The sequence below is a fragment of the Micromonospora sp. C31 genome, assembly GCF_018070575.1.
Lineage (GTDB): Bacteria > Actinomycetota > Actinomycetes > Mycobacteriales > Micromonosporaceae > Micromonospora.
This window is the reverse complement of record NZ_JAGPXN010000022.1, coordinates 1-57,671: the sequence shown is the minus strand read 5'-3', so window position 1 is coordinate 57,671 and position 57,671 is coordinate 1. Positions and strand designations below refer to the sequence as shown.

Annotated in this window: 38 protein-coding genes and 1 pseudogene (1 of these 39 running past the window's edge); 18 read left to right on the top strand and 21 right to left on the bottom strand. The window is 72.2% G+C overall.

What is annotated here, in order from left to right:
- The 9 genes from KBX06_RS24060 to KBX06_RS24020 all read right to left on the bottom strand — a co-directional run.
- On the bottom strand, positions 1-5,816 hold the 5' portion of the coding sequence (locus KBX06_RS24060; RefSeq protein ID WP_210838908.1) for a non-ribosomal peptide synthetase. 4,519 nt of this gene lie to the left of the window's left edge; only the first 5,816 of its 10,335 coding nucleotides appear in the window; it begins with the start codon at positions 5,814-5,816; its stop codon lies off the left edge, out of view.
- Between the two features lie 183 nt (positions 5,817-5,999).
- Complete coding sequence (locus KBX06_RS24055; RefSeq protein WP_210838906.1) at positions 6,000-10,835, bottom strand: condensation domain-containing protein; 4,836 nt, start codon at positions 10,833-10,835, stop codon at positions 6,000-6,002.
- Between the two features lie 99 nt (positions 10,836-10,934).
- Positions 10,935-12,743 (bottom strand): non-ribosomal peptide synthetase, encoded by a 1,809-nt coding sequence (locus KBX06_RS24050; RefSeq protein WP_210838904.1) that lies wholly within the window; start codon positions 12,741-12,743, stop codon positions 10,935-10,937.
- An 8-nt stretch (positions 12,744-12,751) separates the two neighbouring features.
- Positions 12,752-13,786, bottom strand: a complete 1,035-nt coding sequence (locus tag KBX06_RS24045) for a TauD/TfdA family dioxygenase (RefSeq protein ID WP_210838902.1) — start codon at positions 13,784-13,786, stop codon at positions 12,752-12,754.
- A 25-nt stretch (positions 13,787-13,811) separates the two neighbouring features.
- Positions 13,812-14,609, bottom strand: coding sequence for an alpha/beta fold hydrolase (locus tag KBX06_RS24040; RefSeq protein ID WP_307854739.1), 798 nt, complete (start codon positions 14,607-14,609; stop codon positions 13,812-13,814).
- Positions 14,610-14,772: 163 nt separating this feature from the next.
- Positions 14,773-21,381 (bottom strand): non-ribosomal peptide synthetase, encoded by a 6,609-nt coding sequence (locus KBX06_RS24035; protein ID WP_210838898.1) that lies wholly within the window; start codon positions 21,379-21,381, stop codon positions 14,773-14,775.
- A 140-nt stretch (positions 21,382-21,521) separates the two neighbouring features.
- On the bottom strand, positions 21,522-21,758 hold the full coding sequence (locus tag KBX06_RS24030; protein ID WP_210838896.1) for an acyl carrier protein: 237 nt from the start codon (positions 21,756-21,758) through the stop codon (positions 21,522-21,524).
- 89 nt (positions 21,759-21,847) lie between these two features.
- Positions 21,848-22,888, bottom strand: coding sequence for a beta-ketoacyl-ACP synthase III (locus KBX06_RS24025; RefSeq protein ID WP_307854738.1), 1,041 nt, complete (start codon positions 22,886-22,888; stop codon positions 21,848-21,850).
- Positions 22,889-23,028: 140 nt separating this feature from the next.
- A complete protein-coding gene (locus tag KBX06_RS24020; protein WP_210838892.1) occupies positions 23,029-24,369 on the bottom strand; it encodes a helix-turn-helix domain-containing protein in 1,341 nt (446 codons plus the stop codon).
- Between the two features lie 326 nt (positions 24,370-24,695).
- On the opposite strand from KBX06_RS24020, the gene KBX06_RS24015 reads away from it, so the two are divergent.
- Positions 24,696-24,869 carry a hypothetical protein gene (locus KBX06_RS24015; RefSeq protein WP_210838890.1) on the top strand — a complete coding sequence of 58 codons (174 nt, stop codon included), beginning with the start codon at positions 24,696-24,698 and terminating at the stop codon, positions 24,867-24,869.
- A gap of 8 nt (positions 24,870-24,877) precedes the next feature.
- Here the strand turns inward: KBX06_RS24015 and KBX06_RS24010 are convergent, their stop codons facing one another.
- Positions 24,878-27,796, bottom strand: a complete 2,919-nt coding sequence (locus tag KBX06_RS24010) for a BTAD domain-containing putative transcriptional regulator (protein ID WP_307854737.1) — start codon at positions 27,794-27,796, stop codon at positions 24,878-24,880.
- Between the two features lie 405 nt (positions 27,797-28,201).
- Here KBX06_RS24010 and KBX06_RS24005 point away from each other — a divergent pair, with 405 nt between their 5' ends.
- On the top strand, positions 28,202-28,600 hold the full coding sequence (locus KBX06_RS24005) for a nuclear transport factor 2 family protein (protein WP_210838886.1): 399 nt from the start codon (positions 28,202-28,204) through the stop codon (positions 28,598-28,600).
- Between the two features lie 147 nt (positions 28,601-28,747).
- Here KBX06_RS24005 and KBX06_RS24000 read toward each other — a convergent pair whose 3' ends face one another.
- Positions 28,748-29,236, bottom strand: coding sequence for a hypothetical protein (locus KBX06_RS24000; RefSeq protein WP_210838884.1), 489 nt, complete (start codon positions 29,234-29,236; stop codon positions 28,748-28,750).
- Entirely contained in the window at positions 29,229-30,530 is a 1,302-nt protein-coding gene (locus KBX06_RS23995; RefSeq protein WP_210838883.1) for a molybdopterin-dependent oxidoreductase, read from the bottom strand. The genes KBX06_RS24000 and KBX06_RS23995 overlap by 8 nt, the downstream gene beginning before the upstream one ends.
- A gap of 296 nt (positions 30,531-30,826) precedes the next feature.
- On the opposite strand from KBX06_RS23995, the gene KBX06_RS23990 reads away from it, so the two are divergent.
- Positions 30,827-31,888 carry an NAD-dependent epimerase/dehydratase family protein gene (locus KBX06_RS23990; protein ID WP_210838881.1) on the top strand — a complete coding sequence of 354 codons (1,062 nt, stop codon included), beginning with the start codon at positions 30,827-30,829 and terminating at the stop codon, positions 31,886-31,888.
- A 38-nt stretch (positions 31,889-31,926) separates the two neighbouring features.
- Here the strand turns inward: KBX06_RS23990 and KBX06_RS23985 are convergent, their stop codons facing one another.
- Positions 31,927-33,408 (bottom strand): hypothetical protein, encoded by a 1,482-nt coding sequence (locus KBX06_RS23985; RefSeq protein ID WP_210838878.1) that lies wholly within the window; start codon positions 33,406-33,408, stop codon positions 31,927-31,929.
- A 145-nt stretch (positions 33,409-33,553) separates the two neighbouring features.
- Between KBX06_RS23985 and KBX06_RS23980 the strand changes: the two genes are divergently transcribed.
- From KBX06_RS23980 to KBX06_RS23960, 5 genes are all read left to right on the top strand, one after another.
- On the top strand, positions 33,554-34,228 hold the full coding sequence (locus KBX06_RS23980; protein WP_210838876.1) for a glycosyltransferase family 2 protein: 675 nt from the start codon (positions 33,554-33,556) through the stop codon (positions 34,226-34,228).
- Positions 34,225-34,899 (top strand): DUF2064 domain-containing protein, encoded by a 675-nt coding sequence (locus KBX06_RS23975; protein WP_210838874.1) that lies wholly within the window; start codon positions 34,225-34,227, stop codon positions 34,897-34,899. Before KBX06_RS23980 ends, KBX06_RS23975 begins: the two co-directional genes overlap by 4 nt.
- Positions 34,896-35,543 (top strand): bifunctional 2-polyprenyl-6-hydroxyphenol methylase/3-demethylubiquinol 3-O-methyltransferase UbiG, encoded by a 648-nt coding sequence (locus KBX06_RS23970; RefSeq protein ID WP_210838872.1) that lies wholly within the window; start codon positions 34,896-34,898, stop codon positions 35,541-35,543. Before KBX06_RS23975 ends, KBX06_RS23970 begins: the two co-directional genes overlap by 4 nt.
- An 86-nt stretch (positions 35,544-35,629) precedes the next feature.
- Positions 35,630-36,364: a response regulator transcription factor gene (locus KBX06_RS23965; RefSeq protein ID WP_210838869.1), complete on the top strand. Its 735-nt coding sequence runs from the start codon at positions 35,630-35,632 to the stop codon at positions 36,362-36,364.
- Entirely contained in the window at positions 36,357-37,376 is a 1,020-nt protein-coding gene (locus KBX06_RS23960; RefSeq protein WP_210838867.1) for a sensor histidine kinase KdpD, read from the top strand. The genes KBX06_RS23965 and KBX06_RS23960 overlap by 8 nt, the downstream gene beginning before the upstream one ends.
- Before the next feature lie 138 nt (positions 37,377-37,514).
- Here the strand turns inward: KBX06_RS23960 and KBX06_RS23955 are convergent, their stop codons facing one another.
- From KBX06_RS23955 to KBX06_RS23935, 5 genes are all read right to left on the bottom strand, one after another.
- Positions 37,515-39,866 carry a M48 family metalloprotease gene (locus KBX06_RS23955; RefSeq protein WP_210838865.1) on the bottom strand — a complete coding sequence of 784 codons (2,352 nt, stop codon included), beginning with the start codon at positions 39,864-39,866 and terminating at the stop codon, positions 37,515-37,517.
- A 92-nt stretch (positions 39,867-39,958) separates the two neighbouring features.
- Complete coding sequence (locus KBX06_RS23950) at positions 39,959-40,450, bottom strand: hypothetical protein (protein ID WP_210838863.1); 492 nt, start codon at positions 40,448-40,450, stop codon at positions 39,959-39,961.
- Between the two features lie 287 nt (positions 40,451-40,737).
- Positions 40,738-41,109 carry a DUF1330 domain-containing protein gene (locus tag KBX06_RS23945; protein ID WP_210838861.1) on the bottom strand — a complete coding sequence of 124 codons (372 nt, stop codon included), beginning with the start codon at positions 41,107-41,109 and terminating at the stop codon, positions 40,738-40,740.
- A gap of 271 nt (positions 41,110-41,380) precedes the next feature.
- Positions 41,381-42,268, bottom strand: coding sequence for a cytochrome c biogenesis CcdA family protein (locus KBX06_RS23940; protein ID WP_210838859.1), 888 nt, complete (start codon positions 42,266-42,268; stop codon positions 41,381-41,383).
- A 2-nt stretch (positions 42,269-42,270) separates the two neighbouring features.
- Positions 42,271-42,867, bottom strand: a complete 597-nt coding sequence (locus tag KBX06_RS23935) for a redoxin domain-containing protein (RefSeq protein ID WP_210838857.1) — start codon at positions 42,865-42,867, stop codon at positions 42,271-42,273.
- 258 nt (positions 42,868-43,125) lie between these two features.
- Here KBX06_RS23935 and pdxY point away from each other — a divergent pair, with 258 nt between their 5' ends.
- The 7 genes from pdxY to KBX06_RS23900 all read left to right on the top strand — a co-directional run bounded on the left by pdxY (position 43,126) and on the right by KBX06_RS23900 (position 53,756).
- Positions 43,126-43,977, top strand: a complete 852-nt coding sequence (gene pdxY / locus KBX06_RS23930; protein WP_210838855.1) for a pyridoxal kinase PdxY — start codon at positions 43,126-43,128, stop codon at positions 43,975-43,977.
- Between the two features lie 592 nt (positions 43,978-44,569).
- A complete protein-coding gene (locus KBX06_RS23925; RefSeq protein ID WP_247686571.1) occupies positions 44,570-45,943 on the top strand; it encodes an RICIN domain-containing protein in 1,374 nt (457 codons plus the stop codon).
- A 472-nt stretch (positions 45,944-46,415) separates the two neighbouring features.
- Positions 46,416-46,910: a hypothetical protein gene (locus tag KBX06_RS23920; RefSeq protein ID WP_210838853.1), complete on the top strand. Its 495-nt coding sequence runs from the start codon at positions 46,416-46,418 to the stop codon at positions 46,908-46,910.
- 717 nt (positions 46,911-47,627) lie between these two features.
- Positions 47,628-49,067, top strand: coding sequence for a glycoside hydrolase family 43 protein (locus KBX06_RS23915; protein WP_210838851.1), 1,440 nt, complete (start codon positions 47,628-47,630; stop codon positions 49,065-49,067).
- Between the two features lie 162 nt (positions 49,068-49,229).
- The gene (locus KBX06_RS28060; RefSeq protein WP_247686570.1) at positions 49,230-50,336 is read left to right on the top strand and encodes a family 43 glycosylhydrolase; all 1,107 of its coding nucleotides are present in this window, start codon (positions 49,230-49,232) and stop codon (positions 50,334-50,336) included.
- 134 nt (positions 50,337-50,470) lie between these two features.
- On the top strand, positions 50,471-52,003 hold the full coding sequence (locus KBX06_RS23905) for an RICIN domain-containing protein (protein ID WP_210838849.1): 1,533 nt from the start codon (positions 50,471-50,473) through the stop codon (positions 52,001-52,003).
- Positions 52,004-52,310: 307 nt separating this feature from the next.
- Positions 52,311-53,756, top strand: a complete 1,446-nt coding sequence (locus tag KBX06_RS23900; protein ID WP_210838847.1) for an RICIN domain-containing protein — start codon at positions 52,311-52,313, stop codon at positions 53,754-53,756.
- A 289-nt stretch (positions 53,757-54,045) separates the two neighbouring features.
- On the opposite strand, the gene rpsN is transcribed toward KBX06_RS23900, so the two are convergent.
- From rpsN to rpmB, 3 genes are read right to left on the bottom strand one after another with little or no spacing between them, the layout of a single operon-like run.
- A complete protein-coding gene (gene rpsN / locus KBX06_RS23895; RefSeq protein ID WP_210838845.1) occupies positions 54,046-54,351 on the bottom strand; it encodes a 30S ribosomal protein S14 in 306 nt (101 codons plus the stop codon).
- Complete coding sequence (rpmG, locus tag KBX06_RS23890; RefSeq protein WP_210838843.1) at positions 54,351-54,518, bottom strand: 50S ribosomal protein L33; 168 nt, start codon at positions 54,516-54,518, stop codon at positions 54,351-54,353. The genes rpsN and rpmG overlap by 1 nt, the downstream gene beginning before the upstream one ends.
- Positions 54,518-54,754: a 50S ribosomal protein L28 gene (rpmB, locus tag KBX06_RS23885; protein WP_210838841.1), complete on the bottom strand. Its 237-nt coding sequence runs from the start codon at positions 54,752-54,754 to the stop codon at positions 54,518-54,520. The genes rpmG and rpmB overlap by 1 nt, the downstream gene beginning before the upstream one ends.
- Positions 54,755-54,989: 235 nt before the next feature.
- Between rpmB and KBX06_RS23880 the strand changes: the two genes are divergently transcribed.
- From KBX06_RS23880 to KBX06_RS28055, 3 genes and pseudogenes are all read left to right on the top strand, one after another.
- Positions 54,990-56,291 carry a GTP-binding protein gene (locus KBX06_RS23880; protein WP_210838839.1) on the top strand — a complete coding sequence of 434 codons (1,302 nt, stop codon included), beginning with the start codon at positions 54,990-54,992 and terminating at the stop codon, positions 56,289-56,291.
- Positions 56,288-56,389, top strand: a pseudogene (locus tag KBX06_RS23875) (50S ribosomal protein L31); the annotation flags it as partial. The gene KBX06_RS23880 and the pseudogene KBX06_RS23875, both read left to right, overlap by 4 nt.
- Before the next feature lie 285 nt (positions 56,390-56,674).
- A complete protein-coding gene (locus tag KBX06_RS28055) occupies positions 56,675-57,538 on the top strand; it encodes a DUF4394 domain-containing protein (RefSeq protein ID WP_247686572.1) in 864 nt (287 codons plus the stop codon).
- Positions 57,539-57,671: the final 133 nt, after the last annotated feature.

The window sequence follows — 57,671 nt, the reverse complement described above, 5'->3', positions numbered from 1 at the left end:
CCCCGGATCTTCACCTGGTCGTCGGCGCGGCCGAGGATCTCCACCGTCCCGCAGGGGGTCCAGCGGGCGAGGTCGCCGGTGCGGTACATGCGGGATCCGGCGGGGCCGAACGGGTCGGCGACGAAGGCGGCGGCGGTGATGCCGCCCCGGTGCAGGTAGCCGTCGGCGAGGCCGGTGCCGGCGACGTACAACTCGCCGGTGACGCCGACGGGCACGGGCCGCAGCCGCTCGTCGAGGACGAGGCAGCGCCGGTCGGCCAGCGGCGGGCCCACGGGGACGGGCGCGGTCACCGGCGGGGTGTCGACCGGGTGGCAGTTGGTGAAGATCATGCTCTCGACGGGGCCGTACCCGTGCACCAGGCGCAGCCCGGTGAAGCGGCGGCGGGCGCGGGCCAGGTGCTCGACGGACGGCGCCTCGCCCCCGGTGACGACCTGGTGGACGGCGGCGAGGGCGTCGGGATGCTCGTCGAGCAGCACGTTGAACAGGCCGGCGGACAGCCACAGCGTGGTGACGCCGTGCGCGGCGACGAGGTCGGCGATGCGGGCCGGTTCGGGCCGCTGCCCCGGGTGCAGCACGACGGTGGCGCCGTTGAGCAGCGCCCCCCAGAACTCCAGCGCGAACGCGTCCCAGGACACGGGGGCGGCCTGCAACCACACCTGGTCGGGGCCGAAGTCGACGAAGGTCTGCCCGCACAGGGTGCCGACGACGGCCCGGTGCGGGGACAGCGCCCCCTTGGGCCGCCCGGTGGACCCGGAGGTGAACATGACGCAGGCCGGGTCGCCGGGGTCGCCGGGCAGGTCGAGCGGGCTCGCGGGCAACGCGTCGAGGGTGGCGGCGGCCCGGTCGAGCAGCACGGTGCGGGCCGGCCGGGCCGCGCCGAGACGGGCGGCCAGGGCGGCGTCGGTGACCAGGGCGGTGATCGCGGCGTCGGGAACCAGGGCGGCCAGGCGGGCGTCGGGGAACTCCGGGTCGAGCAGGGCGTACGCGGCGCCGGCCTTGAGCGTGGCGAGCACGGCGACGGCCATGGGCAGGCCCCGGTCCAGCAGGACGCCGACGACGTCGCCGCGCCGCACACCGATCGCCGCGAGGTGCCGGGCGAGCCGGTTGGCCTCGGCGTCCAGCTCGCCGTACGACATCCGGGCGGCGCCGTGCACCAGCGCGGTGCGGTGCGGGGCGGCGGCGACCCGGCGGGCGAACACGTCGGTGATCCGCTCGTCGGGCCGCCCGGCGGGGGTGGTGTCGTTGAACCGGTGGACCACCTGGTGCCGCTGTTCGCCGGTGAGCAGTTCGACGTCTCCGACGCGGGTGTCGGGGTCGGCGACGACGGCGGCGAGCAGCCGGGCGAGGGTGTCGGCGAGGCGGCTGACGGTGCCGGGGTCGAACAGGTCGACGGCGTACTCGACGGCGCCGGTGATGCCGGCGGGCCCGCCGGCCGGGTCGTGGTACTCCCGCACGGCCAGGGTCAGGTCGAACTTGGCCACGCCGGCCCGGAAGGACAGTTCCTCGCCGGCCAACGCGGTGTCCGGCTCCGGGTCGCCGCCATCGGCGTTCTGCAGCACCAGCATCACCTGCACGAGCGGGTGGTGGGCGGTGGAGCGGGTCGGGTTGAGCTCCTCGACGAGACGTTCGAAGGGCACGTCCTGGTGGTCGTAGGCGGCCAGGTCGGCGTCGCGGACCCGGGCCACCAGCTCGGCGAAGCTGGGGTCACCGGAGACGTCGGTGCGCAGCACGAGGGTGTTGACGAAGAAACCCACCAGATCGTCCAGGGCCTCGTCGCCACGACCGGCCACCACCGTGCCGACCGGCACGTCGGTGCCCGCCCCCAGCCGCGACAGCAGCGCCGCCAACGCCGACTGGAGCACCATGAAGACCGTCGCACCGTGCTCCTGCGCCACGCGGAGCACGCCGGCGTGGGTGTCGGCGTCGAGGCGGAACGGCACGATGTCGCCGCGCTGGCTGGCCTCCGCCGGGCGGGGCCGGTCGGTGGGCAGCTCCAACACCTGAGGTACGCCGTCGAGCGTGCGCCGCCACCAGCCGAGCTGCCGGCCGAGCAGACTGTCCGGATCGTCGGCGGCGCCCAGCAGCTCCCGCTGCCACAGGGTGTAGTCGGCGTACTGCACGGGCAGCGGTTCCCAGCCCGGGGCGTGACCGGCGGCGCGGGCCGCGTACGCCGCGGCGAGGTCGCGCAGCAGCGGGCCGGTGGACCAGCCGTCGGAGGCGATGTGGTGGGTGAGCACCACCAGCACCTGGTCGGGGTGTCCGCCGCCGGTCGGGCGCAGCAGCCAGGCCCGCAGCGGCAGGTCGGCGGCCAGGTCGAAGACGTGCCCGCAGGCGGTGTCGATCGCCTCGGCGAGGTCGTCGGCCGGCACGTCGAGGACGGTGAGGGGCGGCCGGGCCCCGGCCACGACCGTCTGGTAGGGCTCCCCGTCCGCACTGCGGTAGACGGTGCCCAGCACCTCGTGCCGCGCGGCGACGTCGGCCAGCGCCGCCGCTAGCGGCGCGGGGTCCAGGGCGGTGACGGGACGCAGCACCACGGGCAGGTTGTAGACCGCGCTGGGGCCGCCGAGCTCGGCGAGGAACCACAGCCGGCGCTGCGCGTACGACATTGGCATCCGCTCGACGGGGGCGACGGCGGCGAGGGTGGGTCGGGCCGCGGCGACCAGCTGGCCGAGCCGCCGTTCCAGGGTGGCGGGGGTGGGGGCGAGGAACAGGTCCCGGATGCCGACGTCGGTGTCGAGCACCGCCCGCAGCCGGTTGGCCAGCCGGACCGCCAGCATGGAGTGCCCGCCGAGGGCGAAGAAGTCGTCGTCGGGGCCGACCGACGGCAGGCTCAGCACCTCGGCGAACAGGCCGCACAGCAGCTCGGTGCGCACCGGGTCCCCGGCTGCGGCGGCGTGGCTGGGGGCGCGGTCGGCAGCGGCGGCGTGCACGGCGGCCCGGCGGGCGTCGAGGCCGGCGCGTTCGGCGTCGGTGAGCACGTCGAGGGTGCCCAGGGCGGCGGCCGGGTCGGCGGCGACGGCGCGCAGCAGCCGCAGGTACGCCGCCAGCAGCAGCTGCGCCGTGTCGGCGTCGAACAGGTCGGTCGCGTACTGGAGCCACACCTCGACCTCGCCGTCCTCGCCGAGGACGCAGGAGACACTGAGGTCGAACTTGGCCGTGTCGAGGCCGGCGGGGGTGATCCGGGCGTCCAGGTCGAGGATCCGCAGTTCGTCCCCGGGTGGGGTGTCGACGGTGAGCATGACCTGGAAGAACGGGTGGTGCGCCAGGGACCGGGCCGGGTTGAGTCGCTCCACCACCAGGTCGAACGGCACCTCCTCGTGCGCGTACGCGGCGAGGTCCGCCTCCCGCACCCGGGTCAGCAGGTCGGCGAAGCCCGGGTCGCCGGAGGTGTCGGTACGCAGCACCAGCGTGTTGACGAAGAAACCCACCAGGTCGTGCAGCGCCTCGTCGGGCCGGCCGGCCACCGGCGTGCCGATCGGCACGTCCTCGCCCGCGCCGAGGCGGGTGAGGGTGGCGGCGAGCGCGGCGTGGAAGACCATGAACCCGGTGGCCTGGCAGGTCTCGCCGAGGTCCCGCAGCCGGCGGTGGGTGTCGGCGTCGAGCAGGCTCCGCACGGACGCCCCTTCGAAGGTGGGCTCGGCGGGGCGGGGTCGGTCGGCGGGCAGGTCCAGCACGGCCGGCGCCCCGGCCAGGGTCTCCCGCCACCAGGTGAGTTGCCGGGCGAGCAGGCTGTCCGGGTCGGACTCCTCCCCCAGCAGCTCCCGCTGCCACAGGGTGTAGTCGGCGTACTGCACCGGCAGCGGCTCCCAGGCCGGCCCGTGACCGGCGACGCGGGCCGCGTACGCGGTGGCCAGGTCCCGCAGCAGCGGAGCCATCGACCAGCCGTCGGTGGCGACGTGGTGCAGCAGCAGCACCAGCGTCGACTCCGCGCCGGTGACGAACAGCCGCACCCGCAGCGGCTCGTCGACGCCGATGTCGAAGGTGTCGGCGGTGAACTCGGCGACCCGGGCCTCCAGCTCGACGCGCGGGCACTCCACCTCGGACAGCCGCACCCCGGAGGTGGGCAGCACCCGTTGCACGGGTTCACCGTCCACGGACGGGAACACGGTGCGCAGCACCTCGTGCCGGGCAACCACGTCGGCCACCGCCGCGTCCAGCGCCGCCCGCTCGGGCACGCCCGACAGGGCCAGCACCACCGGCACGTGGTACGTCGCCGACGGGCCCTCCAGACTGTGCAGGAACCACAGCCGACGCTGCGCGTACGACAGCGGGACCAGTTCCTCGCCGGGGGCGGGACGCCATCCGGCCGGCTCCGGCCGCCCGGTCGTCCGGGTCGGGTCGGCGGCACGCAGCCGCCCCCGGTCGATCTTGCCGGTGCTGCTGCGCGGCAGCGCCGCCACCAGGTCGACCACGCCGGGCACGGCGGGGGCGGGCAACCGCTCGGCCAGGTACGCGCGCACCTGCGCGGCGGTGACGTCGCCGACCACGTACGCGACGAGCCGCCGCACCCCGTCGCCCAGTTCCTGGGCGACCACGGCCGCCTCGCGGACGCCGGTGAGGGTGAGCAGGACCGACTCCACGGCGACCGGGTCGATCCGGTGCCCGTTGATCTTGACCTCGTCGTCGACGCGGCCGAGGTAGCCGAGCTGCCCGTCGGGGCGCACCCGCACCAGGTCGCCGGTGCGGTAGGCGGCCCGGCCGTCGAGGGTGGTGAAGCGGCGCAGGGTCAGCTCGGGGCGGCCCAGGTAGCCGTGGGCGAGCCCGCCGCCGAGCAGCCACAGTTCGCCGTCGACGAGGGCGGCCCGCACGCCGGGCAGGGGACGCCCGATCGGCACGTCCCCGCCGTCGTGGGTGGACAGGTCGGCGACGGTCGCCACGACGGTGGCCTCGGTGGGCCCGTACGTGTTGAGCAGTCGCACCCGGTCGCCCACCGCCCGCCGCCAGCGCCGCACCCGCTCCGGCAGGGCCGCCTCGCCGCCGATGACCACGGTCCGCAGCGCCGGGGGCAGCGTCACGCCGCCGGTGGACAGGGCGTAGGCCAGCTCGTGCCAGTACGCGGTGGGCAGGTCCAACAGGGTGACCCCGTGCGTGGCGCAGCCGGCCAGCAGGTCGGGCACGTCGAGCATCTCGTCGCCGCGCAGCACCAGCGTGGCCCCGGCGCACAGGGTCACGAACACCTCCTCGACGCTGGCGTCGAAGTGCAGCGGCGCGAACTGGAGCACCCGGTCGGCGGGGGTGACGCCGTAGCGGTCCACGGCCCCGGCGACGAAGTGGGCCAGGGCGTCCCGGCCGACGACCACGCCGTTGGGGGTGCCGGTGGAGCCGGAGGTGTAGATGACGTAGGCGGTGTCGACGGGCACGGCGGCGCCGGGCAGCACCAGCTCGCCCCGCGCCGCCACCTCGTCCAGGGCGGGCGGGGCGCCCGCGCACGCGTCGGCGAGGATCGCCTCGGTACGCGCCGCCGGTGCGCCCGGGTCCAGGGGCAGGTACGCCGCTCCGGCGCGCAGGGCCGCGAGGATCGCCACCACGGCCGCCACGCCCCGCGGCCGGTGGACCGCCACCAGCCGCCCGGGCCCGGCCCCCTCGGCGCGCAGCCGGTCGGCCCGCCGCGCGACGGCGGCGTCCAGCTCGGCGTAGCTGAGGCGGGTGGCACCGGCGACGAGGGCCGGGTGGTCCGGGTCGGCGCGGACCCGGGCGGTGAACGCCTCGTCGACCCCGACGGCCGGCCCGGCCAGTGGACCCCCGTCGAGGATCACCGTCGGTCGGGGGCCGGCGGCGGAGGTGGGCGCGGGCCCGGCGTGGTCGATCGAGGGCATCGAACTTCCTCCTGGGGTCGGGTGGGTCGCGCCGGTGCGCCGGGCGGGCCCGGTGGTGGGCCCCGGTCGCGGGTGGCCGGACGAACGGAAAGCCCCGGCGGCGCGTTGACCTGAGGCTAGTCAGCGCACCGCCGGGGCAGCGGCAGTCGGCGAGGCAGGATGGGGCCCGCCGGGCGGCGGGTTCTACCGGGCGCCCGCCCCCGTCCGTCGACGCAGTGCGGGTCGCGCGGGAGCGGCCTCGGCCGCGCCCGCGGCGAGCCGCTCGGCGAGCGCGGCCACCGTGGGTGCCTGGAACACGTCCCGGATGCTGACCTCCACCGCCAGCGCGGTGCGGATCCGGTTGACCAGCCGCACGGCGAGCAGCGAGTGCCCACCGACCTTGAAGAAGTTGTCGGTGTCGCCGACCGGTCGCCCGTCGAGAGCCTCGGAGAACAGCGTCCGCAGCGTCTCGCGCCGTGGGTCGGGGGGCGCGGCGGTGTCGGCCGGGGCGCCGGGGGCGGGCAGGGCGGCGGCGTCGAGGCCCCCTCCGGTGGTCAGCGGCAGCGTCGGCACGACCACGACGTCCGCCGGCACCAGCGCCTCGGGCAGGATCCGGGCGGCGTACCGGCGCAGGTCCGCGGCCACGACGCCGGGGCCGGCCGCGACCACGTAGGCGACCAGGCGTGGCCCGTCGGCGGGGTCGGTGTGGACACCGACGGCGGCCCGCCGTACCGCGGGGTGCCCGGCCAGGGCGGCGACGACCCGGTCCGGGTCGACGGCGGTCGTGCCCACCGTGATCCGGCGGTGGACCCGCAGCAGGCCGTCGGCGGCCCAGCTCGCCACGGTGCCGGTGCGCAGCATCCGCCCGCCCGTCGGGTCGCACGGGGCGGCCACGAGCCGGGCGGCGGTGGCGCCGGGCCGGTGCGGATACCCGCTGGCGACGCCGGGGCCGCACAGGTACAGCTCGCCGCGCACCCCGACGGGCACCGGGCGCAGCCGCTCGTCGAGCACGTGACAGTGGTCCCCGATCCGGGCCACCGCCGGCCCGGTCCCGGCCGGGGTGGGCGACGGGCCGTTCGCAGCCGGCGACGGATCGGCCGGGGCGACCGGGTGGAGCAGGGCCCAGGGGCCGGCCTCGGTGGCCCCGTGTGCGGTCAGCAGGCGCAGGCCCGGATGCCGGCGGCGCACCGCGTCCAGGTGCGCATCCGGCGGGTTGCCGGTGGTGACGACCTGCCGCAGCCGGCCGAGGGCCGTGGGATGTTCGTCGGCGAGCAGCGCGAGCAGCTCAGCGGGCAGCGCCAGCGCGGTCACGCCGTGCGTGGTGACCAGCTCGGCCAGCCGACCCGGGGCGGGTGGGGCGCCGGCCGGCAGGACGCAGGTCGCGCCGGAGCTGAGCGCGGCCCACAGCGCGGCGGTGAACTCCGCCGTCACCGGCGACTGCCAGGGTAGCCACACCTGCCCGGGGCCGGTGCCGGGTAGCCCCCCGGTCAGTGCCCGGTGCGGCAGGGCCACCGGACGCGGCGGGGCGCCGGTGACGAGCACGACGGCGGTGTCGCCGGGTGCGACGGTCGGCGCGGGGGGCACGGCGGGGTGCTGCCGCCAGTCGTCGGCGTCGAGTCGCACCGTGCGGCCGGGGGGCAGCCCCGGCAGCCGGGCGGCCAGCGCGTCGGTGGTGACCAGGGCGGCGAGGGTGACGGTGGCGGCGCGGGCGGCCGGCTGGTCCTGGTCCATCGGCAGGTAGGCCGCTCCGGCCCGCAGGGCGGCGAGGGCGGCCAGCGGCAGGTCCGCGCCCGGATCCAGCAGCACACCGACGACGTCGCCCCGGCCGACACCGAGGGCGGCCAGGTGCCGGGCGAGCCGGTCGGCGTCGGCGACCAGATCGGCGTACGACACGGGGCCGCGCGCGGTGGCCAGGGCGACCGCGTCGGGCGTGGCGGCGGCGCGGGCGGCGATCAGGTCACCGATGCCGGGGCCGGCCGGTCGGGTCGGGTGGGTGGCGGCGAGTCGGTGGCGCTCGTCGGCGGTGAGTACCTCCAGGGCGCCGACGGTGGTGTCCGGGTCGGCGACGGCCTCGCGCAGCAGCCGGGCCAGCCGGTCGGCGAGCCGCTCGGCGGTGAGGCGGTCGAACAGGTCGGTGGCGTACTCCAGCACGCCGGTGATGCCGCGCGGGGTGGCCCCGTCGCGGTCCTCGCGCACGGCGAGGGTGAGGTCGAACTTCGCGGTGCCGGTGTCGAACGGCAGCGGCGCCCCGGCGAGCACCTCGCCGCCCGGTCGGGGCCCGCCACTTTCCTGGAGCACCAGCGTGACCTGCACGAGGGGGTGGTGGGCGGTGGAGCGGGTCGGGTTGAGCTCCTCGACGAGACGTTCGAAGGGCACGTCCTGGTGGTCGTAGGCGGCCAGGTCGGCGTCGCGGACCCGGGCCACCAGCTCGGCGAACGTGGGGTCACCGGAGACGTCGGTGCGCAGCACGAGGGTGTTGACGAAGAAGCCCACCAGGGCGTCCAGGGCCTCGTCGCCACGACCGGCGACGGCGGTGCCGACGGGCACGTCGGTACCCGCGCCGAGGCGCGACAGCAGGGCCGCGAGGCCGGCCTGGAGCACCATGAACACCGTCGCCCCGGTGTCGCGGGCCAACCGCAGCACCGCGGCGTGGGTGCGCGCGTCGAGGGCGAAGGGCACCACGTCGCCGCGGTGACTGGACACCGCCGGGCGGGGTCGGTCGGTGGGCAGCTCCAACACCTGAGGTACGCCGTCGAGCGTGCGCCGCCACCAGGCGAGCTGCCGACCGAGCAGACTGTCCGGATCGTCGGCGACGCCGAACAGTTCCCGCTGCCACAGGGTGTAGTCGGCGTACTGCACGGGCAGGGGCGCCCGGTCCGGGGTCGTGCCGGCGGCCCGGGCCGCGTACGCCTCGGCGAGGTCGCGCAGCAGTGGGCCGGTGGACCAGCCGTCGGAGGCGATGTGGTGCACCAGCACGACGAGCCGCTGGCCGCCGTCGTCGACCCGGACGAGCCACACCTTCAGCGGAATCTGCGCGCCGAGGTCGAACACGTGACCGGTGGTGGCGTCGACCACGTCGGGCACCTCGGCGGCGGTGACGTCCAGGACGGTCACCTCCGGCTCCACCCGGTCGAGGACCACCTGGAACGGCTCGCCGTCGACGGCGGCGTAGACGGTGCGCAGCACCTCGTGCCGGGCGACGACGTCGCCGACGGCGGCGGTGAGGACGGTCGGGTCGAGCGGACGGTCCAGCCGCAGCACCACCGGGACGTTGTACATCCGGTTCGCCCCACCCATCTCGGTGAGGAACCACAACCGGCGCTGCGCGTACGACAACGGCACCTGGTCGGGACGGGTCGTGGGGGTCAGCGGTGGGCGGGTGCCCACGCCGGTCAGCTCCCCGATACGCCGGTCGAGGCCGGCGACGGTGGGGGTGCGGAAGAAGTCGCGGAGTCCGATCTCGACGCCGAGCACGCCGCGGATCCGGTTGACGAGCTTGGTGGCGAGCAGGGAGTGCCCGCCGTGGCGGAAGAAGTTGTCGTGCGGCCCGACCCGGTCGACGCCGAGGGCGGCGGCGAAGAGACCGCAGAGGATCTCCTCCCGGGCGCTCGACGGCCCGTCGGAGGCGGCGCTCGCGGCGCCTCCGACGGTGGTCGAGCGGTCGGCGGCGGCGCGCACGGCGGCGCGGCGGGCGTCGAGTCCGGCGCGCTCGACGTCGGTGAGCACGTCGAGGGTGCCCAGGGCGGCGGCCGGGTCGGCGGCGACGGCACGCAGCAGCCGAAGGTAGACCGCCAGCAGCAACTGCGCGGTGTCGACGTCGAACAGGTCGGTGGCGTACTGGACCTGCACCTCCACCCCGGCCGGTGCGCCGGCGTCGTCGCGCACCTCGGTGCAGAAGACCGTCAGGTCGAACTTCACGGCGTCCAGGGTGGCCGGACGGACGGTGACGGGCAGGTCGCCGAGGCGCAGCCCGGCCGGCGCAGTGGTGTCGACGGTGAGCATGACCTGGAAGAACGGGTGGTGCGCCAGGGACCGGACCGGGTTGAGTCGCTCCACCACCAGGTCGAACGGCACCTCCTCGTGCGCGTACGCGGCGAGGTCCGCCTCGCGCACCCGGGCCAGCAGGTCGGCGAAGCCCGGTTCGCCGGAGGTGTCGGTACGCAGCACCACGGTGTTGACGAAGAAGCCCACCAGCTCGTGCAGCGCCTCGTCGGGCCGGCCGGCCACCGGAGCGCCGATCGGCACGTCCTCGCCGACGCCGAGGTGGGTCAGGGTGGCGGCCAGGCCGGCCTGCATGGCCATGAACATGCTGGCCCGGCGGGTGCGGGCGAGGTCGGCGAGGAGGCGGTGGCTGCCGGCGTCGAGCCAGCCGGTGACGACGCCACCGCGCCGGGTGGGTTCGGCGGGGCGGGGCCGGTCGGCGGGCAGGTCCAGCACGGCCGGCGTCCCGGCCAGGGTCTCCCGCCACCAGGCGAGCTGGGTGGCCAGCACGCTGTCCGGGTCGGACTCCTCCCCCAGCAGCTCCCGCTGCCACAGGGTGTAGTCGGCGTACTGCACCGGCAGCGGCTCCCAGGCCGGCCCGTGACCGGCGACGCGGGCCGCGTACGCGGTCGACAGGTCCCGCAGCAGCGGACCGGTGGACGCGCCGTCGGTGGCGACGTGGTGCAGCAGCAGCACCAGCGTCGACTCCGCGCCGGTGACGAACAGCCGCACCCGCAGGGGTGGCTCGGCGGTGATGTCGAAGGTGCCGGCGGTGAACTCGGCGACCCGGGCGGCCACCTCGGCGGGCGGGCACCGCACCACGGACAGCGCGATGTCGCGGCCGTCCAGCACCCGCTGCACCGGTTCGCCGTCCACGGACGGGAACACGGTGCGCAGCACCTCGTGCCGGGCAACCACGTCGGCCACCGCCGCGTCCAGCGCCGCCCGCTCGGGCACGCCCGACAGGGCCAGCACCACCGGCACGTGGTACGTCGCCGACGGGCCCTCCAGACTGTGCAGGAACCACAGCCGACGCTGCGCGTACGACAAGGGGATCACGGGCACTCCTCCTGCTCGACCACGACCGGACCATCCGTTGCGCCGTGGGGTTCGTACGGCGTGCTGGCCGCCCGCAGGGACGGCCCGCACGCCGGGGGGTCAGGCCGACGCGGCCGCCAGCCGGGCGTCGATGGCCCCGGCCAGGTCGCGTAGCCTCGGGTTCTCGAAGACGGTGCGCACCGGCAGGCTCAACCCCAGCTCGGCGCGGACCCGGGAGACCAGCTTGATCGCCAGCAGCGAGTGGCCGCCCAGCTTGAAGAAGTTGTCGTCGGCGCTGATCGACGGCATGCCCAGCACGTGCGACCAGACGGCGGCGATCAGCTCCTCGACCCGGCCGGCGGGCGGCTCCCCGGCGGGGGTGTCGGGGACCGCCTGCGGCGTCGGGGCGGGCAGTGCGGCCCGGTCGAGCTTGCCACTGTTGGTCAGCGGGAAACGGTCCAGGGCGACGAACGAGTCCGGCACCATGTACCCGGGCAGGCTGGCCGCGGCCAGCTCGCGCAGCGCGGCCGGGTCGACCGGCCCGGCGGACCGGTGGTAGACCACCAGCGCCGGGTCCTGGCCGTCGTCGGCGCGGACCACCACAGCCACCTCGGCGACGGCCGGGTGCCCGGCGAGCACCGCCTCGATCTCGGCCAGCTCGATGCGGTGGCCGCGCACCTTGACCTGACCGTCGACGCGGCCGTGGAACTCCAGCCGCCCGTCGGGCAGTTGGCGGCACCGGTCGCCGGTGCGGTACATCCGTCCACCGTCGCCGGCCGGGTCGGCGACGAACCGCTCGGCGGTCAGCACGGGCCGCCGCCGGTAGCCACGCGCCACCCGGGGGCCGGCCAGGTACAGCTCGCCGACCTGCCCGGCGGGGACGGGGGTGAGGGTGTCGTCGAGCAGCCGCAGGCGCAGCCCCGGCAGCACTCCGCCGATGTGCGGCGGCACCTCGCCGGTGATCCAGCCGGCGGTGGCGTCCACGGTGCACTCGGTCGGCCCGTACAGGTTGACCGCGCGCAGCATCCCCGCGTCGACCAGGTCGGCCAACCGCGCCCACAGGGCGGGGCTGATCGCCTCGCCGCCGACGAGCAGGGTCAGCGGGCGGCCCTGCGCGGCACGCGCCGAGCCGGTGAGGTGTTCCAGCAGCGGGTCGGCGTGCGACGGGGTGATGTCCAGGTCGGTCAGCGCGGCGTCCTCGACCAGCGCGCCGAGCAGCGCCGGGTCGGTGCGGGTCTGCTCGTCGAGCATGACGACGGTGTCGCCGCGGCACAGGCGTACCCACTGCTGGACGGAGGCGTCGAACGACGGCGAGGCGTTCCAGGCGACCCGGCCCGCCTCGCCCACCACGACGCCGGTGGCCTCCAGTTCGGCGAGCAGGGCGCTGACCGCGCCCCGACTGACCTCGACGCCCTTGGGGCGGCCGGTGGAACCGGAGGTGTAGATGACGTAGGCCAGCGTGTCCGGGGACACCGGCACGGGCCGGTAGCCGGTCGGCGTCCCGCCGGGTGCGGCCAGGTCGGCCACCGGCACCCGCGGCACGTCCCCGGCCGAGGGTGCGCCGTCCGCGCCGTCGACGACCAGCAGGTCGGCACCGGAGTCCTCGACGAGGTAGCGGCGCCGGTCGGCGGGCAGGCGCGGGTCGACCGGCAGGTAGGCCGCGCCGGCGGTGAGCGTGCCCAGCAGGGCGGCCACCAGGTCCACGCCCCGGGGCAGGCACAACGCGACGACGGTCTCCGGTCCGACGCCCCGCGCGGTGAGCCGGTGGGCGATGCGGGCCGCCCGGTCGCGCAGCTCGGCGAAGGTGACGGTGACGTCGCCGGACACCACGGCGGGCCGGTCCGCCGGTGCGTCGGCGAGGCGGTCGAGCAGGTCCCGGCTGGCGGCCGGGGGCACGGCGGCGGCGAAGTCGATCACTGCACTGGTCATGGCGCGGCTCACTTCCCGTGGGGGGTGGTCGCCGGGGCGGGGCTGGGCTGGCAGTCGGCCAGCGACACCTCGTCACCCATCGCCACGACGATCTTGCGGGCGCCGGTGAACGCCTCCCGGCCGTGGGCGCACAGGATGTTGTCGACCATCAGCAGGTCGCCCCGCTGCCAGGTCTCGCGCACGGTGACCCGGTCGTAGACGTCGTTGATGGCGCAGACCTCCTGCGCGGTGAGCGCGGAGCCGTCGCCGACGTACGTGTCGAACGGCAGCCCGTCCTCGCCGTAGGTCTCCAGCAGGACCTCGCGCACGTCCGCGTCGAGGGTCCACCGGTTCCAGAAGGCGTAGTGGTTGAACCAGGACTGCTCGCCGGTGACCGGATGGGTGATGATCGCCGCGCGGCGCTGGCGGGTACGCAGTTCGCTGTCGGGCAGCCACTCGTGGCCGATGACGTTCTCCCGGCAGTACTCCTCGACGCCGGCCGGGTCGTCGGTGGCGAAGCTCTTGTGCCAGGGCAGGCCGGCCAGCTCGGAGAAGTTGCGCACCAGCAGCCAGCCGGCGGCGGCGAACCGCTCGCGCAGGTGCGCCGGCATCAGCCGCAGCGCCTCGCGCATGTCGCCGACGGTGGTGGCGCCGCCGGTCTCGGGGGCGGTGAGGCAGGCGAACAGCAGGGTGCCGGGGAAGTCGAGGGTGTAGCTGTTCTCGTTGTGCAGCCGGATCGGCTGCACGGCGGGCAGGTCGGTGGAGGAGAAGACGCCCTCGCCGAAGTCGGTACGCGGGGTGGCCTTCTCCCGGTACCCGGTGCGCTGCGGCATCAGCACGTCACGGACCCGGGCGAAGTCGGTGGTGTCGGCCACCGGCAGGCCGCGGACCATGACGGCGCCGCAGCGCAGCAGCTCGGCGCGGACGGCCTGCCGGTGGGCGGTGACCCACTCGACGGCGGCGTCGATCCCCTCGATCGGCGGGGTGACGATGATGGCCGGCTTGCCCGGCTCGCGGCGCACGTCGAGGTGGACGGCGGGCACCACCTGCGCTGTGGGTGACATCGGGGATCCTCCTGGGGATGGGTGGTCAGGCGTACTCGGGCCGGACGGTGGCGCCGTCGACGACCGTGGTGACCAGGGACAGGAAGTCATCCATCTGGTCCTGGAAGTAGAAGTGGCCACCCGGCAGCACGTGGGTGGTCACGGCGGCGCGGGTGACGTCGACCCACCGGCCGAGGGCGGCGGCCGGCACGACGGGGTCGGCGTCGCCACCGATCACGGCGACCGGGCAGTCCAGCGGCGCGGTCTCGGCGGAGCGGTAGGCGTCGTCGATGGCGAAGTCGGCTCGGATCGACGGCAGCACCAGTTCCCGCAGCTCGGGCTCGTCGAGAATGCCGTCGTCGGTGCCACCGCGTTCCTTGATGGCGGCGACGAGCTGGTCGTCGTCGAGCGTGTCCGGATGCACGGGGCTGGGGTTGGGCAGGAAGGGGGCCCGGCAGGCGGAGGCGATCAGGGCACGCGGGGCTCGACCGGCCGCCGTCAGGGCACGGGTCACCTCGTACGCCACCAGGGACCCCATGCTGTGCCCGAGCACGACCAGGTCGTCGGTGTCGGGCGGCAGGCAGGCCACGATGGGGTCGACGAGGTCGGCCATCCGCTCGGGCAACGGCTCGGAGAACCGGGCACCGCGCCCCGGGTACTGGCCGACGAGCAACCGTACGCCGGCGGGCAGGCGCTCCCGCCACGGCGCGTACGCGTGGGCGTTGCCGCCCGCGTGCGGGAGCACGAGCAGTGAGGTGCGGGGGGGCTCGCCGTCGTCGCCGGGCAGCACCCAGACGACGTCGTCGGGCGACGGGTGGTCGGTCGGGTGTCGGGCAGGGTTCACGATGCGCTCCATTCGTCGACGCGCGTGGCATGACATTGGATGAAGAATCGGGAATGGCTGGAGTGCGAGTGATAAAGGCATTCGCACGTGTGATCCCATTCGGGCTGAGACTATCGGGGCGGTGGGCCGACCAGCGGCAGTCCGCGGGGCAGGTTGGGTGCGGCTACCCGCCCACCGGCCCGCCGGGCAGGGCGGTGCCGGCCTGGGTCCGCCGGCGCAGCGTCGGTCGGGCGCGGGCCGGCGCGGCGGGCAGGTGCTCGGTGAGGGTGGCGATGGTGGGTGCGGTGAAGATGTCGCGGATGCTCAGGTCGACACCGAGGACGGTGCGGGCCCGGGCGGCGAGTCTCGCGGCGAGCAACGAGTGCCCACCCAGGTCGAAGAAGTCGTCGTCGATGCTGACCGACGCCACGCCCAGGACCTCGGCGTACAGGCCACACAGGATCTCCTCCCGCGGATCACGCGGGCCACGACCGGCTGCCCGACCGGCGCTCAGGTCCGGCGCGGGCAGGGCCCTGCGGTCGAGCTTGCCGTTCGCGGTCAACGGCATCCGCTCCAGCACCACCACCACCGACGGCACCATGTGCTCCGGCAACCGACCCCGCACCCACTCCCGCACGTCCTCCACCAGGCCGACGGGGGACGCAGCGGCGGAGACGGTGGAAGCCGAGGCGGTGGGAGACGCAGCGGCGGAGTGGGCGGAGGCAGCCGGCAGCGCGTCCAGTGCGGAAGGCCCGTCGGCGGGAGCCTCGTGGGCGACGGTGCGCGGCCGTACGTCCGGGACGAGGTAGGCGACCAGGCGGAGGGTGCCGCTCGGATCCGGCACCGCGACCACCGCGGCCTGCCCCACCCGCTCATGACCCAACAGCACCGCCTCGACCTCACCAGGCTCGACCCGGAACCCCCGAACCTTCACCTGCCCATCAACCCGCCCCACGAACTCCAACACCCCCGCCGACGACCACCGCGCCAGATCACCCGTCCGATACAACCGCTCACCCGACCCACCAAACGGATCAGCCACAAACCGCTGCGCCGTCAAACCCGACCGATTCAAATAACCAACCGCCACACCCACACCCGCCAAATACACCTCACCAACAACCCCCACCGGCACCGGCCGCAAACAACCATCCAACACAAACACCCGCTTGTTCGCCACCGCCCGACCCACCGGCACCGACGAACCCGAAAAACCAACCGGCACCTCAAACGTCGTCGAAAAACCCATCGACTCCGCCGGCCCATAACCATTAGCCACCCGCAACCCCGGACACCGCGCCACAATCCGCGCCACATGCACACCCGAAGCCGCCTCACCCCCCGTAAACGCCACCCGCACCCCGTCAAACGCCTCCGGATACTCCTCCACCAACAAATTGAACAACCCCGACGACAACTGCAACATCGACACCCGATGCTCCGCCACCAACGACACAATCACCGACGGCTCAGGCCGCTGCCCCTCCTGCAACACACACACCCCACCAAACAACAACGCCCCCCAAAACTCCAACGAAAACGCATCCCACGACACCGGCGAACACTGCAAGAACACCTCCCCCGGCCCAAACACCGCATACCCCTGCCCCACCAAACTCCCCACCAGAGCCCGATGCGACGCCACCACACCCTTCGGCACCCCCGTCGACCCCGACGTAAACATCACACACGCCACATCCGAACCACCCACCCCCACCGAAGGCACCACCGAAGAACACGAACCAATAACCCCCGCATCCCCATCCACCCGCACCACCGAACAACCACCAACAACCCCCACACGAGACACCAAACCATCCCGAGTCACCAACACCACCGCACCCGACTCCCCCAACAACCACCCCAACCGCTCATCCGGAAAATCCGGATCCAACAACACATAACCAGCACCCGCCTTCACCACCCCCAACACCGCAACCGCAAACTCCACACCCCGCTCCAACAACACCCCCACCACATCACCCCGACCAACCCCCACCGACAACAAATGCCACGCCAAACGAGACGACCGAACATCCAACTCCCCATACGACAAACCCACCCCCCCACACACCACCGCCAACGCACCCGCATCCACACCCACCCGAGACGCAAACAAACCACCCAACGACCCATCCACCACCGCCACCGACGTCTCGTTCCAACCCCGCAGAACGGCATGGCGCTCGTCGGCGCCGAGGACGTCGACGGCGTCCACGGGAAGGGCCGGGTCGTCGAGCACCTGGGTCAGCACGCGGCGCAGGGCGGCGACGAGGCGGTCGGCGGTCGACGGGTCGAACAGGGCCGCGCTGTAGATCAGCGCGCCGCCGATGCCGGCGTCGCCCTCGTCGCGCAGCAGGAACTCCAGGTCGAACTTCGCGGCGGCGGTGTCGACCACGCCGCCCCGGCCGCAGCGCAGGCCGGGCAGCCGCAGTTCGCCGTCGGTCGCGTCGTCGAGGGCCAGGCAGACCTGGAACAGGGGATGCCGGGCGAGGGAGCGGACCGGGTTGAGTGCCTCCAGGAGCAGGTCGAAGGGAAGTTCGGCGTGGGCGAGGGCGTCGAGGTCGGTGGCGCGTACCCGGGCCAGCAGGTCGGTGAAGGAGGGGTCGCCGGAGGTGTCGGTGCGCAGCACCACGGTGTTGACGAAGAAACCGACCAGCGCGTCCAGCGTGTCGTCGCAGCGGCCGGCGACCGGGGTGCCGATGGGCACGTCGGTGCCCGCGCCGAACCGGGTCAGGGTGAGCGCGAGCGCCGCCTGGAGCACCATGAACGGGGTGCACCGCTGCTGGCGGGCGAGCTGGCGGACACGCTCGGTCAGGTCGGGGTCCAGCCGGACGGGCACGGCACCGCCACGGTGGTCGGCGACCGCCGGGCGGGGCCGGTCCAGCGGCAGCGCGAGCTCCTCGGGCAGCCCGTGCAGGGCGGTACGCCAGTGGGCGAGGTCGGTGGCGTGCACGCTGGTGGGATCGTCGCGGTCACCGAGCATGGCACGCTGCCAGAGTGCGTAGTCGGCGTACTGGACGGGCAGCGGCGGCCAGTCGGGGGCGCGGCCAACGCGCCGGGCCGCGTAGGCGGTGGCCAGGTCGGCGAAGAGGGGACGCAGCGACTGCCCGTCCGTGGCGATGTGGTGCAGCAGCACGAGCAGCACCCACTCCTGTTCACCGCAGTCGACCAGGGTGACCCGGATCGGCGGGGCGGCGGTGAGGTCGAAGGCGTGCCGGGCCTCCTCGGCCAGCAGCGCCTCCACGTCGTCGGGGGCGGCCCGGCGCAGCGCCACGGGCACCGGCGCGGTGTCGACGACACGCTGGTACGGCTCGCCGTCGACGGTCTCGACGACCGTGCGCAGCACCTCGTGGCGGTCGGCCAGGTCGGTCAGGGCGGCCCGCAGGGCGTCGACGTCCAGGTCACCGGTGAGCCGCACGGCGAGCGGCACGTTGTAGGTGGCGCCGCCTCCCTCCAGGGAGTCGATGAGCCAGAGCCGGCGCTGCGCGTACGACAGCGGGACCCGCTCGGGGCGCGACCCGGCGGTGACGGCGGGCCGCATGCGGGCGCGGCCGGTGGAGGCGAGGTGGTCGGTGAGGGTGGCGATGGTGGGTGCGGTGAAGATGTCGCGGATGCTCAGGTCGACACCGAGGACGGTGCGGGCCCGGGCGGCGAGTCTCGCGGCGAGCAACGAGTGCCCACCCAGGTCGAAGAAGTCGTCGTCGATGCTGACCGACGCCACGCCCAGGACCTCGGCGTACAGGCCACACAGGATCTCCTCCCGCGGATCACGCGGGCCACGACCGGCTGCCCGACCGGCGCTCAGGTCCGGCGCGGGCAGGGCCCTGCGGTCGAGCTTGCCGTTCGCGGTCAACGGCATCCGCTCCAGCACCACCACCACCGACGGCACCATGTGCTCCGGCAACCGACCCCGCACCCACTCCCGCACGTCCTCCACCAGGCCGACGGGGGACGCAGCGGCGGAGACGGTGGAAGCCGAGGCGGTGGGAGACGCAGCGGCGGAGTGGGCGGAGGCAGCCGGCAGCGCGTCCAGTGCGGAAGGCCCGTCGGCGGGAGCCTCGTGGGCGACGGTGCGCGGCCGTACGTCCGGGACGAGGTAGGCGACCAGGCGGAGGGTGCCGCTCGGATCCGGCACCGCGACCACCGCGGCCTGCCCCACCCGCTCATGACCCAACAGCACCGCCTCGACCTCACCAGGCTCGACCCGGAACCCCCGAACCTTCACCTGCCCATCAACCCGCCCCACGAACTCCAACACCCCCGCCGACGACCACCGCGCCAGATCACCCGTCCGATACAACCGCTCACCCGACCCACCAAACGGATCAGCCACAAACCGCTGCGCCGTCAAACCCGACCGATTCAAATAACCAACCGCCACACCCACACCCGCCAAATACACCTCACCAACAACCCCCACCGGCACCGGCCGCAAACAACCATCCAACACAAACACCCGCTTGTTCGCCACCGCCCGACCCACCGGCACCGACGAACCCGAAAAACCAACCGGCACCTCAAACGTCGTCGAAAAACCCATCGACTCCGCCGGCCCATAACCATTAGCCACCCGCAACCCCGGACACCGCGCCACAATCCGCGCCACATGCACACCCGAAGCCGCCTCACCCCCCGTAAACGCCACCCGCACCCCGTCAAACGCCTCCGGATACTCCTCCACCAACAAATTGAACAACCCCGACGACAACTGCAACATCGACACCCGATGCTCCGCCACCAACGACACAATCACCGACGGCTCAGGCCGCTGCCCCTCCTGCAACACACACACCCCACCAAACAACAACGCCCCCCAAAACTCCAACGAAAACGCATCCCACGACACCGGCGAACACTGCAAGAACACCTCCCCCGGCCCAAACACCGCATACCCCTGCCCCACCAAACTCCCCACCAGAGCCCGATGCGACGCCACCACACCCTTCGGCACCCCCGTCGACCCCGACGTAAACATCACACACGCCACATCCGAACCACCCACCCCCACCGAAGGCACCACCGAAGAACACGAACCAATAACCCCCGCATCCCCATCCACCCGCACCACCGAACAACCACCAACAACCCCCACACGAGACACCAAACCATCCCGAGTCACCAACACCACCGCACCCGACTCCCCCAACAACCACCCCAACCGCTCATCCGGAAAATCCGGATCCAACAACACATAACCAGCACCCGCCTTCACCACCCCCAACACCGCAACCGCAAACTCCACACCCCGCTCCAACAACACCCCCACCACATCACCCCGACCAACCCCCACCGACAACAAATGCCACGCCAAACGAGACGACCGAACATCCAACTCCCCATACGACAAACCCACCCCCCCACACACCACCGCCAACGCACCCGCATCCACACCCACCCGAGACGCAAACAAACCACCCAACGACCCATCCACCACCGCCACCGACGTCTCGTTCCAACCCCGCACCACCGCGTCACGCTCCACCGCGTCGAGCAGTTCGATGCCGCCGACCGGCGTACCGGGACGGTCGGTCATGGCGGCCAGCACCCGGTGGAAGGTGCGCTGGTAGGCGTCGAGGTCCATGGCGTCGCAGTGCGCGCTGTCGACGCTGACGTCGATGCGCAGGCCACCCTCGGGGTGATGGGTGACGGTGAGGGCGACGTCCTCGACCGTCCCGCCGGTGGAGAACAGGTGGTGCACGGCGGGCAGCCCGGCGAAGGTGTCGTGCTCGTCGCCGGCCACGAAGTTGACCACCGGACCGAACTCGCGCCGCCCGTCGGTGGACCAGCCGAGGTCGCGCAGCAGATCGGCGGAGTCGTACCGCTGGTGCCACTGCGCCCGCAACGCCTGCCGGGCGACCCGGGCGGCCAACGCCTCGGCGGTCTCGGCCGGGTCGACGCGGCACCGCAGCGGCAGGACGTTCGCCATCATGCCGGGCACGCCGATGGCGGCCGGGCCGAGCCGTCCGGGCGTCGGGAGGCTGAGCAGCACGTCGTGGTCCCCGGTCCACAGGTGCCGGTGCACGGCGGCGGCGGTGAGCAGCGCCTGCTGCCAGGTCACGCCCGCGCGTTCGGCGAAGTCGCGCAGCCGCGCGACGCCCTCGACGTCGACCCGGGAGACCTGGCGGGTGACCCGGTTGGTGGGCCGGGCCGGCGACGGCGGCCCCAGCGGCTGGGGGGCGTCGGCCATCACCTGCCGCCAGTAGCCGGCGTCGCGCTGCTGCGCCCTGGAACCGGCGTAGCGGGACTGCTCGTCGAGCAGGGCGGTGAAGGAGCCCAGCGGTGGACCGGCGGGACGGCCACCGGCCAGGGCGGTGTAGAGCTCCGCGCCGCGTCGGCGCAGCACGGTGGAGGTGTAGCCGTCGTGGATGAGGTGGTGGGCCCGGTTGTACCAGAGGTGGTGGTCCGGGCCCAGCCGGATGATCTCGTGGTGGAACAGCCGGTCGCGTTCGAGGTCGGGGGCGGTGTCCATGTCCTCGCGCATCAGCCGCAGCGCCGCCGCGTGAGGGTCCGCTTCGGCGCTGAGGTCCCGCAGCCGGGGGGTGAAGTCCGGTGCCGGCCCGAGGTACTGGGCGGGCATCCCGTCGACCTCGGTGAACCGCAGCCGCAGGGTCTCGTCCTCGGCGACCAGCGTCCGCACGGTGGCCAGCAGGGCGTCCGCGTCCAGCGGTCCCCGGATCTCCAGGTACCCGCCCATGTTGTGCACGGGGTTGGTGGGATCGATCCGCTGGGCGTACCAGACGCCGAGCTGCGCGGCGTTGAGCGGCCGGGTGCCGGTCGTCGGGTCGGACATGGTGGAACCCCCATCTGGGCGCGGTTTCGGTGCGGTCGGAACAGGCGGCGACGGCCCACCGCGACGTCTTCAGGTGTGTGAAGAGACGCGCGGTGGGCCGGCGGTGGAACTACGGGCGGCGGAACGGACCGGGCGGACGGTCACTGCTTCCGCTGGATGAGGTCCAGGATGTCCTGGACGCTCTGCACGGTGGCCAACTCGTCGTCGCTGACCTCGATGTCGAAGATCTTCTCGACCTTGACGAGGATGTCGACGAAGGTCAGGGAGTCGATGCCCAGGTCCTCGCTGAGCAGATGGGTGGGGCCGATCTGCTCCACCGCCAGGTCCGGCACCTGCTCCAGGACGATCTCGTTGACTCTCTCCAGCGTGTTCAGCACAGTTGTCTCCCATCAGGGTGGTGGCACTGACGTGCCTCGGTGCGGTTGGTTCGGTCGTCCCGACGCGGTCGCGTCGGCTGTCGCGCAGGTCAGTCGGCCGGTTCGGTGAGGCTCAGCTCGGGCCAGGTGAGGGCGGCGGCGGCCCAGGTGGCGCCGCCGCCGAAGGCGGCCAGCAGCACCTTGTCGCCAGGGGTGAAGGTGCCGGCGGTGACGGCGTCGACGAAAGCCAGCGGGATGGACGCGGCGGAGGTGTTGGCCACCTTGTCGACGTTGATGACAGCCTTCTCGGCGGGGATGCCGATGGCCTCGGCGGTGGCGGTGAGGATGCGCCGGTTGGCCTGGTGGGCGACGAGCCAGTCGACGTCGTCGACGCTCCAGCCCATCTCGTCGAGCACGGCCGTGGCGGCGCCGGTCATCCGGGCGATGGCGTGCTTGTAGACGGACCGGCCGGCCATGGTGAAGTAGCTGTGGTCGTTGTCGGTCGGCACGCCGATGGAGCGTTGCCGGGAACCGCCGGCCGGGGTCTTCATGATGTCCAGCAGGTCGCCGTCGCTGCCCATCAGCTGGGCGGTGACGCTGCCCTGCTCGTCGTGGCCACCGGCCCGGACGACCACCGCGCCGGCACCGTCGCCGAAGATCGGGGAGGTGATCTTGTCCGACTCGTCGAGGATCGTGGAGATGGCGTCGGCGCCGATCACCAGCCCGGTGCGGTACGTGCCGGTGGCCAGCAGCCCGGCGCTGACCGACAGGGCGTAGACGAAGCCGGAGCAGGCGGCGTTGAGGTCGAAGGCCGCGATGCCCCGCAGGCCGAGTCGGGCGGCGACGGCCGGGGCGGTGGCGGGGAACGGGTGGTCGGGGGTGCAGGTGGCCAGGACCAGGAAGTCGACGTCCGGGTTGCCACAGGACTCCAGGGCCCGCCGTCCCGCCTCCACGGCCAGGTCGGAGGTGGCACCGTCGGGCTCCAGGACGAACCGTTGCTCGATGCCGGTCCGGTCGCGGATCCAGTCGGTGGTGACGCCGAGCCGCTCGGCGACCTCGTCGTTCTTCACCGCCCGGTCGGGGACGTACGCGCCGAGGCCGGCGATGACGGCCGTGCGGGTTTGTTTCCTGTACTCGACGTTCGCCGACACAGTTCGTCCTCCCTCGTGTCGTGGTCGGGCGGCCCGGCGCCGCGCCGGCCGCTTGCTGCTCGGTGGTGCAGTCATTGAACCGGCGTGCCACGGTGCCGGGCGGCAGTTGTTCCGGCACCCGCGCAGCAGTTGCCCGCTGCTCAGGCCCCGACGTGGGCCGGGACGCCGGGCGCGAGGCGGGGCGCGGCGTGCAGCTGGGCGGCCCGGATCAGGTGCAGGATCCGGAACCAGGACTGCCCGGCTTCGTAGCTGGGCCGCACCAGGCCGCGCAGCACCAGGTCACGTACTGTCCGCCCGCTGTCGGGCAGGCTTCGACCGGTCAGCACGGTGACGTCCGCCAGTCCGAAGCGGTCGCCGCGGTGGCACAGTTCGGCGAGCAGGTCCCGGTCGGCGGCGGGCAGCGCGGCCAACCGGTGTTCGAGGGCGTCCCGCAGCCGGATGTCGCCGTCGGCGCCCGCGAGGTGGTGCAGCAGTCCCGCCGGATCCGCGTGCAGGCACTGGTGCAGGGTCGGCACGTCGTACACGACCAGCCAGGACGCGACGGCCTGCAACGCCAGCGGCAGCCCGTCGACCCGCCGGCAGATGTCGGCGACGAGCCGGCTGTCGGTAGCGGTGAGGGTGAAGTCGGCGCGGACCCGGCGGGCCCGTTCCACGAACACCCGCACGGCGGGGCTCTGCCCGATCGTGAGCGGGTCGTCGTCCTCGGGCACGGCCAGCGGGGTGAGCAGGAACGTCCGCTCCCCCGGCAGGCGCAGGGGTTGGGCCGCGGTGACGAGGATCCGCAGACCGGGGCAGTCGCGCAGCAGCGTGGCGACGCGGTCGGCGCGGACGACGGGATCGGTGACGCCGTCCACGACCAGCACGGGCGGCCGGTCGGCGACGGTGTCGACGAACGCGGCGATGTCGTCGGTGCCGTCGTCGGCACCGAGTAGTTGGTGGACGCAGGCCCGTACCAGGGCGGCGAGGCGGTCACCGCCGGTGGGGGCGGCGTCGGCCGCGTACCAGAGCACCGGCGTACGCTCGGCGGTGTGCAACCGGGTCACCACCTCCAGGGCGAGGCGGGTACGGCCCACGCCGTCCACCCCGGCCACGGTGACCAGCCGTTCGGCGCCGGAGGCCAGCTCGCCGGTCAGGGTCGAGGTCTCGGCCTCCCGGCCGACCAGCACGTCCAGGGCGAAGGGCGGGGCGGGGGGATCCGCCTCGTAGGCGGCCTTGACCGCCCAGCTGGTGCGCCCCTGGTTGGCGGCGGTCTCCAGTTCAGCGCGGGCCCGCAGGCCCAGCCGTAGCCCGTCGGCGATCAGCCGTACGGTGTCCTGACGGGGCCGCCGCGCCCGACCCTGTTCGAGGTCGCGGATGGCCCGGACGCTGACCGTCGAGAAGTCAGCCAGTTCCCGCTGGGTCAGCCCGATGCGCAAACGGTGCTGACGGACCAGCGTCCCGAACTGTGGAACGTCCTCGCCAGTGCCCACGTCGATGCTCATGTTGCGGTCTCCACTTCTCCGGCGGCAGTGGACGAGCCGGTGCCACGCTGTCGCGTTGGTGTGGCGCAGCAATTCCGTCACCGGATATCCGCTCGTCCGAGTCAATGTTTCGGGTGCCGCTATCGGCCGGGCACCGCGCGTCCTATCATCGACGTATCGGCAGCTCAGGACCCGTTTGATGAGCGCCGCGGGTCGGCTCGCTATCACCGGGGCAGGCGGCGTCCACAATGGTGATAGCGCCGGGATAACCGCTGGGATAAGGCCGGGATTCCGCCGGTGGTTAGCGTTTCGTCAACACCCCAGGGAAACGCTGACAAGGAGTCGACATGGGCCGCATTTCCACCGTCAAGGTCTTCGTTCTCGCCGCCGCCACCGCCGGCGTCATCGCCCTCGGCGCGACGGCCGCACAGGCCTCCGACGGTTCCGCTCCCACGCCGACCGGCACGGTGGCGACCCCCACCCCCACCACGTCGCCCTCCGGCAACAACCCCTGGGACTGACGGCAGGCTCAGGAGGCGGCAGAGCCCAGGGCCACCAGCTCGTCGGCCAGGACCTCCGCCTCCCGTGTCTCGTGCCACATCCCCCGCGCCCGGAAGGTCTCCGCAGCCTGGTCGAGCAGCTCCCGGGCCGGCACCGGTTCGCCGACCCGGGCCAACAGCCGGGCCAGGTCCAGCCGTACCAACGCCGCCCCGCCGTGGTCCATGATCTGCTCACGTACGGTCAGGGCGCGCTCGAAGGCGTCCCGCGCCTGCGCGTGACGGCCCGCAGCGGCGTGCACCTCGCCGAGGTTGCGCAGCAGGTGCCCCTCGCCGATGATGTCCCGGCCGTGCCGCACCATGTCGAGCACCCCGGTCAGGGTCCGTTCCGCCTCCGCGTGTTCGCCCATCTGTAACTGCACCTGGCCGGCCCGCCGCAGGGCACGGGCCTCGCCCTGGGCGTAGCCGACGGACCGGAAGACGTCCAGCGCCTCCTCCAGTTGGGCCTGGGCGACGGCGCTGTGCCCCCGCCGCATCCAGATGTGCGCGCTCTGGGTGAGCACCGTCGCGCGGCCCACCACGTCGCCGACCCGGTCGAAGTCGCGGGCGGCCTGCTCGTAGCGCACCAGCGCCCGGTCGTCCTCGCCGGCCTGCCGATCGAGCAGGGCCAGGTCGCGGCGGCACAGGGCGAGCCCGTGCACCTCCCCCAGTTCGTCGAAGATCTCCAGTGACGCGGTGAGCGCCCGGCGTGCCTCCTCCGGATGCTGCCGGCTCAGGTGCATGGTGCCCAGCGACGCGAGCACGGCGGCGACGCCGCGCCGGTTGCCGGCCTCCCGGGTGGCCTCCAGCGCCCGCTGGTGGGTGCGTTCCCACAGGTCGAAGTAGCCGCGCGCCTCGAACAGCGTCACCAGGGTGGTGGCCAGGTCCCAGCACAGCTCGTCCAACCCGGCCTGGGCGGCCTGCTCGACGGCCAGGCAGAGGTTCGCGTGCTCCGTGTCCAGCCACTCGATCGGATCGGTGAGCAGGTCGTCGACGTACCCGGCGGGCAGCTGCCAGCGCCGGCCCGAACCGCGCAGCACCGTGTAGTCGCCCCCGTAGATCCGCGCGTGGGCCTGCTCGGCGAGCGCCAGCCAGCCGCCGAGCATGCGTTCGGTCGCGGCGAGCTGCACGGCGGGGCTGTCGTGCAGGGTCAGCTGCTCGCGGGCGAACAGCCGGATCACCTCGTGGAAGCGGTAGCGGAACTCGCCGGTGCGCTCCACCGCGACCGCGTCGAGCATCTGCACGTCGACCAGGGGCTCCACCAGGTCTGACGGGAAGGGCCGGTGGTCGTCGAGCAGCGCACCCGCGACCCAGCCGGGCACGGCCGGCCCCTCGGCCAGGCTGAACAGGCGCAGCAGGCGTCGATCGGTGCGGCTGAGGCCGTCGTGGGTCAGCGACAGGCTGGCCCGGATGGTCATCTCGCCGTGCGCCAGCTCGTCGAGCCGGTGCCGTTCGTTGGCCAGCCGGTGCACCATGGACGCCAGCGTCCAGTGCGGGCGGGCGGCCAGCCGGGCGGCCACGATCCGCAGCGCCAGCGGCAACCCGCCGACCGTCCGGACCAGGGCGGCGGCAGCCTCCGGTTCCCGGGCCACCCGCCCGGCGCCGACCACCCGGCCCAGCAGGTCGAGCGACTGTTCCTCGTCGAACACGTCCAGCTCGACGCGCTGCGCCCCGGGCAGGGCGGCCAGCCGGGACCGGCTGGTCACCACCACGGCGCAGCTGCTGCTGCCGGGCAGCAGCGGGGCGATCTGCCGTTCGCTGGCGGCGTCGTCGAGGACCACCAGCATCCGCCGGGCGGCCAGCAGTGTCCGGTACATCTCGGCGCGTTCGTCGGTGTCGTCGGGGATCACCGGACCGGGGATGCCCAGTGCCCGCAGGAACCGGCCGAGCATGTCCTTGGCGCTGACCGGTTCGGGCCCGGCCCCCCGCAGGTCCCCGTAGAGCTGTCCGTCGGGAAACCGCTCGCCGAGGCGGTGGGCGATGTGGGTGGCCATCGCGCTCTTGCCGATCCCGGGCTTGCCGGCGATCACCACCAGGCCGAGCGCGCGCTGCCCGTCGCCGCCCAGCAGCGCGGCCTCCGCGGTGCGCAGCACCGCCTCGTCGGCGACGAAGTCGGCGGTGTCGGCTGGCAGTTGGTGGGGCTTCTCGTCCCCGTACGCCGGCGGGGGCGCCGCCATCGGCGGGGCGGCGCGTTCGGGCGGGTAACCGGCCGGCGCGGCGCTCAGCAGCGCCGGATCCCCGGCGAGGATGGCGTTCTCCAGTTGTCGCAGCTCCTCCCCCGGCGCCAGGCCCAGCTCGTCGGCGAGCAGTCGGCGGCCGGCGCGGTACACATCGAGCGCCTCGGCCTGCCGCCCGGAGCGGTACAGGGCGAGCATCAGCTGGCCCCGCAACCGCTCCCGCAGCGGGTACTCGTCAACCAGTCGGCGGACCTCTCCCACCATCTCGTGGCAGCGGCCCAGGCTCAGCTCCAGCTCCAGGTACGTCTCGACCGCGGTCAGCCGGTCCTCGTCGAGGCGTTGCCCCCAGACGCGCAGCACGTCGCTGGGGATGCCGTCCAGGCAGGGGCCCCGCCACAGGGACACGGCGCCGCGCAGCGACTCGGCGGCCTCGGCGGCACGGCCCTCCTTGACCAGCACCCGGGACGCGGCCACCTGACGGTGGAACAGGTGCAGGTCGACCGCGTCCTCACCGGTACGCAGCAGGTACCCGGGCGCGCGGGACACCACCGTGGCGGCGACGCGGGCCTCGGTGAAGCTCTTGCGCAGCCGGGAGATGCAGATCTGGATCTGGGTGCGGGCGGTGTCCGGCGGTTCCTCCGGCCAGATGAGGTCGAGCAGCCGGTCGGTGCCGACGACCCGGCCGGCCTCGATCAGCAGACAGGCCAGGATGATCTCCTGGCGTCCGGGCGGCACGCGTACCGGACCGTCCGGCCCGTCGACCTGTAGGGGCCCCAGGATCCGGAAGACGACCCCGGTAGGGAGTACTGGACTGGCGATGGTTGAGTCGGGCATGAATCTCCAGAGCCAGCTATTGCGGGAGCAGCATTTCCCGTAACAGCTCACCTCATCGCGGCGACTCCTGTAAATCAGCGCGGTTAACCGTCAGTTGTACCCGTTGGTATGTTGCGCGACCGGGGCGATCGATGATTCGGTGGCCCGGTCCGGCGCACCACTGTGCCGCGACATGCCGTCATGCTGCCGAAAGTGGTCACCCCCGCGGAGAAAGCGCCGTGATAGGCCGGAGATGCCTGCCCCACCGACAGTCTTCCCACAGCCACCAGCGGGTGGGCCAACGGGGAACAGGCAGAGGAGATCCCGATGAGCGGCGACGGGAGCCTGCGGACGCGCAGCAGGGCAGCGACGGCGGCAGGGGTCGACCACGTCCACCTGTCGTACCACTATCTCGACACCGGCGACATCGACGGTTACGGCTCCCTCCTCGACGAGGACGCCCAGGTGCGCCGCCCGGACCTGGCGCAGGGCCGCGGCCGGGCCGAGGTGCTGCGTACCCATGCCCAGATCGCCGGGCCACCCACCCGGCACCGCATCTACAAGGTCGTCGCCGACGGCGACGCGGTCGCGGTGACCGGCCGCTACACCTGCGCGGACCAGCGCGGGCAGACCGGCACGGACGTCGACTTCGTCGACGTTTTCACCCTCACCGACGAGGGGATGCTGCTCGGCTACCGGCGGTTCTACTACGTCGCGCCCGCCTGACCAGCGCCCCTGCCGCCCGTCAGGGCGGGCGCCGACGCGGGGCCCGGAGGACTGCTGGTCGCGGTGGTGGTGCAGTCGTGGGGGCGGCGGTCGACGCCCGCGCGCGGCTCTGGCGCTGCCGGTCCCGCCGTCGCCGTGGACGGTGCGCTATGTTCGCGGGCCACGAGGTGTGTCCGGCCCCGAGAAGATGACCTTCCGAGTGGCACCTCGCCGCAGTGCGTAGAGCACCGCGCTGACGGCGAAGATCGCTGCGCTGGCCACCAGCCAGCGGGCCAGCAGCGGCTGCGGGGTCAGGCCGGTCGCCGCCGTGTACGTGTCGCCGCCCAGGCCGAGGATGCTGGGCAGGTAGACGAGCAGGAGCAGCCCGGAGGCGAGCGCGGGCACCCGTACGTGGTTCAGCGCCGATCGACGCCCGGTGCCGGCCATCGCCGCGCGCAGCGCCCGATCGACCAGGGCGTAGAGCGGGAACAGGAACAGGTCGTGGGCGATGACCGCGCCGACGAACCAGAGCAGCATCCGCCCCGCGGTCGCCTCTCCGGCCAGCCGCAAGGCTATCCAGCCGGTCACCGCGAAGCAGCCGAGCAGGAGCAGCAGATGCCAGGGGGCGGCGCCGTAGTGACGCCGGAAATCAGTCACCGGGCGGCTCCTCGAAGGTGATCCTGCGGACCCACTTCGTACAGTGCACGCCAGGCAGCGCAGGCACGATGATCCGCGCCGGATAGCCGTGGTCGGCCGAGAGATCGACGCCGTTGACCCGCAGGGCGAGCATCGAGTCGGGGTGGCGGACCTGGTTGACCTGCAACCGGGCCTGACGGAACAGACCGGCCTGTTCCAACGACTCGACCCGCGCCACGGCGCTGTCGGGGGCGCCGACCAGAGCGGCGAGGTCCCGCAGCCGGACCCCGGTCCAGGTCTGCGTCGTCGACCACCCCTCGACGCAGGCGATCGGCAGGTCCGCGGTGTGCTGCGTCATCGCGAGCAGGCCGTCGCGGTCCACCTCGACCGTACGGCTGCCGCCGCGCACCGTCAGTCGCCACCGGGCCCCGGTGTCGGCGGTCCGGACACCGGCCGCGGCGGCGGTCCGGTTGACCGGGAACCCGTTCGGTCCGTCGTCGGGCTGCCGCCCCCTGGGCAGCAGCAGCGCGGTCCGGCGCAGCACGCCGTCCAGGCTCTGCCCGACGGTCAGCGCCGCCAGCAGCAACGCGCCGCCCCCGGTCAGGGCGAGAACGCCACGTCGGCTCATCGTCGCCGGGCCGGGCCGGCGGGCCACCAGCCCGTCCGGATCCGCCGGCTCCGGCACGCTCTCCTCCACCGTCGTACGCGTGAGGCGCGGGCCGCGCAGCGCGGAGATCGTCCGAGGAAGCTTGATCAGCACGTGCGTGACGAGGGCGGCGGTGAAGATCCAGGCGCCGTACCAGTGCGCGGTGTAGAAGTCGAAACCGAACAGGTACGCGTACTGGATGTTGAGCAGACCGGTGGCCATCTCGAAGAGGATTCCGCCCACCAACAGCAGCAGCGACAGCCGTTCGAGCACCTGGGCCGGCGAACGGGCCGGCGGCCAGTCGAACAGCTTGGGTACCACCGACCAGAGCTTCGCCACCACCACCGGAACCAACACGATGCCGAGCGTCACGTGCAGCCCCTGGGTGAGCCGGAACAACCAGGCGGGGCGGGTCGGCCAGTCGAAGACGAGAGGGCGCAACCAGCCCACGTCGCTGGGGAACGCCTGGCCGAGCCGAGGGCCGTAGGCGATCCAGTCCAGGAGGCCCGTGATGATCACCAACGGTAGCGTGGCGAGCAGGACGACGCCGAGCACGGACGTCAACCACGGGCCACGCACCGGACTGCGCCACGCGTTGGTGACGGCGTCCGCTCCGGGAGGGCGGTGCCGGTCCAACGCGCGCCACAGCCGAGCCGGGTAGGCGTGCACCGGCGTACCGACCGCCCCGGCGGAGCGCCCAGGACCGTCGGGCGTGCGCCTCGGCTCACCATGGTCGGCTCCCGCAGGTGGATCGTCAGACGGCGGGTCGGCTGGCACGGTTCCTCCTCCAGTCGGCGAGGGCGTCGGACCGGACGCGACGGGCTCCGTGCAGGACGCTAACCGGCAACGGTGCCCTCGGGCGGGCTTTGCGGCATTACCGAAGGCTTACCGGCCGTCCCTTACGAAGTGCTGACGTCGGAGCCGAACCGGCCCCGACGGCCGCCCCGCTGACCTAGCGTGACGCAATGCGGGTACTCGTCACCGGCGCCGCCGGCTTCATCGGATCGCAGGTCGCGGACCTGCTCGTGGCTCAGGGGCACCAGGTGGTGTGCCTGGACGCGCTGCTGCCCCAGGCGCACGGCAGCGTGCTGCCCGACTGGTTCCGCCGCCACGATCCGGTCGTCGGCGACGTCCGCGATCCGCACCTGCTCGACGGTCTGCTGACCGGGGTCGATGCCGTGTGTCACCAGGCGGCGATGGTCGGGCACGGGCTGGACCCGTCGGATGCTCCCGACTACGTCAGCCACAACGACTACGGCACGGCGGTGCTGCTGGCAGCGATGCACCGCACCGGCGTGTCCCGTCTGGTGTTGGCCAGTTCCATGGTCGTCTACGGAGAGGGGCGATACACCTGCGCCCGGCACGGGGTCGTTCGACCGGCCCCACGTCGCGAGGCCGATGTCGCCGCCGGCCGGTACGACCCCACCTGTCCGACCTGCGCCGGCGCGCTCACCAGCGCGCTCGTGCCGGAGGACGCCCCGCTCGAACCGCGCAGCACCTACGCGGCCAGCAAACTGGCCCAGGAGCATCTGGCCGCCGCGTGGAGCCGGCAGACCGGGGCAGGGGTCTGGGCGCTGCGCTACCACAACGTGTACGGCCCCCGGATGCCCCGCGACACTCCGTACGCCGGAGTCGCGTCGATCTTCCGGTCGGCGCTGGCAGGTGGTCGGCCGCCACGGGTCTACGAGGACGGCTTGCAGCGGCGCGACTTCGTGCACGTCTCCGACGTGGCACGCGCGAACGTGCTGGCGCTCACCGCTGCGGCTCCGGACGGCCTGGTACCGGTGAACGTCTGCTCCGGCCAGCCGCACACCGTCGGCGATCTCGCCACCGCCCTGGCGGCGGCGATGGACGGGCCAGCACCGGTGGTCGTCGGCGGCGCCCGGGCCGCCGACGTGCGGCACGTCGTCGCCGATCCCGGCCGCGCCCGCGAACTGCTCGGATACACCGCCCAGGTCAGCTTCGTCGACGGAGTGACCGCCTTCGCCACGGATCCGCTACGGGAACCGGCCGTCGTGTCGGCCTGAGCCTCGCCCCACCCGCCCGTCGGCGGCAGGGGGTCGGCTCACGAGACGGTGAACAGCAGGTGGTTGACGGCGAGGGCGGTGAGCGCCTGCCCGGCCAGCCACCAGCGGTGCGTCGCGGCGGGCAGCTGCACGACGGCGACGAGCAACCAGACCGTGAACGGCAGCCAGATCCGCTCCACCTCTGCCTTGCTCATGCCCGACAGGTCGGCGGCGAGCACCGCGAGCACCGCGGCGGCCGGCAGCAGAACGGTAGGCCCGAGTGTCTCGACCCGTCGCGCGAGCGCGCCGAGCCGCTGGTGTCGAGGCGCGACGCGGGTCGACGGGTCGCCGGCCGGGCCCGGTCCGCTGGTCCCGGGCGTCGACGCGGGCAGTGCGGGGGAACTGTCCCACGCCCGCCAGGCCCGGCGGGCCGAGTGCAGAGTACGGCGCAGCGCCGGCCCGACCACCGGCCCGGCGGAGAGCAGCAGCGCCGCCAGGTTGGCCCAGACCCAGTATGCGTAGGGACGCTCGGCCGCCCAACCCTGGTAGTAGCGCTCGACCACCCGGTCGTACCCCTGCCACCAGTGGAACCCGGCGACGGTGAACGCCACCGCCACCGCGGCCACGCCGGTCGCGCCGGCGAGCAGCGCGGCACCCCGGCCCTTCGGACGCAGCGCGAGCACGACGAGAGCCAGGGGCGCGACGAGCACGAAGCCGTAGGACAGGTACAGCGCGAAGCCGAGCAGTACGCCGCCGGCCGACGCGGTCGCGGTTCCGCGTACCGCCAGCAGCGCGAGGCCGGCGGCTACCATCCCGGTGAAGAGACCGTCGGCGGAGGCACCCACCCAGACCGCTCCGGGCAGCAGCACCAGGAACGGCAGCACCGCCCGGGCGGCCCCGCCGGCGCCCAGGGCCCGTAGGGCGATCGGCACGGACACCACGACGCTCGCCCCGACCAGGACGCAGGCCAGCGCCGCCGCCGTGCCACCCCCCAGGCCCACCCGGTCGAGCACGACGAACACCAGCAGGGCACCCGGTGGGTGCCCGGCCGTGTGGGTGGACCACGAGTCCGGCTGGAAGTCCAGGATGCGGTCGGCGAAACCGGCCAGCATCTGCCCGACGTCGGTCACCCGGGGTACCTCGTGCAGATACTCCGCCTGCGGGGTGAGCCGTCTAGTCAGCCCTTCCGACCAGCCGTCCACGAGTGCCAGGGCGAGCGTCCAGCCGACCGCCGCCAGGTAGCCGACGGACAGCAGGGAGCCCCATCGGGCGGTACGGGCCCACTGCGTTCCGGGCCCGACCACCGCGACGGCGATCGCCAACGCGGCCGGCGTGCCCCAGCCCAGGTGCGGCTTCCAGGTGGCGTAGAGCGGCGCGGCGTCGGCGTACAGGCCCACGCCTGCGCGGTTGAGCGTCGCGCCCACTGCCACGGCGGTGACCAGCAGCATCGCCTCGACGCCCAGCACCAGCAGGTCGCCCCGGTGACGGTTCGGGACGCGGGGGTCGACGGACGGGCGGGAAGCGGTGGCACCGGGTCTCATGTCGACCGGACGGTACGGACCGGGCCCCGTCCCGTCAGCCAGTTCGCCGGTATGTCACCGGACGGTAAGAAGTGTCGGTGCGGTAAGTGTTCCGTAAGGTCGAATCGGGCGCCGACCGCCCCGGGCCGGCCCTAGCGTCGGCGGTATGCCGACACAGATCGACGTGGTGCTGCCGTGCCTGGACGAGGCCGCTGCCCTGCCCGCCGTGCTGACCGCGTTGCCGCCCGGATACCGGGCGATCGTGGTGGACAACGGCTCGCGCGACGGCTCACCCGAGGTGGCCGCCCGGCACGGTGCGCGGGTGGTGCACGAACCACGGCGGGGCTACGGGGCCGCCGTGCACACCGGGATCGAGGCAGCCGACACCGAGTTGGTCTGCGTGCTCGACGCCGACGGGTCCTTCGCCCCCCGGGAGCTACCCGCCCTGGTCGCCCTCGTCGCCGACGGGGTCGCCGATCTGGCCGTCGGCCGTCGTCGGCCGGTCGGTGTGGGGGCGTGGCCCTGGCACGCCCGGGCGGGCACGGCGCTGGTCGCCGCGCTGCTGCGGCACCGGGGCGTGCCGCTGCGTGACCTCAGCCCGATCCGGGTGGCCCGTCGGGAGGCACTGCTCGCCCTCGGAGTCACGGACCGGGCCTTCGGCTATCCCCTGGAGCTGTTGATCCGGGCCGCCGCGGCGGGTTGGCGCATCCACGAGGTCGATGTCACCTACGCCCCGCGCGCTGCCGGCACCCGTTCCAAGGTCTCCGGCTCCGTACGGGGCACCCTGCGGGCCACCCGGGACTTCGCCGCCGTGTTGCGTACCGTACGGGAGCCCCGGTGACCGTCGTGCTGGTGATGGCCAAGGCGCCCGTGCCCGGCCTGGTGAAGACCCGGCTGTGCCCGCCGGCGACTCCCGTCCAGGCCGCCGAGTTGGCCGCCGCCGCGCTGCGGGACACCCTGGATGCCGTGGGCGAGACACCAGGGGCGACACCCGTCCTGGCGTTGGCCGGGCACCTCGCTGACGCCGTGGACGGCGTGGCGTTGACCGCCGCCCTCGCCGGTTGGTCGGTCCTGCCGCAGCGGGGAACGGGTCTCGCCGACCGGCTCGCGCACGCCCACCTCGACGTCGCCGGGGCGTTCCCCGACCGTCGGGTGCTGCAGATCGGGATGGACACCCCGCAGCTGACCCCGGCGCGGCTGGCCGCCGCCATGTGCCGGCTCGAGAGCGCCGACGCAGCGCTGGGGTACGCCCACGACGGCGGCTGGTGGGCGCTGGGGCTACGCGACCCCCGGCAGGCGGTGGTGCTGCGCGCGGTGCCGATGTCGACACCGCAGACCGGGCGGTCGACCTGGTCCGCGCTGACTGGACGCGGGTTACGGGCCGTGCCGCTGCCCGTGTTGCGCGACGTCGACGACTGGTCCGACGCGTGCGCCGTGGCGGCGGCGGCCCCGGATGGCCGGTTCGCCCGCCGGGTCGAGGCCGTGCGTCGTGCCATGGTGGTACGCGCGTGAACGGCGACGGTTTCGCCTCCGCTCTACGCGACCCGGCCGGCGACGTGCACTGGCTGATGCCTGCGGACGGGCCCCGCCGCCGTCTGCCGGTGAAGCGGTGGCATCGGGCGGCCACCCCGGCGGACGCCACGGTGGTCGCCCGCTGTGCCGGCCCCACCCTCGACCTGGGGTGCGGTCCGGGCCGGATGTCGCTGGCGCTGACCAGGGCCGGGCTCAGCGCCGTGGGGGTGGACGTGTCGTCGCAGGCGGTGGCGTTGACCCGGGCGCGCGGCGCGGTCGCCGTGCACGCCGACCTGTTCGGCCCGCTGCCGGCCGAGGGGCGGTGGGCACACACGGTGCTGCTCGACGGGAACATCGGCATCGGGGGCGACCCGGTGGCTCTGCTGCGACGGTGCGGAAAGCTGCTGCGTCCGTCCGGCACGGTGCTGGTAGAGCTGGAACCGCCGGGCGCCGGCACCTGGCAGGGGCAGGTCCACGTGGCGACCGGACGGCACCGTGGCCCGGCCTTCCGCTGGGCGTGGCTGGACACGGATGCGGTGTCGGGCGCCGCCGCTGCGGCGGGGCTGGCGGTCGGCGAGGTGTTCCGTTGTGGCTGTCGCTGGTTCGCCGAGTTGACCCGCCTGGACCGTCCCGCCGCACCGTGAACGCCACCCCTGGCAGGGCGCAGCCGTAAGAACCTGGCAAGCTTCCGGCCGGCCGCCGGCGCCCGGTTCGTCGCTACGCTGACCGGATGGATGCGGCCGGGGCGGGGCGGGAACGAGGGCACCAGACGAAGCAGCAGGTGCTGGTGGTCGACGACGACCACAACGTCAGCGACGTGATCTGCCGTTACCTGGAGCACGACGGTTTCCAGGCCCGCCACGCGGGCGACGGGGCAGCGGCGTTGGCGGCCGTCGCCAGGCAGACGCCGGACCTGGTGGTGCTCGACCTGATGCTGCCCGAGGTCAACGGCCTGCAGGTGTGTCGTGAACTGCGGGCCGGGCCCCACGGCGTACCGATCATCATGCTCACCGCGCTCGGTGACGAGGCCGACCGGATCCTCGGCCTGCAACTGGGTGCGGACGACTACCTGACCAAACCCTTCTCGCCGCGGGAACTGGTGCTGCGGGTGCGTTCGGTGCTCCGCCGTGCCGGCGGTGAGCAGACCCTCGGGCGGCCGGAGACTCTCACCGACGGCAGCCTGACGGTGCGGACCGGCCCCCGCACCGTCCATCTCGCCGGCCGGGAGGTCGCTCTGACCATGCGCGAGTTCGACCTTCTCGTCCACCTGATGCGGCATCCGGCCCGGGTGTTCACCCGAGCCGAACTACTCGAGCGGGTCTGGGGCTGGAACTTCGGCGACCACTCGACCGTGACCGTGCACGTGCGACGCCTGCGCGAGAAGATCGAGGCCGACCCCGCCAACCCCCGCCGGCTGGTGACCGTCTGGGGCATCGGCTACCGGTACGGGCCGGCCGTTGCGTGACCTGGCACTGATCTTCGCGATCGCCCTCGGCGCGGCGCTCGCCGCTGGCGTCGCCGGAGCGCTGCTGCTGCGTCTGCTCCGAGGCAGCTCGATCATCGTGCACGTCTGCGTGCTGCTCACCACGGCGGTGGTCGCGGTCGTCCTCGGAGTCGTGGCGGTCGCGGAGGCGATGTTCCTGTCCCCGCACGACCTGGAGGTGGTGTTGATCACCGTCGGCGCGGCGGCGGTGGTCAGCCTCGGCGTCGGCGGGCACTTCGGCCGCCGGTTGGCCACCGCCGCGGTGTGGGCCGACCAGGCCCGCGACCGGGAGCGGCAGGTGGAGGCCGGGCGTCGGGACCTCGTCGCCTGGGTCTCCCATGACCTGCGTACCCCACTCGCCGGACTGCGGGCGATGGCGGAGGCGTTGGAGGACGGCGTCGTCCGTGATCCCGCGACGGTCGAGGAGTACCACCGGCGTATCCGGCTGGAGACGGACCGGATGACCAGGCTCGTCGACGACCTGTTCGAACTGTCCCGGATCAACGCCGGGGCCCTGCGGCTGTCCATGGCGGCGGTGCCGCTCGGGGAGGTGGTCTCGGACGCGCTGGCCAGCACCGCCCCGTTGGCCGCAGCCCGACGAATCAAGCTGGTCGCCGCGGAGTCCGGCTGGCCGACGGTCGCCGCCAGCGAACCAGAGCTGGCCCGGGTGGTGGCAAACCTGCTGCTCAACGCGGTGCGCTACACGCCACCGGACGGCACAGTACTCGTCGAGGCCGGCCGCGACCGGGACCTCGCCTGGCTGTCCGTCGCCGACACCTGCGGCGGCATCCCCCCTACCGACCTGCCTCGGCTCTTCGACGTCGCGTTCCGGGGCGAGCCCGCCCGTTCCCCCCGCGCCGCGGGTGGTGACGGCGCGTCCGGAGGTCTCGGGCTGGCGATCGTGCGCGGACTGGTCGAAGCGCACGGCGGCCGGGTCGAGGTGAGCAACACCGCAGACGGATGCCGGTTCGTCGTCCGGCTCGCGGCCGTCTGAGCCTCGACCACCTCCCACTAATCCTGGAACCGGTGCCGCATGACGGCGGGCAGCCCAGCTCACCGGCCTCGTCCGGCCGAAGGGGCAGGCCTACCGTCGCCGGCTCGTCACTGCTTGATCGACCTCGCATGCTCGAAGTCAGCCGATAGAGCCGCGTAGCCACGTCTCGTGTGCCGACGTCCGAATGCCCCACACAAGCAGCGCGGTGACCGCGAGCAGCAGAACGAGACCGACCGCCGCGACTCTCCCGGCCCGGTGGCCCGTCGCCGTCGGTTCGTCGTCACCGGTGGTGTTAGACGGCGACGGACCGTTGGGGGCGACGATCCACCTGGCGGCCACGGTTGCCGCCAGCACCAGTGGAATCGCCACGATGAGTCCCTGCACGAGGATCCAGTGCGCGGTCCTGGACATGGCCTCCAGGTCCGATGTGGCGCGGCACAACCCGTTGCCGGTCAGGCAGCGAACCGGCCCGGCCAGCCACCAGATGGCCGCGGTGGCGGCAACCGTGGTGACCGTCGCGGCAAGCAGGGCCAGTGCTGGCCGTCGCGAGTCTCCTCTGATCAGCACTATCGCCATGGCGATGGCCAGCAGCACCGAGCCGACAGCGAGGGTGGCGTTGTCGACCACGGCGTCGAAGGACATCTCGGCTGGCTGCGGAACGGCCTGGCGCACCTCGACGGGAAGCACCAGACCGGCGGCCACGGGCAGCAGAACGCCGATCAGCGCCGCCACGGCGCCGCCGCCAAGTCCGAGCAGTGTGGCCCACCACAGGGCCCGCCAGCCGGGCGCGTTCCACGCTAGCAGCGCCGGTACCAGCCAGAGGGCGGTCAGAGCTGGCAGGGTGAGCGGATTGTGCACCAACCGGTCCGCCGGCCCCAGCTCCGCGGTGCTCACCATGGCGACCGCCGCATACCAACCGTCACCCTCGGCCGGTGCAGGACCCAAGCTCAGCGCGAACCCAAACCGGATCATGCTGTACGGCAGCCACACCGCGAGCGCCGCCCCGCCGGCCAGGCCGGCGGCACCCAATGTCGCCGGGAGTGCCCAGCGCGCCGGTCCGCCGGACCTGACCGCCGCGCTGGTCGTTGCCGAGGCTGCCGTCGGATCGGTCCGGCGAGTTGCCGACCCGGACAGAACCGCGCGGGCCGTCGAGTCAGTCCAGGCGGCCAACGCCACTGCGGCAACCGTGAGGAGCAGACCTGCGACCAGGGTGGATGCCGGGCCGGAACCGCCGATCGAGCCTGGCGTGCCCGTGATCACGGCCAGTGACATCAGTGTCCCCACCAGAAACGATCCCACCAGGACCGGTCCGCTCGTGAGCCAGAACGGCACCCGGTGTGCCGGTGCGGCGTTCGCGACGGCTGCCTGCGCTGCTCGCCAGACCGTCGACGCGAGCATGGCCCCCAGCCACGGCCCGACCGCCAGCCCGAGCAGTGCGGTGCCGAGTAGCGGGTCCAGTCCGAGGCCGAGGCCTGCTGTCAGTGCCAGGTTCGTGGTCAGGACGCCCGCCGGGAGACCGGCGGCGACAAGGTTCCAGTGCGTCGGCCGTGACGCCTCCCGGGGGTCTCGAATCGCACGGAGACGTCTGCCGGGAAGCGGATGGGTGCCCCACCGGTCGAGCCACCGGCCCGGCGCAGGGAGCCGTTCCAGGATCGCGGTCATCGCGGCAGCCGTTGCGCCCGCGTCGGCGGCCACCCTGTCGGCGTACGTCTCGCGTGCCCGCAGCACCGCGTTGCGCAGCAGGTAGACCAGACACCCGAGGGCGATCAGCGTGCCGAGGAACCGGGCGGTGAACCCCGGCGCGGACACGATCGTGCTGGTTCTCCACGTCCAGCGGGTGGGCGCGGTGATGAGGCCCGGATGCACGAGCAGGAGCAGCGGTGGTAGCACAGCCACCAGCAGGTACGCCCGCCATACTGCGATCGTGAGGTAGGTGAGGTCGACGTCTCGGTTGCGCAGATGCGCCAACTCGTGCGCCACGACAGCTCGGAATGCTGGCGCGTCGGTGGCCCGCAACACCAGCAGCCCGGCGTCCAGCTGGATCCGCCGCCGGCCCGGCAGGCCGTACGCCTGACCGCTCGGGGTGCCCCGATGAGGCACCAGCCACCACTGCGGTGCCCGGGTCAGACCCGAGTCACGGCGCAGGCCGTCGAGGTCGTCTGCCAAGCCATGGACGAGGTCCGACGGAAGCCGCCGCGCCCGACTCCGCCGCACGATCCACCACGGGTGGGCGAGGTACAGGGCGACTGCCACCACGACGAGGACGCCGAGCCCGACGGCGACCAAGGTGAACGGTTCGGCGACGGCCGGTCGCAGGCAGGACCGGAACTCGACCTGCAGCGCCTCGCGTCGCAACGCGTCGTCCAACATGCCCTCAGCTGCGAGCCGGGCGACCCCGGCATCGAACGCGGAGTCGCATTCGGTCCTGCGAAGTTCGTAGGCCGCAAGCCGGCTCGGCGGGTAGAAGCCGATGGCGAGGAAGATGGTCACGCTCGTGGCCAGGACCGCGCCGATGAGAAGAGCGAAGTATGCAGCCGGCGCACCCGGAGCGGCACGCTGGCCGGTCGAGCGCGCCACGGCGGTCAGCGGCCCCCGCCGCCCAGCCGGCCCTGCCCGACGACCGCGTCGGCGATGAGCGCCGCCCGGTCAGGATCGACACCGCCACGGACCGCGACCCGCTCGACGATCCGCCGCACCTCGGACCACTCCTGCCCGGTCAACTCCAGCGGCGCCTCCGTCTCCGCTTCCGATGCCCCCCGCTGCCGTGGCGCAGCCCGAAAGGCCCGACGGAGTGCGGCCGAGGTGACACGGTGCCCCTTATGCATCCCCCGTTCCACGACATAGCGCACCACCTCTGTCATCGCGGCCAGCGTCACCGGAGTCAGCAGCACCAGCACCTCGGGCAAGCCGAACGCCAGCGGCCCGCTGCGGCGCGCCGACTCCGCGTACGCGTCGGGATCGGCGAAGTGCGCCTCGCTCAGCAGAGGGAACAGGTCTCCCTCGCCCGGCGAGAACCGCTCGACCATCGGCCTGGCAAGGTCGACCAACAGCGATCGGTCCGACTCCGGCCGCATGCGATCCCCCGTTACCTTCCGTGTCGGACAGAACACGATTCACTGTAGGGGTCGCTGCTACCGGGCGGAAGACGCTCCAGTGCCGAGGACGGTGCGCCGCTCGGTCCGGAGACATCCATCCATCCGTACCCGACCATTGAGCCGTTGGACCGGCGCGGCCAAGCTGACCTGGCCCGATCTGCGGCCGAGCTCGAAGTACGAGCAGGCCGACGGAAGCGGTACGCTTCTGCGCCGCCGCCTTCGCCTCGTCGGGAACGTGCCCGTGTCCGGCCAGCGGCCCAGGCCGATCAGCCGCGGATCCACGGGGTGGTCGGCTGCAGTACGGCCTCCCGCAGGGCGCCCGTACGCCACCGGGTGACCTCCTGGTACTCCGGGTCGGCGACCATCCGACAGAAGGCCGCCCGGCTCGGGTATCGCACCAACAGCACGGCGTCCCAGACCTGCCCCTCCTCCGCGACGAGGGCCGGCTCGCCGTCACCGGCGTAGAGCACCTCGCCGCCGTGGCGCGGCAGAAACGTCTCCCGCAGCGCGGAAGCGTAGCGATCGTACGACTCCCGGCCCTCCTCGGCGAAGCGCAGGAGGTTCAGCATCACCACCGGTCCCTCGGGGTCCGCGGCGAGGAACTCCTTCAGATCGCGGCCAGTAGGGTCGACTGCCATCGGTACGCCTCCGGGCTGCTCGTCGGAGGCGACATCACACCACAGTCAACTCGAAACGCAAAGCGGTTGAGTGGCGGCGGGCCGGCCAGCAGAGGGGTGGTTTCCTACGATACCCGTGTCCGGGTAGGCCGGCGTCGCAGCGCTTCAGCGAGACAGAGCGCTCTCAAGGTCGCCTTCGACGGCGACGGGCGGCCCTTGATCCCGCGCTTCTTCGCCCCGTCGTACAACTGCTCCCTGGTGTGGTGGAGTGACCAGGGTGCTGTCCCGATCCTCAGTCGGACGGGCGACGGCCCTGCGGGGCCGGTGCTCGGCGCCGGCGCCCCAGTGTCACGCCGGCGGCCAGGGCGAGCAGCGCCAGCGCCAGCGCGGCGACGGTCCACGGCCCCAGCCCCGCCAGCCAGCCGCTGAGCGCCGTCTGGACGGCGCCGGCCGCGTCGATGACCGGGTCGTCCGGGTCACCTCGACCGGTGAAGACCCGCACCTCGTACCATCCGTACCAGGCCACGTATCCACCGGTGACCATCAGCAGCAGGCCGGCGACACGCCCCAGCAGCGGTGCGGCCCGACGGGTACGTCGCACCAGTGAGTCGCGGGCCAACGCGACGGCCAGTGCGGCGGCGCCTACCGCGAGCCCCATACCCAGCGCGTACGCCACGAAGAGGCCGATGCCGGAGAGCGCCGACCCGGCGCGGAAGCCGGCGACCACGACGGCCAGGAAGGGGCCGATGGTGCAGCCGAGCGAGGCGATCGCGTAGGCCATGCCGAACAGCACCATCGAGCCGAACCGCCGGCGGACCGCCGGTCCGGTCGCCATCTTCGGCGTGAAGGCCGGCAGCTGGCGTCCGGCCAGCAGCCAACCACCGGCCGCCACCAGGGCGAGACCGATCAGTATCGACACCCAGGGCAGGTGACGGGCGACCGCGTCCGCCGCAGGGGCGGCGAGCAGCCCGAACGCGCCGAACACCGCGACGAACCCCAGGGTCATGGCGCCGGTCAGCGCGACGGCCCGGCCGATCGGTGCGAGCAGGCCCCGCTCGGCCGCCGGCTCGTCGCCCAGCACCAGCATCGACAGGTACGCGGGCAACAGTGCGAAGCCGCACGGGTTGACCGCGGCCAGCAGCCCGGCGCCGACCGCCAGGCCGTAGGGAGTGTCCGGCATAGTCAGTTCAGCCCGGCGACCCGCTTGCGCAGGTCCGCCGGGGACAGTGGTCCGGAGTGCACGACGGTGCCGGCCGAGTCGAGGAGCACGTACTGTTCCTGACTGGTCACCTCGAAGCGGCGCCAGACCTGGCCGTCGTCGTCGGCCAGGTGGGGGAAGCCCTCGATCCCGGTCTCCTTCGCGAACCGTCGCATCGCTGCGTCGCCGCTGCCGAGCCCGGCCACGCCGACCACGTTGACCCGGCCCGCGTTCTCGCGCTGCACGGCGGCGATCTCGTCGGCGACGGCACGGCAGCGGGTACACCAGGCCGCCCAGAACCACAGCACCGCAGGCCTGCCGGCGAGGCTGCTGCCCGAGAAGGCCGCGCCATCGATCGTCCGGCCGGTGAACGAGATCGTCTCCGGGGTTGCGGGGTTCGTCGCACCGCTGGCCGCCGGGCCGACAGTGCCCGCAGTGGTCGACTGGGCCGCTGCGCCTGGCCCGGCGGTCGTGCCGTCCGGGGCGGCGGGTGGCTCTGTGCCGCCGCAGGCGGCGAGGGCGAGGACGACCGCCGTCAAGGCGGCCACACCGGGCAGGAAAGCGGTACGGGGACCGGGCATGAGCGGATACTAGCCCGGCCGCCGACCGGGCAGGATTACCGCTTTCTTACGTGCAGTTGGGACGCCGTCGCCGACCGGGGCAGCCGGTCCGGTGTCGGCGGACTCGCCACTTAACTGGCACTCGGGCTGGCCGAACCAGGTGTTCACCCCCGCGAGTGCTGGCTGTCCGGCGGGCACGAGTGCAGGGGATGGCACGTCGGGCGAGCGACACGCGGGGTAGTGCGCCCGGGGGCACGGGCGGCCACGCCATGATGGGCGGTGAAGATCCTGTCCATCCAGTCCTCCGTCGCCTACGGCCACGTCGGGAATTCGGCGGCCGTCTTCCCTCTCCAGCGGCTCGGGCACGAGGTCTGGCCGGTGCTGACGGTCCACTTCTCCAACCACACGGGTTACGGCGCGTGGCGCGGGCCGCTGCTGGCGCCGACCGACGTGGCCGAGGTGATCGCGGGCATCGCCGACCGTGGGGTCCTCGGCAGCGCGGACGCGGTGTTGTCGGGCTACCAGGGCGACCCGGCGATGGGTGCGGTGATCCTCGACGCGGTGGAAAAGGTCAAGGCGGCCAATCCGGATGCGGTGTACTGCTGCGACCCCGTGATGGGCGATGCCGGCCGGGGGATGTTCGTTCGGCCAGGCATCCCGGAGTACATGCGGGACACCGTCGTCCCGCGTGCGGACATCATCACCCCGAACCACTTCGAGCTGGACTTCCTGGCCGGCCGCACGACGGACTCGCTGACGGAGTTGCTGGCTGCGGTCGACGTGGTACGCGAGACGGGGCCGCGGCACGTCCTGGTCACCAGCGTGCTCCACGGCGAAGTGCCGGTGGGCTCGCTGGATGTCGTGGCCGTCTCCGACGGGGGCGCCTGGGCGGTGACCACCCCGCTGCTGCCGATCAACCCGAACGGCGGCGGCGACGTCACGGCGGCGCTGTATCTCGCGCATCTGCTGACGACGGGCTCGCCCGCGACGGCACTGGAACGCACCGTCGCCGCCGTCTTCGCCGTGCTGGAGGCGACCCTCGCAGCGGGCACCCGGGAGATCCAGCTCATCGCTGCCCAGAACGCCATTGCCGAGCCGTCGGCCCGGTTCGTCGCCCGGCGGCTGCGCTGACGGCCCCCGGTCACCTTCTGATCCGTCAGGCCACCGAGCCGGCCGACTTCATCGGGATCGGGAGTCTGCCGGTGAGTCAGGCGCCCGCGTCGGCCACCGGCGACGCGGGCGCGCAGACGGTGTGGCGATACCGCGTGGGCAAGGTCGACGTTCCGGCTGACCTCGACTGCTGCAGGTAGGTTGCCCACCCCGGGCGCGGCGGCCGTCGAGGTCGGGTCGCCGACCCGGGTGCGCCAGGAAGTTCACTCTGGAGTGTTCCTCGTTCCCGCGTCGGTGATCGGAGCCACCGATCTGGTACTCCCGGTGACTCCACTCGACGTGAACGGAGCTGCCCTCGCCGCGGAGACCCTCGTGGAGGTCGCCGGACGCGGTTGACCGGCCGGCGTCGCCGGTCGTCGACCGGACGACGGCCCGTGCTGAAGGGTCGGAAGCCCGGACGTGCGGGTATTGACGAAGTTCATTGGCATGGACGAGGGTGTCCAGACGGCCGATCGCCACTGGTCAGTTCGGTGCGGGGGTCGTCGTCCCCCCTCAGCCCCGGCAGGCCACCCACCAGGCCCGCCGGTGTCCCTCATGCGAAGGAGCCCACCCCATGGGGCTTACGCCAACGTCAACCCGCAAGATCGCCATTGGTGCGACCCTCGCCGCAACCGTCGCAGCCCTCACCGGTGTCGGCATCGTCGCCGCGCCGAGCAGCAGCGCCGCGGTCGACTGCGGCGTGCTCTTCGACGACTTCAACTACTCATCCCGTACGGACGCGGCGCTCGGCCAGCGGGGCTGGCGCATCCGGAGCAGTCCCGGCGGCCCGGGGGTGAGTGGTGCGCGCTGGCTCGCTGACAACGTGTCGTTCCCGACCGTCGACGGGCAGAAGGTCGCCCAGCTCAGAGCGGTCACCGACGGCACCGCAGGTGGTACGTCGCACGCCGAGTTCTCGCAGAGCAGCCGCCGCTTCTTCGAGGGCACCTACCTCGCCCGGATCAAGTTCGCCGACGCCCCGGTCAGCGGCCCGGACGGCGACCACGTGAACCAGACCTTCTACGCCATCTCCCCGCTCGCCGCGCCACGCGACCCGATGTACTCCGAGCTGGACTTCTCCGAGTACCTGCCCAACGGCGGCTGGGGTGAGCCGGGCCCGATCAACTACCAGACCAGCTGGTACACCTACGTGCCCGACCCGTGGTACGCCGACAACCAGCACAGCAGGCAGGCCCGCAGCATCGACGGCTGGCACGACGTCATGGCGACGGTCTCCGGTGGTCACGTCAGGTACTACATCGACGGCGCGCTGGTCGGTGACCACTCGGGCAAGGTCTACCCCCGGCAGAACATGTCGATCGACTTCAACCAGTGGTTCATCGACCTGAACGGGCGCACGGGGGTCGGCACCAGCACCTGGATCCAGTCGGTCGACTACGTGTACCACGCCAAGAAGCAGGTGTTGAGCCCGACGCAGGCCACCGCGGCGGTCAACGGGTACCGGTCCGGCGGCACCGTGCACGCCGACAGCGTCGTCACCACCAACGACTGCGACCCCGGCACGCCCCCGGGCACCAACCCGCCGACGACCCCGCCGGTCACGCCCGGCGCGACGATGCTGCAGTCCAACTTCAGCGGTCGCTGCATCGACATTCCGGGCGGCAACCCGGTCGACGGAGCCCGCCTCCAGATGTTCGACTGCAACGGTAGCGCCGCGCAGAGCTGGGCGTTCCACAGCGACGGCACGCTGCGGGCGATGGGCAAGTGCATGGACCCGGCCGGTGGCGCCCTCGCCAACGGCACGCCGATCCAACTGACCGGCTGCAACACCAACCCGGTGCAGCGGTTCACCCTCACCTCCGCCCGGACCCTGGTGAACGTCTCCTCCGGCCGGTGCGTCGACATCAAGGACTGGGTCGGCAGCAACGGCGCCGCGCTGCAACTGTGGGACTGCGCCGGCACCGCCAACCAGATCTGGGGCAAGCTCTGATCGGATGACAGCAAGAAGGCCCGCGCCGGCTCGGTGCGGGCCTTCCCCTTGTACGCGGAGCGGCCCTCGCCACGCTTCGCACCAGCAGAACGTAGCAGCACGTCAGCGGCCCGGACGGAGAACATCTCACGGGGTCGACGGGCACCCCGCCGCCTCCGCATGGGAGCCGGATTTGCAGCATTTGTCAAGTTCTGGATCGGGGCGTCTCCCGGGTGGACCGCATCCGGATACACCTGGTACCGGCACAGATCGCCCCCGAGTCAGGAGGCAGGCTGAGCCACGATGCCGGGTCCTGCAACGGCGGAGATCCTCGGCCGGCGCACGCTGCGAGCCGCGTCGGCCTACGCGCCGTTCGGCTCATCGCGGCCGTGCCGCTGGTCGGCGCGGCCGAAACTCTGACCCAAGACCGGCGACACGCCTCACCACCTCGCGGGGACCCCGCGTGGTTCCGACCCGATGTCAGGAGAATGTCATGCGTTCCACCCCGATGATCAAAACCGCGCTGGCCATGGTCGCGATCGGTGCGGTGTCGGCCGTCGGCGGCTTCGCGATCGCTGCGTTCGTCCAGGAGAGCACCACGGATCCGGTCGCGGGGTCGGCCGAGTCCTTCTCCGCCGTCACCGTCACCGGCGCGCAGACCGGCACCCTGTTGCCCGGCGAAAGCGCGTACGTCACCCTGACCCTGACGAACCCTAATGCAAACGTGAAGGCCAAACTGGTATCCGTCGTACCCGGCGAGGTTGTTGTCGACACCGTCGTCGACAGCGCCGACACGACCTACTGCAAGGACCAGATCGAGCTCTCCACGCTCGGCGCCGACCCCATCTTCCCGACGCTCGCCGTCAGCGAGGCGAACTTTCCGTTCAAGCTGACCGACGCCGTGAAGCTCAAGCCCGACACCGACATCCGTTGCCAGGGCATGACGTTCCACACCACGTGGACGACCAAGTTCGAGGCTGTGCGCTGAGGATCGCCGACAGCCGAACATGGATGGGGTCGACAACTCGTCGACCGTGCTGGCGTCAACGTCCACGATTCCCGGTGTGGGTCCGCCCCTCCGTCACCCACCCGGCCTCGTCAACCACCGCCTGCGACGCGTCAGGATCTTCGCCCAGGTCCCGTCGTCAGCGAAGAACACATCGTCGCCGTCCAGGCAATCCACATCGCACGGGTCCCAACCGGCGGCGTCCCCCGCTGCTTCGTGCTGGCCGAAGTGATCTGTTGCGGCGTGTGCGGCCGAATCATGGACTCCCACCGGGGCCACCTTCGGGACGACGGTGGCCAGGGAATGACCACATCCGGGTGGGGTACGGATCGTCCGGGGCAAGGGCCTCGCAGTCGATGCGTTCGCGGCCTGCTGGTCGTGGTGGGCGGGGCCTGAGCGAACGAGCATGTTCGATTGCTTGACACTCCACATGGTATCGCTAACACTTGTCCGTAACGCGAACGTAACAAGTAGAACACACCGCTTCCTGCCCCAACCTGACGCGTCGGAGCTGCCGCCACGGCACGTCGCCACCATCAGAACGTGAAGCCGTCGGGCTGCGTACATTTCAATCTTGTTATCGCTAACATAATGGATATGCCGGAAAGAGAATCGTGACCGTGGTCGCACGGCGGTAGCAGCGGCGTCGTACCGACCCTCCAGCTGACTCGGATGCCCCTCCGCGAAGGAGAGATACCCATGTCGAGAGTCCTTGCCCGGCTGGGCGCGGTTTCGGTCGCCGCGTGCCTGCTGTTCACCACCTGGTCGGTGACGACGCCGAAGGAGGCGGCCGCGCTCGACCCGACCGTCGGCTACCTGATGGCGCACTTCACCGGCGAGTCGTCGACCGATCAGCAGATCTATCTCGCCCACAGCACCGACGGCCTCCGCTGGACGGACCTCAACAACGGTGGACTCGTGCTACGTTCCACCGTCGGCACCCGTGGCGTCCGCGACCCCGCTCTGGTCCGCTCGCCCGCCGGCGACCGGTACTGGATCGTCGCCACGGACCTGTGCATCGGCTGCGGTCAGGACTGGTCGACCGCGATCAACAACGGCAGCCGAAACCTCGTCGTGTGGGAGTCCACCGACCTCGTCAACTGGTCGGCGCCGTGGCTGCTGAACGTCGCCGGCGCGATCCCGGACGGACGCAACGCCTGGGCTCCGGAGGCGATCTGGAACCCGGCCACCGGCGACTACGTCCTCTACTGGGCGACGAACGTCCCGCTCAACGGGGCGACCAAGCATCGCGTCCACTCCGCGCGCACGGCGGACTTCCGCAGCATCACGGCCCCGCAGACCTACATCAGCCGGCCCGGCAGCCAGGAGATCATCGACACCCAGGTCGTCGAGGTGCCGGCCGGCGTCGGCGCCTACCGCTACGTCCGGGCCTCCCGGGACGACCAGATCACCATCGAAGGCAGCAACTCCATCCTCGGCACCTGGACGAACCTTGGAAACCTGTCCGGCCTCGGGCTGACCGGCTCCCAGGTCGAGGGCCCGATGTGGCTGAAGTTCAACAACCGCAACGAGTGGGTTCTCTACCTTGACCAGTACGCGTCCGGGCGCGGCTACCTGCCCGTCCTGACCACCGACCCGTCGAACCCGGGCGGCTTCCGGCTGCCGGCGTCCGGCTCCTACGCCATGGGCGGCACCAGGAAACGGCACGGTTCCATCCTGAATCTGACCGCCGCCGAGCAGAGCCGCGTGCTCGGTCGCTGGGGCACCACCGCGGTCAACCGGATCCAGTCGTACAACTTCCCGGACCGGTACGTGCGGCACGCCGACTACGACGCCCGCATCGACCCGAACGTCAGCCCCGCCCAGGACGGCCAGTGGCGGCTGGTGCCCGGCCTGGCCGGCTCCGGCACGGTGTCCATCCAGTCGGTCAACTTCCCGGGCTACTACCTGCGCCACTACGGGTTCGACTTCCGGCTGGAAGCCAACGACGGCACCGCCGTCTTCGCCGCCGACGCCACCTTCCGGCAGGTCGCCGGCCTCGCCAGTTCCTCCTGGACGTCGTTCCGGTCCTACAGCCACCCGGACCGCTACCTCCGACACTCCAACCACCTGCTCCGGCTCGATCCGGTCGGCGACACGCAGGGCCGTGCTGACGCCACCTTCCGCGTCACCAGCTGAACCCGGCCCCCCGTGCGAGGAGGTCCGATCGGATCCACGTCGGCAGGTACCCCAGCGGTGCTATCTGGACGGCGACGAGCGTGCACCTCCCCCGCCCCAGGTGGCGACCAATGGTTCGTCGCCTCGCTACCTCGCACCACGTCCGTCGGAAGGACCCGCGTCATGCGCACCCGCCCACGTTCCATGGTCACCGCGTTGGTCACCGCTGTCGTGCTCAGCGTCAGCGCACTCGCCGTCTCCACTCCGAGCAGCGCCGCTCCCAGAGCGTCGTTCCAGAATCCCATCGTCGGTACGCCCGACAGCGCCGACCCGTGGCTCGGTTACCACGACGGCAACTACTACCACACGGCCACCACCTGGACAGGGCACATCTACATCCGTAAGGCGTCGACCCTCGGCGGCCTGCGTACCGCGCCGGAGACCCGGGTGTTCACGATGTCGCAGCCGAACGCGACATCGAACATGTGGGCGCCCAGCATGCATCTGCTCGACGGCCCGAACGGGCAGCGTTGGTACCTGTACTACTCGGCCGGCCCGAGCGCGTGCTGTGGCGGGCAGCGACAGCATGTGCTGGAGAGCGCGGGAACCGATCCGATGGGCCCCTACACCTATCGGGGCCCGCTCAACCTGATGCCGGACAACGGCTGGTCCATCGACGGTAGCGTGATGACGGTCAGCGGAGAGAACTACTTCGTGTTCTCCGCGTTCAACAACAACTCCGGGTTCGAGAATGGCGGCCTGCAGAGCCTGTACGTGACGCGTCTGGCCAACCCGTGGACGCCCGCGTCGTCGGGGACGCTGATCTCCGAGCCCACCCTCTCGTGGGAACGCCAGGGCAACCCCGTCAACGAAGGCCCCTACGTGCTGCAACGCGCCGGCCGCACGTTCCTCACCTACTCGGCGAGCTACTGCGGCACATCCCACCTCAGCGTCCCCGTGTCCACCGCAACCGTCCTGGCCGGCCCGTCCGGCGAGCTCGACAACGCGGGCGCGGTGCCCGTCCAACGCTTGCAGTCATTCAACTTCCAGGACCGCCACGTGCGGCACCAGAACCATGCCGTCCGGATCGACCCGAACGTCAACCCGGCACTGGACGGGCAGTTCCGGGTGGTCCCCGGGCTGGCGAACAGCGGGCCCGGGTACGTGTCGTTCGAATCGGTCAACTTCCCCGGCCACTACCTGCGGCACGACAACTACGTGCTGGGACTGGAACCGAACGACGGCTCGACGACGTTCAGGGCGGACGCCACCTTCCGCCGGACGTCCTGACACCCCGACCCCGTGGTCGAATCCGAATGTTCCTGAACGTGCGGGTTCGAGTGGTGTCCCGATGGCGGTTCCGTTACCGATGAGACCCGGACACATCAGTCCGATGTCCGAACCCAGAGAGGTCAGATCCAGTGATGGGACATTTCACGGCACGGACCACGTCGTCCGACGGTTACGGATCAGGGCCGCCGTGGCGCACCCGACCGGTTCGTCGGCTGCTGATCGTCCTGGTGACCGCGGTGACGGCGATGGTCGGCGGCGTCGTCGTCACGTCGTCGCCGGCCACCGCCGCCACCAACCAGTTCCGCGGCATGAACTGGGCCGTGCTGGGTGACAACTTCAGCACCGGCCCGCTCGTCGTGCAGGGCCTGAGCTCTTCCGACAGCAACGCGACAGTGCGGGCCAAGGCCAACGCCCTCTACGACGACATGGCGTCCACCATGGGGGTCAACACCGTACGGCTGCCCATCAACACCCACACGGTGGGGACGGCGTGGTGGAACGCCTACCGGGGCGCCATCGACGCCGCCACCGCCCGCGGCCTCAAGGTCATCCTGGCCTACTGGGAGGACGGTGCCGCCTCCGGCGGCAGGATCACGAACCTGGCCGCGTGGAACACGATGTGGTCCACGGTGACCAACACGTACGGCGCGAACGCCAACGTCTACTTCGAGCCGATGAACGAGCCGCACGGCTACAGCTCGGCGGAGTGGCGCAACGTCGCAGCCGACTGGCTCAGCTACCACTACTCGGCGGTACCCGCCCGGGTCCTGATCGGCGGCACCGGCCTCAGCCAGGACCTGCGGGACATCTGCAACGACAGTCGCTTCAACGCGACGTTGCTCTCCTTCCACCACTACGCCTTCTTCTACGGCGCGATGAGCTACGACGCCTTCCGCAGCCACATCCAGACCCGCCTCGGCAACTGTGCCTCCCGTGCGGTCGCCACCGAGTTCGGCGCGCCCATGAACGACGGCCGCAACTACGCCGACGCGAACAGCACCGACAACTTCGTGCGCCACATCCGCGCGATGGCCCAGGTCATGCGTGACAACCGGATGGGCGGCACCTACTGGCCCGCCCTCGGCGGCAAGCCCGGCACCATCGGCTACGACTGGTACTCGATGTTCTCGCTCAGCGGCAGCGGCACCAACCTCGACCTGACCGTCCGCAACACCTCCGGCGCCGACCGGATCCGCTACGCCTGGGGCGACACCATCGGCGGCACCACGCCTCCACCGGCGACCGGGACGTTCTACCGGATCAACATCCGGCACAGCGGCAAGGCGATGGACGTCCAGTCACCGAACACCGACAACGGCGCTCGCGTCGGCCAGTACACCTACGGCGGCAACGCGTGGCAGCAGTGGCAGTTCCAGGACGCCGGCAGCGGCTACTGGCGCATCGTCAGCCGGCACAGCGGAAAGTGCCTCGACGTGGTGAGCGCTTCCACCGCCGACGGTGCCGAACTCGTCCAGTACACCTGTGGCACCGGCACCAACCAGCAGTTCCAGATGGTCGCCAACGGCAGTTACTTCCAGCTCCGGGCGCGACACAGCAGCAAGTGCGTGGACGTGCCGGCCGCATCGACCGCGGACGGCGTGATCCTCAAGCAGTATCCGTGCAACACCGGCACCAACCAGCAGTGGTCGCGCACGGCCGTCTGACGATCGTCGCGACCTGACCACGGATCGCCGTACCGACGCGGTCTTCGCTCCGGCTGATGACGACCCGGTGTGCGGGGCGCTCGGGGTCGGGTCAGCCGGTCGGCGACCAGGCGCACGGCGGCGCGGCCGATGGAGCGCCGGGGCGGCCGGACCACGGTTCGGATTGTGGCGTCCTGGTGCGCAGTCGGTTACCGATGTGTCAACCCGGTGTGAACCGTCACCGGTCGGCGGTGGGTGGCACCAGACCTGAGCATGTCGCTCCGACGCCGGCGGCGGTCGCCGTCCGCCCCATGGAAGGACGAACCTCGTGATACGCAACAGACGGCTCCTGTCACTGCTGGCAGCGCTCACCCTGGCCGGGTCGGCGGTCGTGGCGGTCACCACCGTGGCCGCCGCTCCGGCACAGGCGACGCCGGTCACGATCCCGAACGGCACGCAGTTCACCGACACCAACGGCAACGGGCTGCACGCGCACGGCGGTGGTGTGCTCAAGGTCGGTGACTACTACTACTGGTTCGGTGAGAACCGCAACGCCGACAACACGTTCCGCGCCGTATCCGTCTACCGCTCCACCAACCTGCGCGACTGGGAGTTCCGCAACGACGTGCTGACCCAGTCGTCGGCGGCGGAGCTGCGGGTGGCCAACATCGAGCGGCCAAAGGTCATCTACAACGCCGGCACCGGGCGGTACGTGATGTGGATGCACAAGGAGAACGGCACCGACTACGGCGAGGCCAGGGCCGCCGTCGCCTCGTCGGCCACGGTGGACGGCACCTACGCCTACCATGGCAGCTTCCGGCCGTTGGGCCACATGTCGCGAGACATCACGCTCTACAACGACGGCGGCACCGCCTACCTGCTCTCCGCCGCCGACGAGAACCGCGACCTGCACATCTACCGCCTGACCGCCGACTACCTCAACGTGACCACGTTGGTGGGCAACTTCTGGAACGACGCCAGCCGCGAGGCGCCGGCCCTGTTCAAGCGCGGCAGCACCTACTTCCTGCTCACCTCGGGCCTGACCGGCTGGAGCCCGAACCAGGCCAGGTACGCCACGGCGTCCAGCATCTCCGGTCCGTGGACCGCCATGACCAACGTCGCCGACTCGACCACCTTCCGCTCCCAACCGACCTTCGTGCTCCCCGTCCAGGGCACGTCGACGACGAGCTACCTCTACCTGGGCGACCGCTGGGCCGGCGCCTGGGGCGGGCCGGTGAACGACTCCCAGTACGTGTGGTTGCCGATCGCCTTCCCCTCCCCCACGACCATGAGCCTGAACTGGTACCCCACCATCACCATCGACGCGGCCACGGGCACCGTCACCGGCCAGTCGCCGCCCCACTACCGCATCACCAACCGCAACAGCGGCAAGGTGGTCGACGTGCTGGACATGGCCGTCAGCGACAACGCCGAGATCAAGCAGTGGTCCTGGAACGGCGGCGCGAACCAGAAGTGGGAGTTCCGCGACGCCGGCAGCGGCTACTTCCGGATCGTCAACCAGCACAGCGGCAGATGCCTCGACGTCGCCGACGCCTCCACCGCCAACAACGCCAACGTCATCCAGTACAGCTGTGGCGGGGGCACCAACCAGCAGTGGCAGTGGGTCGCCACCGGCAGCTACCACCAGTTGCGCGCCCGGCACAGCGGCAAGTGTCTGGACGTGGTGAGCGGCGGCACCGCCGACGGCACCGACATCACGCAGTACACCTGCGGAAGCGGCACCAACCAGCAATGGACACGCAGCCAGTCCTGACACCGCCGGCACGGGTGCCCGAGCACCCACGTCGCCAGCTGCCCGTGGCCACAGGTCGTCGTCGGAAGCTCCTGGTGCCGAGCATCCTGCCCGCTTGGTCCGACACCGCCGCGGCGTGCACGTCCTTGTGGGCGTCGAACCCCTCGGTCACGTCCTGGTCCTCGTTCAGTGGACGACCGCGTCGGTGTGCCCCTTGGAGAGCACCACCTTCCCGGCCGCCGACGCCGCGAAACCGCACCATCGCATTCATTCCTCCCTTTCCCAACGCGCGGTGGCACCTGTGGTGGGATCACCACGACGCCTTACGCACCCCGGGCAGCTCGCCGCGCAGGGCCAGCTCGCGGAACCGCACCCGGGACAGCCCGAACCGGCCCAGCACGCCACGCGGACGGCCGTCGATCTGGTCCCGCGACCGCAGCCGCACCGGGCTCGCATCCCGCGGCAGCCGGCCGAGCCGACGGACCGCCTCGGCGCGTACGCCCGGCTCGGTGTCCGGGTGGGCGACCGCCCGCTTCAGTTCCGCCCGCGTCCCGGCGTGCCGGGCCACCAGCTCCGCGCGGCGCGCCTGCCGGTTGACCAGGCTCTTCCTGGCCATCAGCGGGCCTCCTTGAACTCGACGTGCCGGCGTACGACCGGGTCGTACCTGCGCAGCACCAGCCGGTCGGGGTCGTTGCGGCGGTTCTTGCGGGTCACGTACGTGTAGCCGGTGCCGGCGGTGCTGCGCAGCCGCACGATCGGCCGTACGTCGGTCTGTCGGGCCATCAGAGCTTCACCCCCCGGTCTCGCAGTTCGGCGACGACCTTTTCGATGCCCTTGCGGTCCACGGTCTTCAGCGCCCTGGCGGTCAGGGTGAGGCTGATCCACCGTCGCTCCGACGGCAGCCAGTAGCGGTGGTTCTGCAGGTTCGGGTTCCACCGGCGGCGGGTGCGCCGGTGGGAGTGGGACACGGCGTTGCCGAAGCTCGGCTCCGCCCCGGTCACGTCGCAACGTCTGGACACGGTGATCGCTCCTTGCTCGGGCTCGACGATAACGACAACGGTTTTCAGTTCTACACCACCCGTTCGGTCGGACCCGCTCGGGGTCGTGGGCGATCTCGACGGGGCAGTCAACGCCGAGCCGCCGGGCGAGGACCTGGCGAGGGCGCTCCGCATCCACCGGCACATCCCTGGTCGCTTCGACAGCCCGGATGTGCTTAGAATGACAATCGTTTTCAAGTAAGTCGAGAGGAATCCGATGTCGTCGTCACCACAGGCTCCGACCCACACCGTGACCGCCGACGCCGATACCCGCCCGTCGCTCACCGTGCTGTCCGGGTTCTGGCCAGCGGCGACGTTCGCCGTCGCACGCACGTTGCTCGCCGCCGACCCGTCGCTGCTGCTGGTGCGGCACGACCTCACCAGGATCCGGCAGGGCGTCGTCCGTCGGGTGGTCCGCTCCGGCGCCGGCATCGTCGAGGACGAGCGGGTCGAGCTGAGGCACGGCTGCGTCTCCTGCACCCTGCGCGAGGACGTGCTGCCCACCCTCGCGCGGCTCGCCCACACCGATCCCGGCCAGGACCTGGTGCTTATGCTGCCCGAGGTGGTGGAGCCCGAGGCGGTCGCCGCCGCCTGCGCCCACTGCCTCGTCGACGGTGCACCGATCACCGATCTCATCCGGATCGACTCCTACGTGACCGTCCTCGACGCCGAGCACCTGCTCGACGGTCTCGCCAGCACCGAGGACCTCACCACGCTGGGCATCCAAGCCGCCGAGGACGACCACCGCGCGCTCGCCGACGTCGTGGTCCGGCAGATCGAGTACGCCGACACCCTGGTGCTCTGGGGACAGTCCCGCGACGGTGCCTTCGACACCAGCAGGATGGCGGTCCTGCTCCAGCGGATGGCGCCGTGGGCGGCCCACTTCCGGGTCGACGGCGATCTCGTCGACGCGGACGCGCTCACCCGCCAGCTACGTCACACCCACCGGCACCGGCCGGAGACCCCCGGCGTCCTCGCCCGGGGCCTACAGGGCTACACGCTGGGCATGCACGAGCCGGAGGCCGACTGCGGTGTGGTCTCCGCCGTCTTCCGCGCCCGCCGGCCGTTCCACCCGCAGCGCCTGCACGACGCACTGGAAGACGTCAACGCCGAGATGATCCGCTCCCGGGGCCACCTCTGGCTGGCCAGCCAACCCGACATCGTGGTGGCCTGGGAGTTCGCCGGCGGCGGTCTGGCCATGGGTTGCCTCGGGCACTGGCTGGTCAGCCTGCCCGAGGACCGCTGGGAACACGTCGAGGACCAACGCCGCCTCGCCGCCGCCCTGGAGTGGGACCCCTACTACGGCGACCGGCACCAGCACCTGGTCTTCATCGGCCTCGACGGCGACTCAGTCGCGCTGCACCGCACCCTCGCCAACTGTCTGCTCACCGACGCCGAACTCGCCGACGGCGAGAAGACCTGGCGTGCCTACCCCGACCCGTTCGCCGGCTGCTTCCCCCTGCACCCGGAGGAACCGGCCGGCACCGGCACCGACACCGAAGGAGCGCGACCCGCATGAAGCCCGGCATCCACCCCGAGTACCGGCCCGTCGTCTACCGCGACAAGGATGCCGACTTCGCCTTCCTCACCCGCTCCACCGCCACCAGCGACCAGACGCCAGCCCCGGCCAGCAGGAAAGTGCTGATCTCCCTGCCGCACCCCGGGTCGAGCGACGGCAGGCTGATCGACTCCTCGCACACGTTCTGCCTGTTCGAGGTATTTCTACCGGAAGGAGGCAATCCCTGCTGTTGTCGCCATCCAGCGGTTGCGAGCTGCTTTCATGTCTTTGTGCCCGTTCGAAGGGGTTACGGGGTGATCTCCTACAGGAAGGTGCGTGACGTGAAGAACTCGCTCAACAGAGGATGCCTCCTCGCGGCGCTGTCCGTCGTGCTGACCGCTGGCATGACCGGTTCTCTCGCCTCGGCTGCCGCAGCGGACGGCGGTCCCCGGGACGACTCGGGTCGCGACACGTCCTGGGAGAAGTCGTGCCGCCCCTCCGGTCACGACCGGGAGGGCAGGCGGGACGGACTCAAGGCCACCGGGCTGACCGACGACCAGAAGCTGGTCACATTCGACGTCGACCACCCGGGCAAGGCCTGCAAGATCGGCAAGGTGCGGCTCGACGACGACGACAAGCTCGTCGGCATCGACTACCGGGTGCAGAACGGCAAGCTCTACGGCGTCGGCGACGAGGGCGGAATCTACGTCCTGTCCACCCATGACGCCTCGGCCACGAAGGTCAGCCAGCTCAGCGTCGACCTCGACGGCGAGTACTTCGGGGTCGACTTCAATCCCGCCGCTGACCGGCTGCGGGTCATCAGCGACACCGGTCAGAACCTGCGCCACAACGTCAACGACGACACCACCCTGGTGGACGGCACGCTGACCTACCCGCCGTCGACCGCCACCGCCACCGGGCTGACCGGCGCCGCCTACACCAACAACGACCTCGACGCGGACACCGCGACGACCCTGTTCGACATCGACACCAACCTCGACCAGGTCGCGGTCCAGTCGCCGGCCAACGCCGGTCAGCTCGCCGCCACCGGCAAGCTCGGCATCGACGCCGACATCCAGGCCGGCTTCGACATCTACACTGCCGTCCGCCACGACCGGGCCGTCTACAACAAGGGCTTCGCCGTCCTGCACGACGACTACCGCAGCAAGCTCTACGAGATCAACCTGCTCACCGGCGAGGCCGAGAAGAAGGGCAGCTTCTGGGACTACACCGTCACCGACCTCGCACTGCCCCTCAACCAGCACTGAGCGAAGCGCGATCCAGTCAGCGGGACGCGTGCGGTGGGCCGGCGTGCCGGCCCACCGCCCGCGGCCCCAGCACGTCCCTCCCTAACCGTGGTCGCAACCCGACCCCGAACCACGGGCGGGCGTCCCGAACAAC

Bases quoted from the DNA above. Each gene is read 5' to 3' on its own strand.
- KBX06_RS23990 (WP_210838881.1), top strand. From the start codon at position 30,827: ATGCGGGTACTCGTCACCGGCGCCGCCGGCTTCATCGGATCGCAGGTC.
- KBX06_RS23980 (WP_210838876.1), top strand. From the start codon at position 33,554: ATGCCGACACAGATCGACGTGGTGCTGCCGTGCCTGGACGAGGCCGCT.
- KBX06_RS23945 (WP_210838861.1), bottom strand. From the start codon at position 41,109: ATGGCAGTCGACCCTACTGGCCGCGATCTGAAGGAGTTCCTCGCCGCG.
- KBX06_RS28060 (WP_247686570.1), top strand. From the start codon at position 49,230: ATGCGCACCCGCCCACGTTCCATGGTCACCGCGTTGGTCACCGCTGTC.
- rpsN (WP_210838845.1), bottom strand. From the start codon at position 54,351: ATGGCCAGGAAGAGCCTGGTCAACCGGCAGGCGCGCCGCGCGGAGCTG.
- KBX06_RS23915 (WP_210838851.1), top strand. From the start codon at position 47,628: ATGTCGAGAGTCCTTGCCCGGCTGGGCGCGGTTTCGGTCGCCGCGTGC.
- KBX06_RS23880 (WP_210838839.1), top strand. From the start codon at position 54,990: ATGTCGTCGTCACCACAGGCTCCGACCCACACCGTGACCGCCGACGCC.
- KBX06_RS24005 (WP_210838886.1), top strand. From the start codon at position 28,202: ATGAGCGGCGACGGGAGCCTGCGGACGCGCAGCAGGGCAGCGACGGCG.
- KBX06_RS23905 (WP_210838849.1), top strand. From the start codon at position 50,471: ATGGGACATTTCACGGCACGGACCACGTCGTCCGACGGTTACGGATCA.
- KBX06_RS23935 (WP_210838857.1), bottom strand. From the start codon at position 42,867: ATGCCCGGTCCCCGTACCGCTTTCCTGCCCGGTGTGGCCGCCTTGACG.
- KBX06_RS23965 (WP_210838869.1), top strand. From the start codon at position 35,630: ATGGATGCGGCCGGGGCGGGGCGGGAACGAGGGCACCAGACGAAGCAG.
- KBX06_RS23925 (WP_247686571.1), top strand. From the start codon at position 44,570: ATGGGGCTTACGCCAACGTCAACCCGCAAGATCGCCATTGGTGCGACC.
- KBX06_RS23920 (WP_210838853.1), top strand. From the start codon at position 46,416: ATGCGTTCCACCCCGATGATCAAAACCGCGCTGGCCATGGTCGCGATC.
- KBX06_RS24035 (WP_210838898.1), bottom strand. From the start codon at position 21,381: ATGTCCGACCCGACGACCGGCACCCGGCCGCTCAACGCCGCGCAGCTC.
- KBX06_RS24045 (WP_210838902.1), bottom strand. From the start codon at position 13,786: ATGTCACCCACAGCGCAGGTGGTGCCCGCCGTCCACCTCGACGTGCGC.
- KBX06_RS23985 (WP_210838878.1), bottom strand. From the start codon at position 33,408: ATGAGACCCGGTGCCACCGCTTCCCGCCCGTCCGTCGACCCCCGCGTC.
- KBX06_RS23940 (WP_210838859.1), bottom strand. From the start codon at position 42,268: ATGCCGGACACTCCCTACGGCCTGGCGGTCGGCGCCGGGCTGCTGGCC.
- KBX06_RS24050 (WP_210838904.1), bottom strand. From the start codon at position 12,743: ATGACCAGTGCAGTGATCGACTTCGCCGCCGCCGTGCCCCCGGCCGCC.
- KBX06_RS28055 (WP_247686572.1), top strand. From the start codon at position 56,675: ATGACCGGTTCTCTCGCCTCGGCTGCCGCAGCGGACGGCGGTCCCCGG.
- KBX06_RS24015 (WP_210838890.1), top strand. From the start codon at position 24,696: ATGGGCCGCATTTCCACCGTCAAGGTCTTCGTTCTCGCCGCCGCCACC.
- KBX06_RS24020 (WP_210838892.1), bottom strand. From the start codon at position 24,369: ATGAGCATCGACGTGGGCACTGGCGAGGACGTTCCACAGTTCGGGACG.
- KBX06_RS23950 (WP_210838863.1), bottom strand. From the start codon at position 40,450: ATGCGGCCGGAGTCGGACCGATCGCTGTTGGTCGACCTTGCCAGGCCG.
- rpmG (WP_210838843.1), bottom strand. From the start codon at position 54,518: ATGGCCCGACAGACCGACGTACGGCCGATCGTGCGGCTGCGCAGCACC.